At 50.9% G+C, this 57,671-nt stretch carries 48 protein-coding genes and 3 pseudogenes (1 of these 51 running past the window's edge); 23 read left to right on the top strand and 28 right to left on the bottom strand.

The window, feature by feature from the left end; genetic code table 11:
- Nucleotides 1–399: 399 nt before the first annotated feature.
- A complete protein-coding gene (locus JK223_RS13525) occupies nucleotides 400–1,299 on the bottom strand; it encodes a LysR family transcriptional regulator (RefSeq protein ID WP_212714697.1) in 900 nt (299 codons plus the stop codon).
- 100 nt (nucleotides 1,300–1,399) lie between these two features.
- Between JK223_RS13525 and JK223_RS13530 the strand changes: the two genes are divergently transcribed.
- The 6 genes from JK223_RS13530 to JK223_RS13555 all read left to right on the top strand — a co-directional run bounded on the left by JK223_RS13530 (nucleotide 1,400) and on the right by JK223_RS13555 (nucleotide 5,358).
- On the top strand, nucleotides 1,400–2,002 hold the full coding sequence (locus JK223_RS13530; protein ID WP_212714698.1) for a TIGR00730 family Rossman fold protein: 603 nt from the start codon (nucleotides 1,400–1,402) through the stop codon (nucleotides 2,000–2,002).
- Nucleotides 1,992–2,663: a hypothetical protein gene (locus JK223_RS13535; protein ID WP_249213619.1), complete on the top strand. Its 672-nt coding sequence runs from the start codon at nucleotides 1,992–1,994 to the stop codon at nucleotides 2,661–2,663. Before JK223_RS13530 ends, JK223_RS13535 begins: the two co-directional genes overlap by 11 nt.
- A 223-nt stretch (nucleotides 2,664–2,886) precedes the next feature.
- Nucleotides 2,887–3,276, top strand: a complete 390-nt coding sequence (locus JK223_RS13540; protein ID WP_212714699.1) for an NUDIX domain-containing protein — start codon at nucleotides 2,887–2,889, stop codon at nucleotides 3,274–3,276.
- Nucleotides 3,273–4,145 (top strand): DUF6024 family protein, encoded by an 873-nt coding sequence (locus tag JK223_RS13545; protein ID WP_212714700.1) that lies wholly within the window; start codon nucleotides 3,273–3,275, stop codon nucleotides 4,143–4,145. The genes JK223_RS13540 and JK223_RS13545 overlap by 4 nt, the downstream gene beginning before the upstream one ends.
- Nucleotides 4,142–5,029 carry a DMT family transporter gene (locus JK223_RS17210; RefSeq protein ID WP_212714701.1) on the top strand — a complete coding sequence of 296 codons (888 nt, stop codon included), beginning with the start codon at nucleotides 4,142–4,144 and terminating at the stop codon, nucleotides 5,027–5,029. Before JK223_RS13545 ends, JK223_RS17210 begins: the two co-directional genes overlap by 4 nt.
- 122 nt (nucleotides 5,030–5,151) lie before the next feature.
- The gene (locus JK223_RS13555) at nucleotides 5,152–5,358 is read left to right on the top strand and encodes a DUF6500 family protein (protein WP_212714702.1); all 207 of its coding nucleotides are present in this window, start codon (nucleotides 5,152–5,154) and stop codon (nucleotides 5,356–5,358) included.
- A gap of 5 nt (nucleotides 5,359–5,363) precedes the next feature.
- On the opposite strand, the gene JK223_RS13560 is transcribed toward JK223_RS13555, so the two are convergent.
- The gene (locus tag JK223_RS13560) at nucleotides 5,364–6,011 is read right to left on the bottom strand and encodes a recombinase family protein (RefSeq protein ID WP_212714703.1); all 648 of its coding nucleotides are present in this window, start codon (nucleotides 6,009–6,011) and stop codon (nucleotides 5,364–5,366) included.
- 167 nt (nucleotides 6,012–6,178) lie between these two features.
- Between JK223_RS13560 and JK223_RS13565 the strand changes: the two are divergent.
- The 4 genes and pseudogenes from JK223_RS13565 (at nucleotide 6,179) to JK223_RS13580 (ending at nucleotide 12,710) form a co-directional block, all read left to right on the top strand.
- Nucleotides 6,179–9,086 (top strand): annotated as a pseudogene (locus JK223_RS13565) (Tn3 family transposase).
- Between the two features lie 260 nt (nucleotides 9,087–9,346).
- Nucleotides 9,347–10,426 carry a hypothetical protein gene (locus JK223_RS13570; RefSeq protein WP_212714704.1) on the top strand — a complete coding sequence of 360 codons (1,080 nt, stop codon included), beginning with the start codon at nucleotides 9,347–9,349 and terminating at the stop codon, nucleotides 10,424–10,426.
- Nucleotides 10,426–11,568, top strand: coding sequence for a BamA/TamA family outer membrane protein (locus JK223_RS13575; RefSeq protein ID WP_212714705.1), 1,143 nt, complete (start codon nucleotides 10,426–10,428; stop codon nucleotides 11,566–11,568). The genes JK223_RS13570 and JK223_RS13575 overlap by 1 nt, the downstream gene beginning before the upstream one ends.
- Nucleotides 11,565–12,710 (top strand): DUF4056 domain-containing protein, encoded by a 1,146-nt coding sequence (locus JK223_RS13580; protein WP_212714706.1) that lies wholly within the window; start codon nucleotides 11,565–11,567, stop codon nucleotides 12,708–12,710. The genes JK223_RS13575 and JK223_RS13580 overlap by 4 nt, the downstream gene beginning before the upstream one ends.
- A gap of 62 nt (nucleotides 12,711–12,772) precedes the next feature.
- Here the strand turns inward: JK223_RS13580 and dbpA are convergent, their stop codons facing one another.
- The 17 genes and pseudogenes from dbpA to JK223_RS13660 form a co-directional block, all read right to left on the bottom strand.
- Entirely contained in the window at nucleotides 12,773–14,149 is a 1,377-nt protein-coding gene (gene dbpA, locus JK223_RS13585; protein ID WP_212714707.1) for an ATP-dependent RNA helicase DbpA, read from the bottom strand.
- A 263-nt stretch (nucleotides 14,150–14,412) separates the two neighbouring features.
- Entirely contained in the window at nucleotides 14,413–15,324 is a 912-nt protein-coding gene (yegS, locus tag JK223_RS13590; RefSeq protein WP_212714708.1) for a lipid kinase YegS, read from the bottom strand.
- A gap of 223 nt (nucleotides 15,325–15,547) precedes the next feature.
- Complete coding sequence (yegQ, locus tag JK223_RS13595) at nucleotides 15,548–16,921, bottom strand: tRNA 5-hydroxyuridine modification protein YegQ (RefSeq protein WP_212714709.1); 1,374 nt, start codon at nucleotides 16,919–16,921, stop codon at nucleotides 15,548–15,550.
- A 147-nt stretch (nucleotides 16,922–17,068) separates the two neighbouring features.
- Nucleotides 17,069–17,779 (bottom strand): two-component system response regulator BaeR, encoded by a 711-nt coding sequence (gene baeR, locus JK223_RS13600; RefSeq protein WP_212714710.1) that lies wholly within the window; start codon nucleotides 17,777–17,779, stop codon nucleotides 17,069–17,071.
- Nucleotides 17,776–19,170: a two-component system sensor histidine kinase BaeS gene (gene baeS / locus JK223_RS13605; protein ID WP_212714711.1), complete on the bottom strand. Its 1,395-nt coding sequence runs from the start codon at nucleotides 19,168–19,170 to the stop codon at nucleotides 17,776–17,778. Before baeS ends, baeR begins: the two co-directional genes overlap by 4 nt.
- On the bottom strand, nucleotides 19,167–20,600 hold the full coding sequence (gene mdtD / locus JK223_RS13610) for a multidrug transporter subunit MdtD (RefSeq protein ID WP_212714712.1): 1,434 nt from the start codon (nucleotides 20,598–20,600) through the stop codon (nucleotides 19,167–19,169). Before mdtD ends, baeS begins: the two co-directional genes overlap by 4 nt.
- Nucleotides 20,601–21,725: 1,125 nt before the next feature.
- Nucleotides 21,726–22,394 (bottom strand): hypothetical protein, encoded by a 669-nt coding sequence (locus tag JK223_RS13615; protein ID WP_212714713.1) that lies wholly within the window; start codon nucleotides 22,392–22,394, stop codon nucleotides 21,726–21,728.
- Between the two features lie 209 nt (nucleotides 22,395–22,603).
- Nucleotides 22,604–22,678: pseudogene (locus JK223_RS17215) on the bottom strand (hypothetical protein); the annotation flags it as partial.
- A 35-nt stretch (nucleotides 22,679–22,713) separates the two neighbouring features.
- Nucleotides 22,714–22,857, bottom strand: coding sequence for a hypothetical protein (locus JK223_RS13625; protein ID WP_212714714.1), 144 nt, complete (start codon nucleotides 22,855–22,857; stop codon nucleotides 22,714–22,716).
- Nucleotides 22,858–22,997: 140 nt separating this feature from the next.
- On the bottom strand, nucleotides 22,998–23,660 hold the full coding sequence (locus JK223_RS13630; RefSeq protein ID WP_212714715.1) for a hypothetical protein: 663 nt from the start codon (nucleotides 23,658–23,660) through the stop codon (nucleotides 22,998–23,000).
- Between the two features lie 77 nt (nucleotides 23,661–23,737).
- On the bottom strand, nucleotides 23,738–24,379 hold the full coding sequence (locus tag JK223_RS13635) for a hypothetical protein (protein WP_212714716.1): 642 nt from the start codon (nucleotides 24,377–24,379) through the stop codon (nucleotides 23,738–23,740).
- A gap of 197 nt (nucleotides 24,380–24,576) precedes the next feature.
- A pseudogene (locus JK223_RS16975) lies at nucleotides 24,577–24,663 on the bottom strand (hypothetical protein); the annotation flags it as partial.
- A 35-nt stretch (nucleotides 24,664–24,698) separates the two neighbouring features.
- Nucleotides 24,699–27,767: a multidrug efflux RND transporter permease subunit MdtC gene (mdtC, locus tag JK223_RS13640; RefSeq protein WP_212714717.1), complete on the bottom strand. Its 3,069-nt coding sequence runs from the start codon at nucleotides 27,765–27,767 to the stop codon at nucleotides 24,699–24,701.
- On the bottom strand, nucleotides 27,764–30,895 hold the full coding sequence (locus JK223_RS13645) for an MdtB/MuxB family multidrug efflux RND transporter permease subunit (protein WP_212714718.1): 3,132 nt from the start codon (nucleotides 30,893–30,895) through the stop codon (nucleotides 27,764–27,766). Before JK223_RS13645 ends, mdtC begins: the two co-directional genes overlap by 4 nt.
- Entirely contained in the window at nucleotides 30,895–32,067 is a 1,173-nt protein-coding gene (locus JK223_RS13650) for an MdtA/MuxA family multidrug efflux RND transporter periplasmic adaptor subunit (RefSeq protein WP_212714719.1), read from the bottom strand. Before JK223_RS13650 ends, JK223_RS13645 begins: the two co-directional genes overlap by 1 nt.
- Nucleotides 32,068–32,229: 162 nt before the next feature.
- Nucleotides 32,230–33,582 carry a molecular chaperone gene (yegD, locus tag JK223_RS13655; RefSeq protein ID WP_212714720.1) on the bottom strand — a complete coding sequence of 451 codons (1,353 nt, stop codon included), beginning with the start codon at nucleotides 33,580–33,582 and terminating at the stop codon, nucleotides 32,230–32,232.
- Nucleotides 33,583–33,654: 72 nt separating this feature from the next.
- Nucleotides 33,655–34,281, bottom strand: coding sequence for a phosphatase PAP2 family protein (locus tag JK223_RS13660; RefSeq protein ID WP_212714721.1), 627 nt, complete (start codon nucleotides 34,279–34,281; stop codon nucleotides 33,655–33,657).
- Nucleotides 34,282–34,536: 255 nt separating this feature from the next.
- Here JK223_RS13660 and udk point away from each other — a divergent pair, with 255 nt between their 5' ends.
- The 13 genes from udk (at nucleotide 34,537) to JK223_RS13725 (ending at nucleotide 50,174) form a co-directional block, all read left to right on the top strand.
- Nucleotides 34,537–35,178 (top strand): uridine kinase, encoded by a 642-nt coding sequence (gene udk, locus JK223_RS13665; protein WP_212714722.1) that lies wholly within the window; start codon nucleotides 34,537–34,539, stop codon nucleotides 35,176–35,178.
- A 57-nt stretch (nucleotides 35,179–35,235) separates the two neighbouring features.
- Entirely contained in the window at nucleotides 35,236–35,817 is a 582-nt protein-coding gene (gene dcd, locus JK223_RS13670) for a dCTP deaminase (RefSeq protein WP_025903416.1), read from the top strand.
- 20 nt (nucleotides 35,818–35,837) lie between these two features.
- Entirely contained in the window at nucleotides 35,838–37,637 is a 1,800-nt protein-coding gene (gene asmA / locus JK223_RS13675) for an outer membrane assembly protein AsmA (protein WP_212714723.1), read from the top strand.
- 581 nt (nucleotides 37,638–38,218) lie between these two features.
- Nucleotides 38,219–39,115, top strand: coding sequence for a UTP--glucose-1-phosphate uridylyltransferase GalF (gene galF, locus JK223_RS13680; protein WP_212714724.1), 897 nt, complete (start codon nucleotides 38,219–38,221; stop codon nucleotides 39,113–39,115).
- 35 nt (nucleotides 39,116–39,150) lie between these two features.
- On the top strand, nucleotides 39,151–40,164 hold the full coding sequence (galE, locus tag JK223_RS13685) for a UDP-glucose 4-epimerase GalE (protein ID WP_212714725.1): 1,014 nt from the start codon (nucleotides 39,151–39,153) through the stop codon (nucleotides 40,162–40,164).
- A 161-nt stretch (nucleotides 40,165–40,325) separates the two neighbouring features.
- Complete coding sequence (locus tag JK223_RS13690) at nucleotides 40,326–41,093, top strand: ABC transporter permease (RefSeq protein ID WP_212714726.1); 768 nt, start codon at nucleotides 40,326–40,328, stop codon at nucleotides 41,091–41,093.
- The gene (locus JK223_RS13695) at nucleotides 41,093–41,833 is read left to right on the top strand and encodes an ABC transporter ATP-binding protein (protein ID WP_212714727.1); all 741 of its coding nucleotides are present in this window, start codon (nucleotides 41,093–41,095) and stop codon (nucleotides 41,831–41,833) included. Before JK223_RS13690 ends, JK223_RS13695 begins: the two co-directional genes overlap by 1 nt.
- A 1-nt stretch (nucleotide 41,834) precedes the next feature.
- On the top strand, nucleotides 41,835–43,739 hold the full coding sequence (locus JK223_RS13700; RefSeq protein WP_212714728.1) for a DUF4422 domain-containing protein: 1,905 nt from the start codon (nucleotides 41,835–41,837) through the stop codon (nucleotides 43,737–43,739).
- A 3-nt stretch (nucleotides 43,740–43,742) separates the two neighbouring features.
- Nucleotides 43,743–44,900, top strand: a complete 1,158-nt coding sequence (gene glf / locus JK223_RS13705) for a UDP-galactopyranose mutase (protein ID WP_212714729.1) — start codon at nucleotides 43,743–43,745, stop codon at nucleotides 44,898–44,900.
- Nucleotides 44,897–45,799 (top strand): glycosyltransferase, encoded by a 903-nt coding sequence (locus JK223_RS13710; protein ID WP_212714730.1) that lies wholly within the window; start codon nucleotides 44,897–44,899, stop codon nucleotides 45,797–45,799. The genes glf and JK223_RS13710 overlap by 4 nt, the downstream gene beginning before the upstream one ends.
- On the top strand, nucleotides 45,796–46,929 hold the full coding sequence (locus tag JK223_RS13715) for a glycosyltransferase family 4 protein (protein ID WP_212714731.1): 1,134 nt from the start codon (nucleotides 45,796–45,798) through the stop codon (nucleotides 46,927–46,929). Before JK223_RS13710 ends, JK223_RS13715 begins: the two co-directional genes overlap by 4 nt.
- Before the next feature lie 214 nt (nucleotides 46,930–47,143).
- Complete coding sequence (gndA, locus tag JK223_RS13720) at nucleotides 47,144–48,550, top strand: NADP-dependent phosphogluconate dehydrogenase (RefSeq protein WP_212714732.1); 1,407 nt, start codon at nucleotides 47,144–47,146, stop codon at nucleotides 48,548–48,550.
- Nucleotides 48,551–48,893: 343 nt separating this feature from the next.
- The gene (locus tag JK223_RS13725) at nucleotides 48,894–50,174 is read left to right on the top strand and encodes a glycosyltransferase family 2 protein (RefSeq protein WP_212714733.1); all 1,281 of its coding nucleotides are present in this window, start codon (nucleotides 48,894–48,896) and stop codon (nucleotides 50,172–50,174) included.
- 27 nt (nucleotides 50,175–50,201) lie between these two features.
- On the opposite strand, the gene JK223_RS13730 is transcribed toward JK223_RS13725, so the two are convergent.
- The 9 genes from JK223_RS13730 to hisD form a co-directional block, all read right to left on the bottom strand.
- Nucleotides 50,202–51,320, bottom strand: coding sequence for a succinylglutamate desuccinylase/aspartoacylase family protein (locus tag JK223_RS13730; protein WP_212714734.1), 1,119 nt, complete (start codon nucleotides 51,318–51,320; stop codon nucleotides 50,202–50,204).
- 96 nt (nucleotides 51,321–51,416) lie between these two features.
- On the bottom strand, nucleotides 51,417–52,202 hold the full coding sequence (locus JK223_RS13735) for an ABC transporter substrate-binding protein (RefSeq protein ID WP_249213620.1): 786 nt from the start codon (nucleotides 52,200–52,202) through the stop codon (nucleotides 51,417–51,419).
- A 401-nt stretch (nucleotides 52,203–52,603) separates the two neighbouring features.
- A complete protein-coding gene (gene hisIE, locus JK223_RS13740; protein ID WP_212714735.1) occupies nucleotides 52,604–53,221 on the bottom strand; it encodes a bifunctional phosphoribosyl-AMP cyclohydrolase/phosphoribosyl-ATP diphosphatase HisIE in 618 nt (205 codons plus the stop codon).
- Nucleotides 53,215–53,991, bottom strand: coding sequence for an imidazole glycerol phosphate synthase subunit HisF (gene hisF / locus JK223_RS13745; RefSeq protein WP_212714736.1), 777 nt, complete (start codon nucleotides 53,989–53,991; stop codon nucleotides 53,215–53,217). Before hisF ends, hisIE begins: the two co-directional genes overlap by 7 nt.
- Nucleotides 53,973–54,710 carry a 1-(5-phosphoribosyl)-5-[(5-phosphoribosylamino)methylideneamino]imidazole-4-carboxamide isomerase gene (gene hisA / locus JK223_RS13750; protein WP_212714737.1) on the bottom strand — a complete coding sequence of 246 codons (738 nt, stop codon included), beginning with the start codon at nucleotides 54,708–54,710 and terminating at the stop codon, nucleotides 53,973–53,975. The genes hisF and hisA overlap by 19 nt, the downstream gene beginning before the upstream one ends.
- The gene (gene hisH, locus JK223_RS13755; RefSeq protein WP_212714738.1) at nucleotides 54,710–55,300 is read right to left on the bottom strand and encodes an imidazole glycerol phosphate synthase subunit HisH; all 591 of its coding nucleotides are present in this window, start codon (nucleotides 55,298–55,300) and stop codon (nucleotides 54,710–54,712) included. Before hisH ends, hisA begins: the two co-directional genes overlap by 1 nt.
- On the bottom strand, nucleotides 55,300–56,367 hold the full coding sequence (gene hisB, locus JK223_RS13760; RefSeq protein ID WP_212714739.1) for a bifunctional histidinol-phosphatase/imidazoleglycerol-phosphate dehydratase HisB: 1,068 nt from the start codon (nucleotides 56,365–56,367) through the stop codon (nucleotides 55,300–55,302). Before hisB ends, hisH begins: the two co-directional genes overlap by 1 nt.
- Nucleotides 56,364–57,443, bottom strand: a complete 1,080-nt coding sequence (gene hisC / locus JK223_RS13765) for a histidinol-phosphate transaminase (protein WP_212714740.1) — start codon at nucleotides 57,441–57,443, stop codon at nucleotides 56,364–56,366. Before hisC ends, hisB begins: the two co-directional genes overlap by 4 nt.
- Nucleotides 57,440–57,671 carry the 3' portion of a histidinol dehydrogenase gene (hisD, locus tag JK223_RS13770; RefSeq protein WP_212714741.1) on the bottom strand. It continues 1,076 nt past the right edge of the window, so only the last 232 of its 1,308 coding nucleotides appear in the window; its start codon lies off the right edge, out of view — the gene reads right to left on this strand; its stop codon occupies nucleotides 57,440–57,442. Before hisD ends, hisC begins: the two co-directional genes overlap by 4 nt.

The raw sequence follows: 57,671 nt of genomic DNA on the forward strand, positions 1-57,671 counted from the left end.
TAAGCGGAAGGTGAAAGTAGCCCCCCTTACAGGGGGCATTCTCAAAAGCCACCTTCTAAGAAGGTGGTCTTTTACTTCAATTTCAATTTTTCCCGGCACCTTAATTATAGGTGACGGTCATTAATTATTACTGGGCTCCGTTTGGGAAACGGAAAATATTGTACGTTAAGGTTGTTTTTTGTACTGACTGACATCAACTGGCCGCAAATGACGATACTTCCCTTCTGCCAGTTTTTTGTTGGTTCGCCAGATATAGTCTCCTGTCAGATTAATATGTTCCCAGCCCAGTGGGGACAGGTGTAACAGAAATTGACCATTGAGTGGTAGTCCCTTCTTTTTCAACTAGTTACCTACATGAGACTGGCTCAGGGAGGTGTGTGACTTAATAAGGGCGCTTCGTTAACGAAGTACGTTCAAGTCATTATGCGGAGCCTTTTTAAGTCCAGTAACTGTAGACTGAAATTTGTCAATGAATTGCAGGATTGCGTCTGATACGTCATCCCGGTGATAAAGGCGGGTACCGGTTCCACATTCTACAAACCCAAACGGAGCGAACAGATTACCCTGACGGATCTCCGGTTCAGCCAGAAACCAGGGCGCCACGACAACCCCTAGGCCAAACCGGGCGGCATCGAGCGCAAGAGAAAGACTTTCAAAGCGCAGTTCATCAACTACGGGTAGCATTTGCATTTGACAAGAAGTTCTACACCATTCATCCCAGGCACTTTCTCGGCTCAGGGCATGGCAAACTGTGATACCCTGAGCATGGCGTTCCAGATAGTTTCTTGATGCCACAAGGCCAATTTCATCTCTGAATAACATGACTTCTTTTAACCCTTCAGTTAAAGCAGGGATGCCACGTGAGAGATAAACATCGGTCGTGTTATTGAATAATGAATCTATAGTTGTCGTCGTGTTATACACTAATTGATATTCAGGAAATTCCGCACTGATTCTTTTTTGATTTTGTAGGAAGAGGTGGCGAAGTAAACTCCCAGAGCAACCAATGTTTATCTTTGTCACTGCTTTTGTGTTTTTCTTGAGAGTCTGAACCTGATCTTCAAGTAATGAAAAGACTATTTCACAGGTTTTCTTTAATTCAACACCATGTCTGGTTAATTCAACACCGTCACGTGACCGAATAAATAATTTCACACCCAACCAATCTTCAAGCTGTTTTATTTGTAGGCTAATAGCTCCTTTTGTTAAATGATTATCACTTGCTGCCTGAGAAAAACTACTACATTGCGATGTCCAAAAAAATACCTTCAGTGAATTTAATGGGGGGATTTGTTTCATTTTGTTCGTATAGATTTACTAAACATAGCGTCAAGTATAACTAGCTTGCGTTTATTTATCAAGTATAGATAATTACCCCCAGAATCAATCTGGGGGATCAATGATAGAGGCCATTTCTACTGAAATTGAAAATATTGCTGCATTTAAACATAATATAGTTAATGCAGTTGGGGTGTTTGGTAGTGCCAGAATCAAGGAAAGCGATAATTACTACCAGCAGGCAAAAGAAGTAGCTCGGAGGTTGGTCGAGCATGGTTATCAGGTCATCACAGGTGGCGGGCCTGGTATCATGAAAGCTGCAATAGAAGGTTCTCAAATTGCGGGAATGAAATCAATTGCTCTTAATATACGCTTACCTTTTGAAAGTGATATTCTCCCTCAGAAAAAACTATCTCTTGATTTTAACTATTTTATGACTCGCAAACTGGCATTTGCGCAATACTGTGATGCTTTTATTGCTATGCCGGGAGGATTTGGGACTCTAGATGAATTGTTTGAAATGCTGACACTCATACAGACAGGGAAAATGAGCCGTAAACCAGTATTCCTGCTTGGTTCTGAATTCTGGCGAAATGGAATCGCATGGCTTAGGGAACTCCGGGATTCAGGGTTAATTTCTGCAACAGACCTGGATAACATTTTTATTACTGATTCAGCCGATGATGTACTAGATAAACTAGAGAGGAACAAAAATGAAAAATAATGAACAACTGGTCATGTTTACAGGGGGGCGTGACAGCACCCTGGTGGCCGTCCATCTGATGCTTCAAGGAATCCCTGTACATCTCTACACAGCCAGTAGCGGGTGTTCATTGCATCGAGGGATCCTCTCACATCGCGTTGAGGAGTTGCGGAACAGGTTTGGTCAGCTTGTGGTTTGCCACCACATTGAAGATATCAGTGGCGCTTTTCGCTCGCTGGCAATTGAAACGTTGGAATCAGATATTCTCGAAGATCGAAAAAACCTGGTATTATTGGGTGAAAAAATCGCCATCCACGCGCATATTATTGACTATTGCAAACGCAATGGCATTTCTGTTATCAACGATGGGATTACCCATTATCAGAAAGAATTTCCTGAGCAGCGACTTGTTGCCAAGGAATATTTTGTCGACTTTATAAAATCCTATGGGATTGAATATCATAGCCCTATCTATCAGTTCGCAAAATCTCAGGATGAAGTCAAATACCGCCTGCTCCAGGCAGGAATTTCCACTAAATCTCTAGAGGGATTATCCGTATTTGCGGATAGTTTCACTCCGGCATCAGATGATGTAATCATGAATTATCTGAAGCGCAAAGAGGAAAAGTGCAGAGATATTATTGAGTTTTTGACTGGTGGGATTTGTGGCGTTGCTGCGTGATTTATTAAATAGATAAATGTGCTTGCGCACATATAAAGGTTTGGATGGCTGTGTGTAATGCGGTTTTAGTTACTGGTAATTAATAGATTTCGATTCACAGTTAATTAAAAATATTGTTCTTAACCTCTCGATTAATTACACCTTCAGTCTTATGCAAATGAAGTCAGTGTCTGGTGTGGCTATATGCAGTCATTTAATGTTTTTTGATACGAGCAATTCTATTATGATTATTAAATTTGCTGCCATTATTATTAGTAATGGCAAGGTTTTGTTGGTCAGAAAGAAAGAAACAAACATTTTTATCTCTCCTGGTGGAAAACCTGAATTTGGTGAGGCCGCCGAAGATTGTCTCCGCAGAGAGATTCATGAAGAAATTGGTGTTACTTTGCATAACGCCGTTAGGTTCCGTACCGATTGTTCTGTGTCTGCTTTTGAGCAGGAACCAATAAAAATTGTATCCTATCTGGTCGAGGTCAATGGTGAGCCCGTTCCATCATCAGAGATCGAAGAACTACGTTGGGTGTCATTCGAAGATATCGACAACTTACATGTCGGAAGCATCTTCCGTGACGCGGTTATTCCTGCGTTGAAAGCCGGAAATCTAATTGAATGAATAGCGAGCTTGATGATTCAGCTATCAATGCTTCATTATTTCCTTCTGATAGCTCGTACTGTACACATTATTTCCGGGCGCTCGGGCATTGCAGAAATGAAATAAAAAAACGACTCAGGATGGCGCTGTCAATTCCTCACGAAGATATTTTCCTCCTGTCCAACTCTACACATTGTTTACTGACAGTATTGCACGGGCTGAGTGCCCAGAGTAGGACGCTATCCATTGAAGCTGGATGCTATCATCCTTACCGGATGTTACCCCAGCCATCTTACGGGCAATCTATACCGCTTATCACACACATTAGCCCTGATAGCGGCAATGTAGCTTGTATTCATCAAAAAGCTGTCGTTGTGGATGCGGCTCAGTCAATTGGAGTGGTTTGCCATCATTCAGAGGCATTTTCTGCCGATGTGGTTTTCTTTCCGCTGCATAAACATTTGGCCTTGCAGACTGGGGTCGGTGTGCTTTGTGTCAGAAAGCGATATGAATACGAAACGGTGCGAAAAACTGCGCAGATCGCTGAATCAGGGACGGTGAATAATGTTGTATTACAGGCATTGCTGGAACGTCTTACAACCAAACCGTTACTGTTCAATATTGCCATGTTCAGTCTCACGCCTGCGCAGGCAGAGAGCCTGACTATGCTCGGCTTTGAACCTGTAACACAACTGTATTCGCAAACACCTTTTCTGGTCGTCAAAACTAGTTCTGGACACCTACTACCAGAATACCTTGTGAATAATTTTAGTTTGAAAATGTTGGATGCTAACCATTGGCGGATAAGTTGTTATATTCCGGGAACACTGGATTCACCCCCAAAGGAATGCGCCTCTCTTCTCATCAATGTCCTCAGGAGTAAATTGTGAATAAAGATACGACTAATGGCCGTGGGTATATTTTTGCTTCGATCGGAGGTTTTGTTTTAAGTTTTGACACGGTGTTATTGAGAATAATTAACCTGCCCGCCACAGATATTGCTTTCTGGCGTGCTATCGCACTGTCACTGCCTGTGCTCTGTCTTGTTATCTATCGATACTGCCGTTATCGGCAGGTCCCTGATCGAGAAAGCTTGTTTGGTCGAGACATGTTGTTGTCTGCATTTTTCTACGGATTGTCGTCGGTGCTTTTTCCTATGTCGGCCATGATGACTTCGATTGCTAATATGCTGTTTATCATCAGCACAGCACCATTATGGGCTGGAATATTGGGTTGGCTTTTTCTGCGAGAGTCCGTTAATAGAGTAACCAGCCTGGCTTTTATTATTTCCCTGACTGGCGTATTTATTGTTATCTCTGGAACCGGTAAGCAATTATCGTTCTCTCCATCAATTGGAGACCTTACTGCTCTTCTGACTGCTATTTCGATGGCGGCAGCGTTTGTTGTAGGAAGAAGTAGTCAGAATGATCTTTCCCTCTCGCCTTCTGTGGGGGCGATTATTGCTGCGCTCATTTTGTATGTCAGATTTGATATTACGGTCCTGTTACCACCCCGGACTCTAATGTTGGTTATTTTTGAAGGTTCTGTGGTGGTCTTTCTAGCTTTAAGCCTGATTGCAAAGGCATCGCGATTTATTCCGTCATCACATCTGGGATTATTTCTTCTACTGGAGACAATTCTGGGGCCACTGTGGATTTATCTTACTTTTGATGAAACTCCAAGATTGTCTGCATTGATAGGTGGGGCGGTAATATTTATAGCTCTCCTTTTGAACAGTGTGTATTCTTTATGGATGTTGAAGAGGGGAAATTGATGATTTATTAAGGGCTCAGTTTGGGGAACGGAAAATATTGCACGTTAAGACTAATTTTAACCTCTCCTACCCATTCACCTGTGTGTGATAGCATGTGCCATCAGCAATCATCAGGGAAGGTAATGAGACCCAGTATCCGAGCGAAGATTGTGAAAGTATGTGAAGCTAAGATTGCGGCGAAAGGGGATGATGTTGGCGTGTCATTTTATGCTTTCTTTGCCAACAAGAATGATGACCCGGAATTACTCATGGAAGTAGCCCAATGGTGGATCATGGAAATGAAACTGGACTACTTTGAGAAAGCCAGAAAAATCATATCTCTCGTATAGATCTGTCACTCCACTTTTGATCGGCTTTCTCGGTGCAGTGCCTGAATTCGACATATTTGAGAGGGACTGTAGCCCGTAGCATCGGCTGTTTCACGGATACTTAGCTTTTTCACCTGGCGGTAGTAGAGCACTTTCTGGTGCCGCTCCTGATCCGCCTGTTTCCCCCGATATTTCCCTAAATTATGCGCTCGTTCAATTCCCTGTTTTTGCCTCTGTCGGCGGCTTAGCCAGTCTTTGTGCGACATCGCGGCCATCAGATCGATAAGCATGTTATTGATGGCGGTTATCACAGCGCGGGTGACCGGATCAGCCTGTGAGGGCTCTTTTTCTGACAGCGCCTGCCATGAAGTGGGGACATCCAGGCTGACAATTCGCAGTTCGTGTTGTTCGATCTGCTTTTTCAGCGTCATCCAGTCGGTGTTGCTCAGGCGGGTCAGACGGTCTATCTGCTCAACCAGCAAAATATCATTACGGTGACTGTCCATTAGCAAGCGTCCCAGCTCCGGGCGGTCAAGTTTTGTCCCGCTGATATTCTCTCGGTAATAGCTGGCGATTTTATGCCCTCGCGCTTGAACGAACTGCTCCAGCATCTCTTTTGCCCGATCGGCGAACTGATCTTCCGTCGATGCTCTCAAGTAAGCTCTGATGAACATTTTTTCACCATGTTATCGCATTTAAGTTATTGCATTTATTCTATCGCATATAGGTTATGTCATTCATAGCGTGCCGTCACATTTTGATTATGGCGTCAGGGTGTACCCTCATGCGAGATGCTTTTTTGTTAAAAATACCGCACCGAATTATTTACGAGGGAAACTATATGGCAAGGAGGCAGATTCTTTCTCTGTCGGAAAGAGAATCATTACTGGCATTACCAGACGACGAGTTAACGCCGACCCGAATGGCGTATTTCAGTGAGCAGGATCTGGCATTTATTAATGCTCACCGTAAACCCGCCAGCCGGTTTGGTTTTGCCGTTCTTCTCTGTTATCTGAAAAATATCGGTTTTGCTCCGGATAAAAAATCGTCTCCACCGTCAGAACTGCTCAGAGTCATCGGTACCCGCCTTAAACTTTCAGCAGAACTCTGGCAGGAATATATTTCCGGCCGTGATACTACCCGGCGTGAGCATCTGAGTGAACTCTATCGCTATCTGGAACTGAAGGTTTTCAATGGTGCGCTTCAGAAAGAATGTATCCAGCATCTGCTCCCTCAGTCTACCCGGATTGATCGGGGCATGCTTATCGCAGAGGAATTACTGAAGTATCTGCATCAACGGCGAATTATCGTTCCTGGTATTGATGTTGTGGAACGCACTTGTGCTGAAGCAATGACGCTGGGCGATAAAGCGGTTTATACCACGCTGAATACGCACCTTAGCGCCACGCATAAATCAGCGTTTGATGCGCTACTGATGACAACTGAAAAGCAAATTTCTCGTTTAACGTGGTTGCTTCAGCCTCCGGGGAAGATCAATGGAAAGAATGTCCTGCAACATATCGACCGCCTTAACGCCATTGAAGCACTGGCGCTACCGGAAGGCGTGGATAGAACAGTGCATCAGAACCGGCTGCTGAAACTGGCGCGGGAAGGCCGCAAAATGAGCAGCCGGGATTTAGCTGATTTTGCCCCTGCACGCCGGTATGCAACGATGGTCTGTGTACTGACTGAGGCCAGAGCCACAATCATTGATGAAATTATAGAACTGCACGAACGTATACTGGGCAGCATGTTTCCATCGGACAGGCGATCCTTGATGCACGCAACGCAGGCGAAGATCCTCTGCCTGCTGTTGAACAGATATTACCGTGGGAAGATTTTGCCGCCAGCCTGGAGGAAACCCGGCTTCTTGCACGTAAGGATAATTTCGAACCGCTTCATCTTATTACCGAAAAATTCAGCACACTGCGCAAATATTCTTCCCGGTTGTTATCGGCCCTGCAACTGAGGGCCACACCGGCCGCCTTACCGCTTAATGATGCCCTTGATACTATTCATGAGATGTACCGTAAGCAGCTAAGAAAGGTTCCTTCATCGGCACCGTTGGATTTCATTCCGGAAAGCTGGAAAAAGATGCTGATCACTCCCTCAGGTGTTGACCGGCAATACTATGAAATTTGCGCATTGAACGAGTTGAAGGGGGCGCTACGTGCAGGTGATATCTGGGTTCGGGGTTCCCGGCGCTACAAAAACTTTGATGACTATCTTATGCCAGGGAACGATTTCGAAAAGTTATTAAATAATAATCAGTTAAATATTCCTGCTGAAACAAATTGCGAAGCTTACCTTAAGGCAAGGCTGACACTGCTGGCCTCCCGCCTGGAGGAAGTTAACGCAATGGCTGTTACCGGGGATCTTCCCGATGTGGATATTTCAGATAAAGGTCTGAAGATCACCCCGCTGGATAACAGCGTTACTTCCACAATATCACCACTGGCCAATCTGATTTACAACATGTTGCCGCCCCCCAAAATTACAGAAATACTGGATGAAGTTGAGCGATGGACAGCCTTTACGCGACATTTCACTCATCTTAAGAACCCGCTTACCCGTCCGCAGGATAACCGTTTGCTGCTTACCACCATCCTGGCGGACGGCATCAATCTGGGGCTGACCAAAATGGCTGAGTCCTGTCCGGGAACCACGCGAGCTTCGCTGGAAAACATGCAGGCATGGTATATCCGCGAGGAACATACTCTGCTGCGCTGGCTGAACTGGTTAATGCCCAGAAGTCACGTCCTCTGGCGGCATTATGGGGAGACGGTTCAACCTCATCTTCCGACGGACAGAATTTTCGGGTTGGCAGCCATGGCCGCTATGCGGGTCAGGTCAACCTGAAGTACGGCCAGGAACCGGGGATACAGTTTTATGCGCACATTTCTGACCAGTACAGTCCGTTTTACACCAAAGTGATTAGCCGTGTTCGTGACTCCACCCACGTACTTGATGGCCTGCTGTATCACGAAAGTGACCTTGAAATCACGGAGCATTACACCGATACGGCAGGTTTCACGGAGCATGTTTTTGCGCTGATGCATCTGCTGGGGTTCGCTTTTGCACCAAGGATCCGGGATCTTCATGACAAACGGTTGTTTATTCAGGGGAAGGCTGATAAATATCCGGCTCTACAGTCAATTATTTCCACAACTCCACTGAATATCAAAGATATAGAAACCCACTGGAATGAAATTCTGAGGCTGGCGACTTCAATAAAGCAGGGAACGGTGACCGCTTCCCTGATGCTGAAAAAGCTGGCCAGTTATCCGAAACAGAATGGGCTTGCCAAAGCGCTGAGGGAAATCGGTCGCATTGAGCGAACACTGTTTATGCTTGACTGGTTCCGCGATCCTGCATTGCGTCGCAGGGTTCAGGCCGGTCTGAACAAAGGAGAAGCCCGCAATGCCCTTGCCAGAGCCGTCTTCATGCATCGTCTGGGCGAAATTAGGGATCGTGGTCTGGAAAACCAGAGTTACCGCGCCAGCGGCCTTACGCTGATCACAGCCGCGATCACATTGTGGAATACCGTGTATATAGAAAACGCCATTAACCAATTGAAAAAGAAGGGACTACCACTCAATGACCAATTGCTGTCACACCTGTCTCCACTGGGCTGGGAACACATTAATCTGACGGGAGACTATATCTGGCGAAACAATAAAAGGCTGGCTGAAGGGAAGTATCGTCCTTTACGGCCTGTAGATGTCAGCCAGTATAAAAAACAACCTTAACGTACAATATTTTCCGTTTCCCAAACGGAGCCCTTACTTATCCTCGCCCTTATATTCCTGCCGGAAGATTAATAATATTAATATTATTAATCTTGACGCTATTTTAATTATTTAAATAAAATTATCGGTGACGGTTAATTTTTTATTATTTGTTTTATTCGCACTTTATGGTGAAAATAGCAGAATTAGCTGCCGCATAATTTTCGCTCTTTTACAGGACGACTCAGGCCTGTATATCAGCCATGACAGACGATAAATAAATGAAAAATAAATATAAGATATTCAGCCTTGTGGCTATATTTTGCGTAATTTCTAATGCCAGCAGTCAGACTTCCCGCCCGGATCCTGTCGACTTTTATCAGTTACCTCCGTTGACCCTGACAGAGGGCGGGACGGTACGTCAGGCTCCGTCTGTACAGCCCGAAAACACCCAGCCACCCCGTCAGCGTTATGATCGCTGGTTCCCGCTGCTGGGGGATAAGGCGGTACAGATGGGTTATGAATTACCGGAGCCTTTCGGTATTGGTATTAATTATATGAATATCCGCCAGAATATTAATGTGAAATCCATCGCTTTCAGCGGGCTGGGGATTGGGAATATGGCTTTTCCGGGAGATCTTTTTAATATTGATGCCAGTAAAACCCGGCAATATAGTCAAACCCGTACCCTGCGTCTGGATAGCTGGGTTCTGCCTTTCTGGAATGTTTATGGCATTGCCGGAAAGACCCGCGGCCATTCCATTTCTGCTATCGGTGTCGACTCCGATCCGGGCCAGTTTAAAGGCAACCTGATAAACCAGATGATCTCCGGCATTATTCACGGTATGCATAATGCCGGGAATTTCGATAATCTGAATTTCGAGCTGAAATTTAAAGGAACTACCTATGGCCTGGGCACCGTACTGGCAGCAGGGACGGGGGACGGCTATGCCCTGGTCGATATTAACTACACTCAGACCCGTTTCGATATTCTCGATGGCAGTATCAATGCTCTGACAATCTCACCCCGTGCGGGATACCGTTTTGATACTCCGGGTTTTGCTGCTATGGGTCTGCCCCCCGGTAAACTGAACCTCTGGGTCGGTACCATGTATCAGAATGTGCAGCAGGAGTTCAAAGGTAATCTCAGTGAACTGTCGATGCCGGCATCTCTGAAAGCCCTGATGGCCATAGCGAACCAGAATGGCAAAGGGCGTTTCGATGTAAAACAACATCTTCAGTCGCCCTGGAACATTCTGCTGGGGGCACAGTATGGCATTACAAAACATTTTAACCTGGCAACGGAGCTCGGGTTCGCTAAGCGGAACAGTATTATGGTTTCCGGCGAATACCGATTCTGATGCATTGTCGTCATCTCCTTATCCCGTTGCTGATGAGTTTGTCCGTACCGGTTAATGCAGTGGTTCCGGGACTGCCGACCCGCGATCAGGTAGACCGCTGGCTGGCCCCGCTGGGGGCAGATCGGTCGTTCGATACCTCAGAAGCCATCGACTGGGGCGTTATACCGGGCCCTTTTTATACTCCGGAACTGGGCATCGGTATCGGAGTCGCGATGGCCGGCTTATACCGGCCGGACAGTCAGGATCAGACCAGCCAGAACTCGACCATTACCCTGAGCGGCTATGTAAGCAGCACCGGGGCTATCGGGCTGCGGTTTACTAATCACAGCTTCCTGGCCGGTGATCGCTGGCGTTTCTTTCTGCCGGGCATGCTGAGCCATACCCCTACGTATTACTGGGGGCGTGGCTTTCGGGCCGGCAGCGATCGTCGCAATAAACAGCAGTATCTCTCAGAGGAAATTCGTTTTACGCCACGGCTACTGCGGCGCATTGCACCCTGTACTTACCTTGGTGTGGGCTGGTCACTGGACAATATGCAGGCGTCGGGGTTTGCCGACCGGCAAAAAACGGGTCCGGAACAAGAACCCGATGGAGCGGCAGTCTTTAGCAGCGGTCCGTTGCTGAGCCTGAGTTATGACAGCCGGGATTATCTTTCAGACCCGCGTCGCGGGGTGAATGCCAGTCTGCAATATATCCGTTACAGCAAACCGACCGGCAGTAATACGCGCTTTGATAGCGGGACGGTGCACTTCAGTGCTTATCATTCGCTGGATGATCAGCGGGTTGTTGGCTGGGAGATCAACACTGTGCTGACTCAGGGGCAGGTCCCCTGGAACATGCTGCCCTCGCTGGGCAGTAGTGATCATTTCAGGGGATATTATCCGGGCCGTTTCCGGGACCGGGATATTCTGACAACCCAGCTGGAATATCGGCAGTCACTCAGCTGGCGGCATGGGGTGGTGGGCTGGATAGGCGGCGGTACCCTGGCTTCAGCCATTTCCCGGCTGGGCAGTGAGCGCTGGTTACCGACGCTCGGGGCAGGGTACCGGTTCGCCTTTAAGCCGGGCATGAATATTCGTCTGGATTACGGGGTTGGCAAAGGAAGCCGTGCTTTTTATTTTCAGGTAGGAGAAGCCTTTTGAATCTGTGGAGAAGTAGTCTGCTCGTCATTGCGGCTTTGTACGGGCAGTCTGTCAGCGCGGTGCTGACGATCGGCAGCGATTTTTCCTGGTTACCTCAGCAACAGGCAACTCAGGCCTGGCCGGTGGCTGCACCGGCCGCGATGCCGGATGGGCTACGCCCCTGTTGTGCGTTCGGTTACGGGCTGAAAACACAGCTTTTCGGGATCCCCGTTCCGTTTTACCGTATCGGAAATATTGCGGAATCCGGGACGCTGGGGCAGCACTCTTATAATGACAGCCCCTTCACTTCGTTACTGGCGATCAGCGGACTGGGGACGGAAAAGAATGGCATTATCTTTACCCGACGTGGCGGATTTATTGATACGGCCCACATTCGCGACAGTGCCGATATGACCTTTTATCTGCTTACCCGCCTGTATCCGCAATTGGGTAAAGCCTTTACGCTTTCACCGGGCGGGGAAGAGCTGGCCCGGCGTAAAATCGTGTTCAGGGCATTTACGCCCCCGGCCGACCCGGCGCAGGCATATACTCTGGCGGTCTGGTTGTCAGCCCGGATAGCGTTTGATATGGCGGCCTGGCATGAGATTGCTCAGTGGTACGGTTATGAGTCCGTACCCGGTTTTCCGGAGGGGGTATCGGCCTTTTCACCGGAGGATCTCTATTCAAATCTTATCGGGGCACGGCTGGCCGCGTCTGTGCTGCTCGACGGCCATGGCTACAGCCGGACAGGCTTTAACCTGGCGATGACGACCGTGTTGACGGACGCGCTGGTGCAGTTAGGAGGTGTGCCGGCAGCCCAAACCCGTATTCGGTTTGACCGGGTGGATAAACGCTGGTGGGACAGGTCAAAAGCGATACCGCAAAAATTTCTGTTGTTAAAACGTAATTATCAGACGGGCAATGATCGCGTACCGACACCGGTACCGGGAGCGCCCCTGGCCGTATTACGTCTCACGCTGCCAGCGCGGATTGCCGGAGAGACACTGGAGACCCTGGCAGAATTGCAGCTCTGGCCGGGAAAAACGATGGAAAATCTGCCGCCACCGGCCCGTTACTATACCCGCAGGGATTTTCCCGCATTAGCTTCGTTTGCCCGGTTAAACGACCAGCAGCAGTTACGTCATATGGCGGGGGGCGGGTAATCCCGGTGGGATGTCCCGGCAGCGCAGAGAAGCACGGGCTGCCGGGAAATTCGCCCCGGAGGTTATTTAATCAGGCGGGCTTTACAGTTCTTGCCCTTAATTTTGACCTGTTGCAGTTGCTTCAGCGCTTTTGCTGCAGAAGCTTTGCGAATGGCGACATAGGCATGGATCGGGAACATATCAATTTTACCGACATCTGCAGCCGTCAGTCCGGCATCGCCGGTCAGTGCCCCGAGAATATCCCCCGGACGAATTTTTGCCTTACGACCCCCATCAATACAGAGGGTGGCCATTTCGGCTTCCAGCGGCACCGCGGAGCGTGGCAGATCCCCGGCGGATAACCATGTCGGTTTAAGACCGATGTAGTCTTCCAGGGCATTCGCCCGCTGAATTTCGGCCGGTGCGACAAAGCTGACGGCCAGACCTTGTTGCCCGGCGCGCGCCGTGCGGCCGATGCGGTGAACGTGGACTTCCGGGTCAAAAGAGAGTTCGTAGTTAATGACCATCGCCAGTTCACGAATATCCAGCCCGCGGGCGGCGACATCCGTGGCGACCAGCACCCGGCAGCTGTGGTTGGCAAAACGTACCAGCACCTGGTCTCGTTCACGTTGCTCCAGGTCACCGTGCAGAGCCAGTACACTGATTTGCTGCCCGGACAGTTCGTCACAGACTTCCTGGCAATCACGTTTGGTATTACAGAACACCACACAGGACGCCGGCTGATGTTTGCTCAGCAGCGAGCGTAACAGCGACAATTTTCCGCCGCGGGAGGTTTCATAGAACTGCTGTTCGATATCCGGTAATACAGAGACATCCCCGGTAGAGATAGCCACCGGGTCGCGCTGGATCCGTGCGCTGATCTGTTCAATATTCTGCGGGTAGGTGGCAGAAAACAGCAGGGTCTGGCGCGCGGTTGGCAGGTGAGAAACAACGTCATCAATGGCGTCGGCAAAGCCCATATCAAGCATGCGGTCAGCTTCATCCAGGACCAGTACTTTGGTGTGCTGCAGGCGCAGACTGTTTTTACGCAGATGTTCCTGAATTCGTCCCGGCGTTCCGACCACAATGTGTGGGGCATGGGCAAGGGAGGCCAGTTGCGGTCCCATCGGCTGGCCGCCGCAGAGCGTCAGGATTTTTATATTGGCGGTGAAGCGAGCCAGCCGGCGCAATTCTTTACTGACCTGGTCGGCCAGCTCACGCGTCGGGCAGAGCACCAGTGACTGGGTAGTAAAATGCGACACATCAATCTGTTGCAGCAAGCCGATACCAAAGGCTGCGGTTTTTCCGCTGCCGGTTTTAGCCTGCACACGGACATCGCGTCCCTGCAGAATTACGGGCAGGGCTTCGGCCTGCACCGGCGTCATGGAGGCGTACCCCAGTTCGGTCAGATTATCCAGTTGCGCAGCGGGCAGCGTCAGGGAAGCAAAAGATTGGGTCACAGGATTTACTCTACTCAGGCATTTAACAGGGGATGTACCGCGACTGTCAGCGAAGGATGATCGCAGACAGACGGGCACTAAGAGAGGCCATTATATCAGAGATGCTACCCTTGGGCAGGAAGAATATGATTGACAGACGGACGGCACCTGCCAGCCTGTTGCTGAACCGCTGAACCGCTGAACCGCTGAACCGCTGAACCGCTGAACCGCTGAACCGCACCTGCGGCAGGGCTCACCGGCGCGATCCGCGGTTCACTGCCTTATCACTGCGGGGCGGTGCCCAGAAGTTCGCTCTCTGCCGGCAGACGGCAATGGATGGCCTGCGGCAGGATCTCCATACGGAAGTGGGTGCCGCTCAGGGGTTCCCCGTCCAGATTAAAGGTCATTGACTGATGGGCGGTGATCTCCAGTGTCCGGCTGCGGGCGCGCAGAATATTGGGGTTATCGTCCTCCCGTGTCAGCGTATGCATCAGGGTCGGTAACCATTCGGCGGCCGTAATAATGCTGACGTCCATCAGACCATCATTAATCAGTGCCCCCGGGCATAACCGCTGGCCTCCGCCGGCCTGACGGCCATTCCCAATCCCAATCACCAACGCATCTCCCTGCCAGTTAAACTCCTCACTGCGGATTTCACAGCTGTCGGCCTTCAGGCTGTCGACCCGTGATAGGCCATGCAGCAGATAGGAGACGCCCCCGAGAGCGGCCTTCAGCCGTGCCGGGGTTTCTGTGGTGATCCGGGTCCCGAAGCCGCCGGTCGCCATATTGATAAAATAACGCTTATTATTGACGCGGATGATATCGACCGGGATCACCGGGCCTGTCACGGCGATCCGCAATGCTGCGGCAGGGTGCAATGGTATCCCCGCGCTGGTGGCAAAATCATTGGCTGTACCCAGCGGTAATACGCCCAGTACCGGACGTTGGTCCATGGGCAGACGGGCCAGACAACTGACAATTTCGTTAATGGTGCCATCACCGCCCCCGGCAATGACCGTATGAACGGATAATTCCCGGGCTTCCTGCAGATAACGTGCGGCGTCTCCCGGTTCCCAGGTCACACGGACCGCAATAGTATGGCCTTCGGAACGAAGGTCCTGTATCGCCTGCCGGAGGATCTCGTTACCGGCGCTTTTTCCGTTGAGGATCGCCAATACATTGTACGTATTTGCCATCGGTACTTCCTGCTACTCAGACTAAGATGGGGGAAGGTATAGCACAAAACGGCGTAACATCGCACGGTGAGAAAGGCTGAAAAAGAACACCCGCCGGGGGGGCCAGGCGGGTGAATAAGATGTTGTCTGAGGTAATCAGAGCATCAATACTCTTCGTTATAATGGGGTCATACTAACGGATAGCATGGCCCCTGGTTGTGATCTGATTCTCAAACGCGTGCAGTCAGGTTTTTTCTGTACCCATGGGGGCCTGAGTGGTGGCGCCTGCCGGTAAATTACGGAGCAGCAGGGCGAAATCCAGCCCGAGTTCCTCAGGGACTTCCAGCCAGACTTTATGGCCGTCACCCGGGGCAACATCGACCGGCTGACCTTTACCGTTTTGCAGAGTCTGCAGCGTAAACGTCAGGTTACCCGCCGGGGTCATGATTTCTAACGAGTCATTCAGTAAAAATTTATTTTTAACCGCCACCTCCGCCAGGTTCTCCCGGCGCTGACCGGTAAACTCGCCGACAAATTGCTGACGATCAGAGGCAGAATACCCCTGCTGATAGTTCTGATAGCTGTCATGAGTATGACGACGCAGGAAACCTTCGGTATAACCGCGGTGAGCCAGTCCTTCGAGGGTATGTAACAGGCTGGGGTCAAAAGGTTTTCCTGCCGCGGCATCATCGATGGCCCGGCGATAGACCTGGGCGGTTCTTGCACAGTAATAAAATGACTTGGTCCGCCCCTCGATTTTCAGTGAATGGACTCCGGCCTGACTCAGCCGTTCTACGTGTGCGACTGCCCGCAGGTCTTTGGAGTTCATGATATAAGTACCATGTTCATCCTCGAACGCACTCATTGGCTCTTCCGGGCGCATTTTTTCACTCAGCAGAAAGACTTTATCTGTGGCCGGGCCTTGTCCGAGGGTCGGCTCTATCGCCGTCACCGGGATCGGGTCATATTTTTCGACGATATTCCCGTTCTGGTCTTCTTTCCCTTCCTCGACTTTATAATCCCAGCGGCAGGCGTTGGTACAGGTGCCCTGGTTTGGGTCCCGTTTATTCAGATATCCGGACAGCAGACAGCGTCCTGAATAAGCCATGCACAGTGCGCCATGAACAAAAACCTCAATTTCCATCTCCGGGACCTGCTGACGGATCTCTTCTATCTCTTCCAGAGAGAGTTCGCGCGACAGAATGACGCGGGTCAGCCCCATCTGTTTCCAGAACTTCACGGTCGCCCAGTTGACGGCATTGGCCTGCACAGAGAGATGAACCGGCATCTGCGGGAAGGCTTCCCGGACCAGCATGATAAGCCCCGGATCCGACATAATTAACGCATCCGGTTGCATATCAATCACCGGTTGCAGATCACGGATAAAGGTCTTCAGCTTGGCATTGTGGGGGGCAATATTGACCACCACATAAAATTTCTTCCCGAGCTGATGGGCTTCGTTGATCCCCTGTTGCAGGTTTTCGTGGCTGAATTCGTTGTTACGTACCCGTAAGCTGTAGCGTGGCTGGCCGGCATACACGGCATCTGCACCGTACGCGAAGGCATAGCGCATATTCTTCAGGGTACCTGCGGGAGACAGAAGTTCTGGCTTAAACATGGTCACTCTCATTTCTGATGTCAGGTCAGTGCACTCGGCGAGCGCATCAGGGTGCGGACAGACAACCCTACAAAAAGAAGGGGATTGTAGTGAGGGAATATCGGGTTGTAAATCGTTTCTGTATGAGCGGCCATCGAGGCCGTCATCTCAGAGCAGGCGACTGCGGTGACTGTCCCAGCGGTAACCCAGGCCATAAACCGCACGGATAAACGTGTGTTCCTGATCCTGTATTTCCAGCTTACGGCGGAGATTTTTGATGTGACTGTCGATGGTCCGGTCGGCCACCACCCGGTAATCGTCATAGAGCAGGTCGAGCAGTTGTTCGCGGGTGAACACCTTGCCAGGTTCCTGTGACAGCGCCGTCAGTAACCGGAATTCAGCGGGGGTCAGTTCAACCGGTTGGCCGTCCCAGCTGGCACGAAACCGTGCTTTATCGATTTCCAGCCGCGCAGAGACATTGTCGGGCTCTTCGACGGGGCGCAGACAGCGGCGCAGGATAATTTTCACCCGGGCGACCACTTCCCGCGGGCTGAACGGTTTGCAGACATAATCATCCGCCCCGATTTCCAGCCCCAGTAACCGATCTATTTCTTCGCTACGGGCGGTAAGCATGATCACAGGCAGATCGGAGAACTGGCGAAGTTCGCGGCAGACCGACAGCCCGTCTTTGCCGGGCAGCATCAAATCAAGGATCAACAGGTCCGGCGGGCTGGCTTTGACCTCAGGAATCACTTCATCACCACGGCTGATCACCCGGGTACGGTAACTGGCGGCCTGCAAATAATCGACCAGCAGCATGGCCAGCTTTGGCTCATCCTCAACAATCATGATCAGCGGTGAAAGGGTATGTTCTGTCATATTTTTTGCTCACGTGTCATCAATGGCAGCCTGACCAGAAGAGTAACCCCCCCGGTGTCGGAATGCCGGCAGTCAATGGTTCCCTGATGCGCTTCTGCGATGGCCCGGCAGATGGCCAGTCCCAGACCGGATCCTCCGCTTGCCCGGTTACGTGAATCTTCAGCCCGGTAAAACCGGTCAAAAATATGCTGCTGCTGTTCATCACTGATGCCGGGCGCAGTATCGCTGAAGGTTAACTGCAGATCATTCTGTCTTTGTTGCAGACTGACGACCAGGCCGCCGCCGGCATAAGTATAACGCAGGCTGTTTTCCAGCAGGTTATGACATAGCTGGCTCAGCCGGCTGATATCACCGATGCAGGGGGCCGAAGGGGGGAACCGATAATGCAGCGAAAGGCCGGCATCGCGGAAACGTTGTACATAGGTAGCACAGATATTTTCGGCCAGCTCACTCAGGCACAGGGGCTGCATCTCATAACGTAATGCCCCCGCATCGGATAGTGCCAGCTGATGCAGGTCATCGACCAGTTTTTTCAGGGTCATCACTTCACTTTGTAACGAAGCGATGGCGGCCGGGGTCAGGTGCCGAACCCCGTCCTGGATAGCTTCAAGTTCACCCTGCAGGATGGCCAGCGGCGTCCGCAGCTCATGAGAGATATCGGCCATAAATGCCCGGCGGTTGGATTCATTTTTTTCCAGCGACTCTGCCAGCTGATTAAAATCGCGGGCCAGCTGGCCCAGTTCATCCTCGCTGGTGACCCTGACCCGGGTTGCCAGCTGCCCGGCGGCTAACTGATGGGTGCCGCCGACCAGACGTTTAACCGGAGCCAGCAGTCCGCGCGACAGGCCCCAGGTGACGATAGCCGCCAGCAGGGTGGTCAGCGCACCGATGATCCAGCTGGCCCGTTTTTGCTGATGGTCGAAATTAATGTCGGTGCTGCGTGTCAGTTGCTCCGGGGGGGAGCCAATGACCCAGCCAGCTACCAGTCCCTGCGGGGTAGTGATCGGATGTTCAATCCGCGGAACCGGGAGTTTTTTGCGTGGCCCGATTAGCACACGATATTGACTGTCGACGATCCAGAACGGGGTACGCCAGCCGGGTGAGGGGAAGTTATCCCGCGGCTGACTCTGTTCCAGTGAGTGTAACAGGGTGTAGATCATCCGGTTATTATTCTGCAAAAAGGTCCAGTTACCATGCTGCTGATATTGTTCGGCCAGCGCATCGCTTAGCAGACTCAGGCGCTGTTCATTACTTTCACGAATATAATCGACGAACCCGTGCTCAAAGCTCATACGCATCGCCCAGTGCATCACCATCAGCACCAGCAGACAGCTGCCGAAAATCGTCATAAACAGTTTCGCCCGGATGTTCAGCCGCCAGCGCAGTCTCATGATGTCTTACGCCCTTTGTTCAACAGGGTATTACGGCTAAGCTCTTCGGGCACAAACCAGAACACGATGATCGGTAGCCAGAGGAATAATCCGATCAGCAGCCAGGCCATGCTGAAGGTATGGCGAAGGGCGACGGTATCGGCGAGGGCCGCATGCCCTGAACTTGCCAGCAGTAAACCTGCCAGAGTGACGCCGGTACTCATGGATAATTGCATCACCATCGAAAGCAGACTGTTTCCTGAAGAAGCCAGCGTGTCCGGAAGTTCTTTCAGGGTCAGGGTATTCATGGTCGTAAAACGGACCGAGTTGATGCCGCCGAGCAGAAACATGACCAGCGGTAATCCTGCAATCCAGTTCAGCCGCAGTAACAGCGGAAACAACATGACCACCAGTCCCAGTAACAGCGTGGAACTGATCAGCGCACGACGATAACCGACGGTATTGACCAGCCGGACCACCACCCGCTTAATCAGCATGCTGCCCGCGACCATCGGTATCATCATCAGACCGGCATGGAACGGGCTAAGGCCCAGCGCCAGTTGCAGGAAAAGCGGGATCATAAACGGTAACATGCCACTGCCGGTCCGCGCGACCATACTACCGATTAACCCGATGCGGTATACCGGATTCTTAAATAAATCGAGGCTGAATAGCGCGTTCTCGCGGTTGAAGGCATACACGGGGTAGAGCACCAGACAACCTATCCCCGCACTGAGCAGGACCGATAGCCAGAGCGTACGGTCTCCTGTCCATTCGCGGCTTTCCAGTGCCAGTGTCAGCGAAGCCATCGCAATCGCCAGCAACAGAAACCCACGAAAATCAAAGCGCCGCCCGGGTAAACGGTAATTTGGCAGCAGACGGAGGGTCGCCCAGGCACCGATCACCCCCACCGGAATATTGATCAGGAAAATCCAGTGCCAGCTGGTGTATTCCACCAGCAGACCGCCGAGAGTCGGCCCGGCCAGCGGCCCGACCTGGCCTGGTAAGGTGACAAAAGCCATCGCCGCCATATACTGGGCGCGGGGCACCATTTTCATTACCGTCAGCCTGCCGACCGGCACCATCATGGCACCGCCCATGCCCTGCAGCACGCGGGCCATCACCAGCTGATCCAGCGTGGAGGAGAGGGCACAACAGACCGAGCCCAGCGTGAACAGAACGATGGCGCTGCAGAAGATATTCCTCACCCCCAGACGATCCGCAAGCCAGCCGCTTAACGGCAGCATCACAGCGACCGTTAATACATAGGACACAATCACCATATGCATGTTCAGCGGGCTGCTATGCAGCGCCTTTGCCATAGAAGGCAACGCCGTATTCACAATCGTGGTATCCAGCGATTGCATAAAAAAGCCGATGGCGACGATCCATAACTGCCAGCGCACGGAAGGCTGGGTAGGCTCGGCAATCGGACTTCGCGGTTCACTCATTAAGTGCCTCCTGAGGCTTGCTGACTGCACTTTACTACTTATTTATCTTCTGTAACATTGCTGGTGTTGCGTATAAGGACGGCAACTGACTGATGATGAGTTTGCCAGGATAGAAAGACCTAGAGGCAGAACAAGTATTAAGAAGAGTTTAATTGTAATAGTAATGAATAGAAAGAAAATAAACGATATTATGATTTTTTCATTAATGGAGGGCTTTGGTTTTTTATTTTTCATGTATTTTTGTGGTGTTAATAAGGTGGTTCATGATTCATAATCTTGTCACTAGTTTAGTTCAACCTGTACCCGCTATCATGCTCTGTAATGAATTCGGATGAGTGTTATTTTTCCATTATTGCTATCAGGGGGATGGTTATTAATATTTTAAATCGCTGTTAAGTTTAAAGTGTGTGTTATTTTATGGTGAAAAGTTTATCAAATTCTTTCTCGCTATACTCTGTTTTCTTTTTATTATTGATTTCTATGGGTAAACGAAGTTTATTAAGATAGTGATAATGCATTGTTATTGGTAAGTGGTGCTCTGGGTCAAGGTTAGGTAGATTTTTATAATTCCACTCTTGGACATCATTAATAACATTATCACTAGCTGTAATTAACTCATCAATGACTTTGTTATAATTTATCTTAAGTATTTTTAATGTTCTTATTTTTTCCTTTATCTCTAGGCCTATATTGAATTTATCAATATATAATTCGTCTAAATTTTATTTAAATCACTATTGAAATCTATCGTTTGTGAATCCACACAACTATTTGAATTTAAATCACAGAAACATAAATATTCTAAGTTGTTTGTAGTGATATTGAATTTTGAAATTAGTTCCCTGACTCCTATACATTTATTCCTTTTTTTAGTTGTCATCCACTCATCTAGTTTATTCAATCAAGATATATATAGGACTATAGTAATCAATGGTGTTAATATCACTTGCCAGTTTTTTCAAATCTTGTTTAAAGAAATATTTCAACATAACCGCTGGAAAAATTTTTTTAATAAAATACTGAACAGCAATATTATTAATGTGATTTTATTTTTATGTAAGTAATTCATTGTGATTTATAATTTCGTTGATTTTAAGAGGCGTAAATAATCTTTTTTTTCAAAAATCAATCGTTGAACTTGAATATATCATCAATCTTTAACTTGTTTAGTTCTTTTGTTTTCATGTCTAGTTTTTGGCTTTGGAATTTCCATTTTGATGATAGTTCATTAAGTGATCTGATTGTGTAAGTATCATAAACAACAGAGTCCAAAAATTTATGACATATTTCTTCAGCTTCAACTAATTCGTTTACAGGGAATATATCCTTATTTTTTATTTTTATACTCCATTTTTCTAATGAAAAAAATAAAGAATTAAGAATAGATATGTTTTTTCTGAAGTCCTCCGTTTCATTGTTCAATAAGTGCTCGATTCTGTTAATTCTTTTTTCGGATATTTTTCTTTCTTCAATATATGGTGTTATATCATCCATGAGTTTCTGTAGGAATAATATGTTTGATATACACTTATAAAATGTCATAACTAAAGATTGTGCTACTTCAAATCCTTTATCATTTTTTCTTACCTCATGCCACTTTAAAACTTTTGCTGCTGTAAAAAGTCCAATAAAAATGGTAATAGAATTGAGTATAGGTGATACCATATCTTTGAACTTAGTATCACTTGTCCATTTCAGTATAATGAAAACTACTGTCATTATAATCCCACCGATAAAAGCACCAACAATAATTTTATCATTATCACGAATGATTTTTTTTGCTTCGAATTTCATTTTATTAGTCTCCGGTTTTGAATAGATCTTAACGTCCTGTAATCCATTTTAAGGCGTTTTGATGATTAGTCATATCACAATTTTATCGTGTTGAACTTACTGTGATTGTACTTATGGATTAAGATTCAACATAACAAGTGAACGATAAAAAAGATATTTTTTAAATTAATGTATTGATTTATAAGATCTTTATGTTTTAGTAAATCAATTACTTTCGTGGTATCCAGCGATTGCATAAAAAAGCCGATGGCGACGATCCATAACTGCCAGCGCACGGAAGGCATGGCAGGCGCAGAGGCGGTGCGGGGCTCTGAGTGCATCACGGTTCTCCTGAGACAGGCTTGCGGCCTTTACTGAGTATATCCATGAACAGTAATACCACCGGGGTGGTGTACAGCGTCAGTAACTGACTGATGATTAATCCGCCGGCGATGGCTATTAAAAAAATAATTAGTCTTACCATCTTTCTTTAAATGTTGATAACTACTGTCCTGTAACTCCTCGTGCTATCCTTTAATTAATTATCTGCCAGTAATAAGTTGAATATATTTTTATTCACTTTGAAATCTATCTTGATTGTAGTGAATTAATTACAAACGGGCGTTACTTGATAGTAAAAATCCCATCAAAACTTTCATCTGTGAAATTCTTTATTTTAATCTCTTTTGTTTTTTTGATTTTTCTAAATTCTGATATTAGACGTTTTTTTGTGCTGTGCTGATGAATATTCATAGTTAATGTTTTTTGTGCAAAACTGGCTATTTCAATCAATTTATCATGTAACTCAACCTGAATGTCAATAGGCAGTAATTCATCTTTCTTAATCTCAACATTCCAGAAGTGTAGCATATTATAGTTTATTTTCTCTTCTTGGTGAGTATGTGAGAATAAATTAATCAATCTAGTAAGCTCATTTTCATATGCTTTGAATGTATCTTCATTTACTAGCTTCGAAGAGTTATCAGTGAATAAATGATTAGACATGAGATGAATCTCAATGTCGTGATTTATCAATTCTAACTTGGCAACAGCATCTACTAGTTTTCCAGCTCGTTCATAAGCTTTATCTCTATTTTTTTGTATAAGCCAAGTATTGAACTTACTTAGTGTTGTTAGGAATATTATTACTGTGATTAATGGTGAAGCTATGTTTTTAAAATCATTCTTTATGAAACTTTCTATGACAATAAAAGAAGCTATCATTAAAATACATCCAATGAATATTCCTAGTATGATTTTTTGTGATTCATCAAATAATTTCTTCATAATCTGTTATATCCTATTGCATTCAGTACTGTCATGATAAACGAAGTTGTATTATGTTTTTATTTATGATAAAAACTTTAGTTATTAAATTCGTATATATCATCGACAGTTAATTCGTTGTATTCATCCATTGATATATTTAGTTCATTCAGTAATCTTTGTTGTTCTTCCATTTCATGATTATAATCGTTGCCATTACAGTAGTGACTAATTATAACGAACTGAGTATGATGTAATACCATCATTCTATAGAGTAAGTTATCTATTACCTTTAATCTTACATTCCATTTTTTAAGTGATTTTTTCATTCCTACAGCATTATTATACTTTTCTTTGAATATGTTATTATCTTCAGATAATTTCTCAATTAATGAAATTTTATTGATTTCCCCATTCGATCTTATTAGATTTAAGTATTCGCTGTAGTTCAATACTATAATATATATTTGGTAGGTGTTCATTACTATATTTTGGGCTACTTCAAATCCTTTATCATTTCTTTTTACTTCATGCCACCTCAATACTTTTGCTGCTGTGAATAGCCCAATGAGTATTGTTATAGAGCTTAATATAAGTGGTGCTATATCTTTGAATTTTGTTGTTGGCGTCCATGATAATATAGTGAAAATTACTATCATTATTATTCCACCGATGAATGCGCCTACTATTACTTTGTCGTTATTACGGATCATTTTTCTTTGTTCAATTATTGATTTCATTTTTATTCTCCGTGTCAGTTCCATCGAACTTAGATGATAATTATATTCATTTTACTCAGTCCTATCATTATGCCTGTACTGAACTTTAACAGTCCATTTTTGATAATGTTTAAATGATAACTTTTATCAATGATGAGGGTGATAAAAAGTTTATGTAACTATCTTATTGTTCTATATGGTTTTTTATTTCACTATGTTAATGAACGGGTTACAATCGTGGTATCCAGCGATTGCATAAAAAAGCCGATGGCGACGATCCATAACTGCCAGCGCACGGAAGGCATGGCAGGCGCAGAGGCGGTGCGGGGCTCTGAGTGCATCACGGTTCTCCTGAGACAGGCCTGCGGCCTTTACTGAGTTTATCCATGAACAGAAATACCACCGGGGTGGTGTACAGCGTCAGTAACTGACTGATAATTAATCCGCCGGCGATGGCTATTCCTAAAGGTTGCCGTAATTCTGCGCCATCTCCGGAGGTAAATACCAGCGGAAGTGCACCGAAAAGTGCTGCCAGAGTCGTCATCAGTATCGGACGGAAACGCAGAAGACAGGCCTGATAGATAGCCTCGCGAGCCGGGAGGCCGCCTTCCCGCTCTGCGGCCAGCGCAAAATCGATCAGCATAATGGCATTCTTTTTCACTATGCCGATCAATAGCAGAATACCTAACATCGCAATCAGGCTGAAGGGCGTCCCGGACAGGCGTAAGGCCAGCAAGGCACCCACACCGGCAGGGGGGAGGGTTGAGAGAATGGTCACCGGATGAATATAGCTTTCATACAGCATGCCGGTCACAATATAGACCGTGGCAATCGCCCCGAGGATCAGCCATAGCTGGCTGGACTGGCTGTCACGGAACAGTTTTGCATCGCCGGCAAACTCGCCCCGGATGGAAGCCGGAACGCCCAGACGCACCATCGTCTGGTCAATGGCCGCGGAAGCCTGCGACAGCGCGACCCCATCGGGCAGATTAAACGAAAGCGTGGCCGCGGCCGACAGCCCCTGATGGTTGACCGCGGTCGGGGTATTGCCGGGAGCCCAGTGTGCAATACGCGATAATGGTATCGACTGACCCTGTTTATTGATCAGGTACATCTGGTCGAGGGCCGAGGCATCCTGCAGATAGCGGGGATCCACCTCCAGTACCACTTTGTACTGATTCATGGGCCGGTAAATGGTGGAGATCTCCCGCTGACCAAAGGCATCATTCAGCAGGGCATTCGCCTGGGCCATGCTGATCCCCAGCCGGGCCATGCTGGCCCGGTCATATACCAGTTGCAGCTCGCCGCCATGATCTTCCTGGTCTGAACTCACATCGGTCAGTTGCGGCAGATGCCGGAATGCCTGGAGGAGTCTGGGGGACCACTGGCGCAGTGCCTGCAGGTCATCCGAAAGCAGAGTGTACTGATAACTGGCGTTGGATGAGCGGCCACCGGTATGAATATCCTGGACCGGATTCAGGTATAAGCGGGCGCCGGGTTCGTTGGCCAGTGCGCTTCGCAGGCGATCGATTACCTGGCGGGCACTGACCTTTCGTTCGGCCAGCGGTTTGAGTGAGATATAGAGTGAACCGCTGTTAGTACGCATCCCCCCGGTAAAGCCGGTGACATTATCGACGGCGGGATCCGCACTGACGATGCGCATAAAATCGGCCAGTTTATCGCGCATGGCCTGGAAAGAAATACTCTGGTCTGCCTGGATATTGCCCGAGATACGCCCGGTATCCTGTTCGGGGAGAAATGCTTTCGGCAGACTGATAAATAATCCGACCGTCAGCGCGACCGTGGCCAGTAACACACAAAGGGTCGTTTTCGGATGGCGCAGCACACGGTGTAATGAACGTGCATAGCCGGCCTGAAGACTGTTCATTCCTTTCTGAAACCAGGAGAGGCGCAGCGGCCTGTCTGCCGGCGTCAGCTTCAGTAACCGGGCACACATCATCGGGGTCAGGGTCAGGGAAATGACCAGAGAAATCAGGATCGCGACCGACAGCGTCATGGCAAATTCATTGAAGAACCTGCCAATCAGCCCGCCCAGGAACATCAGTGGCAAAAATACCGCCACCAGCGACAGACTCATTGCCAGTACGGTAAACCCGACTTCACGGATCCCCTGCAGAGCGGCCGCGAAGGGTTTCATCCCGGCTTCCACGTGACGGGCAATATTTTCCAGCACCACGATAGCATCGTCGACCACAAAGCCTGTGGCGATGGTCAGGGCCATCAGTGACAGATTATTCAGGCTGAAACCGCAGAGATACATGGCAGAAAAACTGCCTATCAGCGAGACCGGCACTACGATCGCCGGGATCAGCGTCGCTCTGGCCGATCCCAGAAACAGGAAGACCACCAGGATCACCAACGCAATGGCGATAATCAGCGACTGCTCCACCTCACTGAGGGAGGCCCGGATCGTCGGTGAGCGATCCTGGGCGATACTGAGCTGGATAGCCGCCGGAATTTCCTGGCGTAAAACCGGCAATCTTTCCCGGATGCGGTCCACCGTCGATATAACATTGGCATCGGAGGTTTTACGGATCATCATCAGGATCGCCGGTTTACCGTCACTCAGCCCAATATTACGTATGTCCTGGACATCATTCGTCACGCTGGCAATATCGCCCAGCCGGACGGCGGCGCCGTTGTTATAGTGAATAATGACCGAGCGGTAGTGGCTGGCATCATCCAGCACATCATTGGTCGCCAGTTGCCAGCGTTGCTCTCCGTCATCAATGGCCCCGAGCGGCAGTCGCTGGTTTGCCGCGCTGAGCTGGCTGCGGATCTGGTCCAGCGAAATTCCCTGACTGAACAATTGCTGTGGATTCACATCGACCCGCACCGCCGGCAGGGATCCGCCGCCGATGGTCACATCGCCGACGCCGTCTATCTGGGATATCGTCTGTGCCAGCCGGGTGGTGGCATAATCGTATAGCTGGCCGCGGGAGTAGGTATCTGAGGTCAGTGTCAGGATCATGACCGGGGCATCGGACGGGTTGGCTTTCCGGTAAGTCGGGCGTGAAGACATGCCGCTCGGCAACAGGCTCTGGGCAGCATTCAGTGCGGCCTGAACATCGCGGGCGGCACCGTTAATGTCCCGGTTAAGATCAAAAATCAGGATAATACGGGTCGTCCCCAGCGTACTGGTGGAGGTCATCTCGCTGATGCCGGAAATCCGGCCCAGTGAACGCTCCAGTGGCGTGGCAATGGAGGCCGCCATGGTCTCTGCCGAGGCCCCTGACATACTGGCCGAGACCACCACGGCAGGAAAATCCACCTGCGGTAAGGCAGCCACCGGCAGTAACCTAAAGCCCAGGATGCCCGCCAGCACGATCGCCAGTGAAAACAGCAGGGTGGCGACCGGGCGGTGAATGAACAAATCCAGAGTTTTCACAGCGGCCTGTCCTGTTCAGTGCTCATAGGCCCTTTAGGTCTCAGTTTTTTTGACAGGCTGTCAAACAACAGATAGATCACCGGGGTGGTAAACAGCGTCAGCACCTGACTGACGACCAGGCCACCGACCATCGAAATCCCCAACGGCCTGCGTAATTCCGCGCCGACGCCGGTACTCAGCATCAGCGGCAGCGCACCGAGCAGGGCTGCCAGGGTGGTCATCAGAATGGGGCGAAAGCGTAACAGACACGCGCGGAAGATGGCCTCCTCCGGCGACAGACCTTCATTACGCTCGGCTGATAAGGCGAAGTCGATCATCATAATGGCATTTTTCTTTACAATACCGATCAGCAGAATGATGCCGATAATGGCGATGATATCGAGTTCATGCCCCGAGATCTGTAAGGCCAGTAATGCACCTACGCCGGCACCCGGCAGGGTCGACAGGATGGTGACCGGATGAATAAAACTTTCATACAGAATGCCCAAAACGATATACATGGCGATAATGGCCGCGATAACCAGCCAGACGGTACTGCTGAGCGCCGCCCGGAAGGCAAGAGCACTGCCTTCGAAACTGGTCGTCATATCTGCCGGTAAATTCAGCGACCGTTCAATCTGCGTAATCGCATCCACGGCATCCCCCAGGGAGTCCCCCTCCGCAATATCAAACGATATTGTTGCAGAAGGGAACTGATCCAGATGGTTCACCGTCAGCAGCGTGTGACGCTGTTCGATGCTGGCGATTGCGCTCAGTGGAAGGGAGCCTCCTTCACTGCTGGTCAGGCGGATATTCTGCAGTGGACTCAGTCCTCCGCTGGCCGGCACGGACTGGCCGAGAACTACACGGTACTGGTTAGACTGGGTATAAATGGTCGATATCAGGCGTTGTCCGAAAGCATCGTACAGTGCGTTGTCGATATCTGACATCGAAATGCCCAGACGACTGGCGGTATCCCTGTCGACGCGAATGTAGGCCTCATTTCCCTGGTCCTGCCAGTTACTGCTGACACTCCGTAATTGCGGTGCCTGCTGCAATCTGGCGACCAGCCGTGGTATCCATAATGCCAGATCGGATTGTGAGGGTGACTGCAACGTGAACTGATAAGGGGTCCGGCTGGCGGTGGTATCAATCGTCAGATCCTGTACCGCCTGCATCCACAGCTGAACGCCGGGAAGCTGACTGACCGCTTGCTGTAAACGGTTCTCAATGGCGGGGATCCGGTCGCTGCGCTGCGAGAGGGGTTTCAGGGTGATCTGTAAGCGTGCGGTATTCAGCGCAGCATTCGTTCCATCGACACCGACAAACGAGGTGACATTCGCCACATCCGGGTCTTGCTGAATAATGGCTGCTGCCTGACGGGTACGATCAGCCATGCCCTGCCAGGAGACAGACTGTGGCCCCTGCAGGGTGGCCTGAATCAGGCCGTTGTCCTGGGCGGGGAAAAAGCCTTTCGGGATCCCTATCCAGAGCAGGATCGTGATGACCAGGGTCCCGACCGCTACCGCCAGAGTGATCCAGCGGTGGCGCAACACCCGGGTCAGCAGTCGACCGTAGCCGGCGACTGTCCGATCGAACAGCGCCTCACAGGCCAGTGAAAAACGATTTTGCTGGTGGTGTGTCCCCTCTTTCAGCATCCTGGCGCACATCATCGGGGTCAGGGTGAGCGAGACCAGCGCCGAGATTAAAATAGAAACGGCCAGGGTCACGGCAAATTCACGGAAAAGACGACCGACCACGTCTCCCATAAACAGCAGCGGGATCAGTACCGCTATCAGTGAAATCGTCAGGGAAATGATGGTGAAGCCGATCTCGGAAGCCCCTTTCAGGGCGGCATTCAGCGGAGAAAGACCGTTCTCGATATGCCGGGAAATATTTTCGATCACGACAATGGCGTCATCCACCACAAAACCGGTGGCAATGGTGAGCGCCATCAGCGTCAGATTATTGACCGAAAAGCCCAGCATATAAATCACGGCAAACGTGCCGATCAGCGATAGCGGTACCGCCACCGCGGGGATGATGGTGGCAGGGATATTCCTCAGGAACAGATAGATAATCATCACGACCAGGGCAATTGCCAGCATCAGCTCTGACTGTGTGTCGCTGACCGAGGCACGGATATTCTGTGTGCGGTCACTGATCAGCTGTAACTTCACCGAATCCGGCAGGCTGCTCTGTAGTGAGGGGAGCAGGGCGCGGATACTGTCAGCGGTGGCAATAATATTCGCCCCGGGCTGGCGCAGGACATTCATCACGATGGCGCCCTGACCGTTACTCCAGGCACCGAGCCACTGATTTTCCGCCCCCTGGCTGACGGTGGCCACATCGCCCAGACGGACAGGGGCATTATTGCGGTAACTGATGATCAGCTGGCGATAATCTTCGGCGCTTTTCAGCTGATCGTTCGCGGAGAGCGTCAGCGAGCGTTGCGGACCATCCAGGCTGCCTTTTGCCGTATTCACATTGGCGTCGCCGATAGCGGTTCGGATATCTTCGCTGGTTAACCCCAGCGCAGCCAGGGCCGGGGCATTCAGGCTGATGCGGATGGCCGGCCGCTGTCCCCCGGCCAGGGTCACCATACCGACGCCACTGACCTGAGAGATCTTTTGCGCGATACGGGTTTCCACCAGGTCTTCCACCCGGGTCAGCGGCAGACTTTGGGTGGTAACCGCCAGTGTCATGATCGGCGGGTCCGCCGGGTTCACCTTGTTATAGACTGGCGGGTTGGGTAAGTCATCGGGCAGATAGTTCATCGCTGCATTGATGGCGGCCTGGACTTCCTGCTCAGCAATATCCAGCGGCAGAGAAAGCTGGAACTGCAGGGTAATGACTGAGGCTCCGGCCGAACTGCCGGAAGCCATCTGTTTCAGCCCGGACATCTGCCCAAGCTGACGTTCAAGCGGCGCGGTGACCGAGGTCGTCATGACGTCTGCACTGGCCCCGGGATAGCCGGTGATCACCTGGATAGTCGGATAGTCCACCTCAGGCAGGGCAGAGACCGGTAAAAAGCGATAACCCATGATCCCTGCCAGCACAATGGCCACCATCAACAGGGTCGTGGCAATGGGTCGCAGGATAAACCGGCGCGAAGGCCCCCCGTCCGGGGTCCCGGAGAATGCATTCATCAGGTAGCATCTCCGGTGCGGTCTGCCGGCGCCGGGGTCACGACCCGGACGGCGGTCCCTTCATTCAGACGATCGAGGCCATCGGTCACCACGCGGTCACCCGCTTGTAAACCGCTATCGATCACCCGCAACGCTCCCTGTTGTGGTCCCGGAGTCACCGATGCCCGGCGCACTTTATTGTCCGGCCCGACCAGCCAGACAAAGTAACCTTCGGTATTCATCTGTAATGCCGCGACGGGAATAACTAAGGCATCTTTCAGGGTGCTGACCCGCAGGCGGATATTTACAAACTGGTTCGGGAACAGCTGATTATCCTGGTTCGTAAACCGGGCTTTCAGCTTCAGCGTACCGGTGCTGCTGTCTATCTGGTTATCCAGACTCAGCAAAGTGCCTTCCGCCAGCGTACGGGTATCGGTACGATCACGGGCCTCTGCGATCAGTGGCTGCCCTTGTTTCTGTGCCCGGACGATACGGTCAATGTCGCCTTCCTGCACGGTAAAAATCACGTCGGCCGGGTGCGTCTGGGTGATCACGACGATACCATTGGTATCGCCGGCGGAGATATAATTACCGGCATCCACCTGCTTCAGCCCGACGATACCGCTGATAGGCGCAGTGATTTGGCTGTACGTCAGGTTCAGACGAGCATTCTCCACCGATGCCTGGTCACTTTTGACGGTACCGTCCGTTTCGCTGACCAGTGCCTGCTGATTATCCAGCTGCTGGCGGGCGACCAGCCCGGTGGCGGCCAGCTTCCGGTAACGTTGCAGGTCGGCACGGGCATTCGCCAGGGTGGCCTGGTCTTTCGCCAGCTGGCCTTCTGCCTGTAACAGGGCGACCCGAAAAGGGCGGGGATCAATTTCAGCCAGTAATTGTCCGGCGGTGACCGGCTGGCCTTCACGAAAATGCAGAGACATCAGTTGCCCGTCGACACGGCTGCGTACGGTCACGGTGGAAGAGGCCGTTACGGTCCCGAGAGCGGAAATATATTGCGGGACGGTCATTGCGTTAACTTTGGCCACCTGAACCGGCGGGGCGGAAGAAACGGTACGTCCGGCAGGGGATGCTGCCTCTGCGCGGTCAGTCTGCCAGAAACGCACACCGGCCAGTACGGCAATGATCACAACAGATAACAGAAGAAAGAAACGGGTCATTCGATGATTTGCTTTCATGCTTAATTATGCTCTCCCGCATCATTAAATCAGGCAATATCCGCACGTTGGCCTGTCAGTATAACGACAAATCAGCGAGGAAAGTTGAAGGAAATAAGGAAATGCATCGCAGGAGGGGAGAAAAAACATGACGGTGCCGGGTTTGCCGGCACCGGGGCAGAATTAGCTGAACAGAGTTTTCGCCCAGCGGGTGAGACCGAGGGTGACCGAGCCGAAGTCATCGCCGCTGGCCAGCGGGATGCCCGGCAGGACGCGGCTGATGGCTTCACGTAATAACGGAGAGCGGGCACTGCCGCCGGTCAGATAGATGACGTCCGGACGGGTGGATGATTCGGCCATTACGCTGGAAATCTGCCGCACCATTTTCTCCAGCGGTTGTGCAATGGCGTCTTCCATTTGCTGCACTTCCAGTGCAGCCGCCAGCCCGGCATCGATGTATTCCAGCGGGACCGTGGTTTCCGGGGCTTTGGACAGGCGGATTTTACTCTCCTCCGCACTGCGGACCAGCTGGTAACTTTGCTTGTTTTTCCAGACATTCAGCAGGCGGGTGACTAAATCCGCATGCTCAGCGTCTCTCACCATCTGGCGGAGTAACTGACCGCATTCGCCGGAGTAGAACTCGCTTTGTGCATTGACATCATTGATAGCTACGGCATTCCACCAGGGGAGCGCCGGCAGGGCGGTGCCTTTACGTGCACTGCCCCCCAGCCCCAGTAAAGGCATCAGCGTTTTAAAGGCCAGCATGATATCCAGGTCATTTCCGCCGACCCGGCAACCGCTGTGGCCAAGCAGACTCTCCACCCGGTCGGCTTTATGCTGCCATTCCGGCCCCATCAGTAACAGAGAACAGTCGGTGGTCCCCCCGCCGATATCCACCACCAGTACCCGGGTCTCCCGGGTGAGTGTGGATTCAAACTCCAGCCCGGCCGCCACCGGTTCATACTGAAATTCTATTTCCCGGAAACCGGCTCGCCGGGCGGCGCGTAACAGAATATTTTGTGCCTGGGCGTTGGCTTCGCTGCCGCCGTTGCCCTGGAAGTTTACCGGGCGACCGATCACCGTATGGGTGATGGCGCGTTCGGTTTGCCGTTCTGCCTGCTGACGAATGTGCAGCATCATGGCACAGACCAGATCTTCAAAGAAGGCAACCTGCTGAGGCTTCAGACCCGGGGCACCGAGGAAGGATTTCGGGGATTTGACGAACCAGACATCTTCCGGGTCCGCAATATAGTTTTCCAGCGCCTGTAACCCGAAGCTGACCCCCTCGGGGGTAACCGGTATATCCTCTTCCCGGTTCAGTCGCAGAGAAGACTGCAACAGAGCCTTATTTTCCGGCAGAGGAAAATCAACATTGTGACAGCGATAGAGCCACTCACTGGGGACGGAACGCAGCGACGCAGAGATCATCGAAGGGAGTAGCGCAGAGGAATTTTCGAGCAACAGTTGCCGGAAATTCCCGTCTTCTTCTGTCGCTACTGAACAGTTAGCTGTACCGTAATCAAAACCAATAAACATGTCTGCGCCCCCGGAGAGTCAAAAAAGGGGGCGACTTTACCTTGTAATCGTGATGCCGTAAATGGCGGAACACTAATTGGCGTGACCGGCTTGCAGGAGCTGGGCGCGGGTATAGGGTTTTTCGATGCCGGCCAGGCGTGCTGACAGGGTCGCCAGGAACTGCTGTGTGGTGGCAGGCTGGCCGGTGAAGATGATCACCGCGGGCAGGGCCGCAAAGCATACCAGCTGCAGCAGACTGACTTTATCAAGCCGCGTATGACGCTGTATCAGCAGGTAACCGGTACTCAGGAGAGCTCCCAGTGTCGCGCCGCTTATCACCTCGCTGGGAGAATGCGCATGCAACTGCAAGCGGGAATACCCCACCGCCAGTGGCAACAGATAGCCGAAGGTGATCAGTGTGCGGCGCAGCCAGGGCTGACGGCCTGCGGAAATCATCCACATCACGACCGGCCAGAGTACCGAAGACAGGGTGGTGTGTCCGCTGAATCCGGTAAAGTTCAGTGACTGACTGCCGAGGAAAAACCCCAGGAACATCACCTTTGAGATACTGACCAGTCCCCCGGCAATACCAAAACTCAGTAACCAGCCGAAGGCGGTTTGCCAGCGCTGACTTTTCCAGAATAAAAAGATTGCAAGCAGCAGGGCGGTCGGCAGTAACAGCATGCTGTCGCCGAAATAGGTCAGATTCTTCCAGTACATGGTTTTCCAGTCAACAGGCCAACGGGCGGATCAAGGGATCCGGGAAAGAAATGCGCCATTATAAGGCAGACTTAACAGTATACAGAAGTTTGTCAGAACCGCCTATGAGGGATGTCTGAAGATAAAGCACGCTTTTTTCTGGCATCAACCGGATGAAATCCCTATAATCGCCGCCGTAAACCCTCTCATTCTGCCCGTATCTCCCGGTCGTTAACCGGAAATGATACCGGCTTCAGTTTCAGGTCTTTAAAACGTATGACTGACTCGTCCCATCAGTGCGTAATCGTGGGTATTGCCGGCGCTTCTGCTTCAGGTAAAAGTTTGATTGCCAGCACGCTCTATCGTGAAATTCGTGACCAGGTAGGTGACGAACATATTGGTGTTATTCCCGAAGATAGTTATTACCGGGATCAAAGCCATCTCACCATGGAAGAGAGAATTAAAACCAATTATGACCATCCGAATGCGATGGATCATGATTTATTATTGTCGCATTTACAGGCAATTAAAGCAGGTCATGCGATCGATCTCCCGGTTTACAGCTATTCTGAACATACACGGATGAAAGAAACCCGTAAGCTGGAACCGAAAAAGGTGATTATCCTGGAAGGTATTTTGCTGCTGACCGATGCCCGGTTACGCGACGAACTTAATTTTTCTATCTTTGTGGATACGCCGCTGGATATCTGCCTGATGCGCAGGATGAAGCGGGATGTGAATGAACGGGGTCGTTCGATGGATTCCGTAATGACCCAGTATCAGAAAACAGTGCGTCCGATGTTTTTGCAGTTTATTGAACCGTCAAAACAATATGCGGACATCATCGTGCCACGCGGTGGCAAAAACCGTATAGCTATCGATATTCTTAAAGCGAAAATCAATCAGTTTTTTGAATAAATAGTTCACCGGGAAGGCGTGCCTTCCCTGTTTTGTCAGTGAAATGGAGTTATCTGCATGAGATTGTGTGACCGTGACATAGAAAGCTGGCTGGATGATGGCCGGCTGGAAATCTCACCTCGTCCGCCTGTCGAACGGATTAACGGAGCCACTGTGGATGTGCGTCTGGGCAACCAGTTCCGGACTTTCCGTGGACATACTGCGGCGTTTATCGACCTGAGTGGTCCGAAAGATGAAGTCAGCGCCGCGCTGGATCGCGTGATGAGTGAAGAGATCATTCTGCCTGAGGGCGAAGCCTTTTTCCTGCATCCGGGTGAACTGGCTCTGGCGGTGACGCTGGAGTCCGTGACCTTACCGGCTGACCTGGTCGGCTGGCTGGACGGTCGTTCATCACTGGCCCGGCTGGGGTTAATGGTGCACGTCACTGCCCATCGCATCGATCCGGGCTGGAAAGGCCGGATTGTGCTGGAGTTCTTCAACTCCGGTAAATTGCCATTAGCGCTTCGACCGGGTATGTTGATAGGAGCGCTGAGTTTTGAACCATTATCCGGCCCGGCAGAACGGCCTTACAACCGTCGGCAGGATGCAAAATATCGCGATCAGCAGGGTGCTGTAGCCAGCAGGATTGATAAAGACTAGCTAAATACACCGGGGATGGTATGAGAAGACTGATAACCACACTGGCCATTCTGCTCGTGGTCGTAGTCGCAGGAATGACCGCATTAGTGATGCTGGTCAATCCCAACGATTTCCGTGGCTACATGGTACAGCAGGTGGCAAAACGCAGCGGTTATCAGTTACAGCTCTCCGGTGATTTACGCTGGCATGTCTGGCCACGTCTCAGCATTCTTAGTGATCAGATCTCCCTGACCGCCCCCGGGGCAACCGTCCCGGCGGTCAGCGCCGAAAATATGCGCCTCGATGTCGAATTATTCCCGCTATTATCTCACCAACTGAAAGTCAGTCAGGTTCTGCTGAAAAATGCGGTGATCCGTGATATCCCCGCCGCGGCACGGGAGCTCCCTCCGGGCGCACCGGTTGCCCCGGAAGATGGTATGTCGTCTGCCTCTCTGACCCGTGGCTGGAGTTTTGACATCGCGCAACTGAACATCGCGGACAGTCTGTTTATCTGGCAGGATGCTCAGGGCAATCAAATCAACTTCCGTGACCTTAATCTGAGCATCCGCCAGGATCAGGTGAAGCAGGGGCAGTTTGAATTCAGTACCCGTGTCTCACGTAATCAACAGAATCTGCAATTAACGGTGAACGGCCATCTGGATGCCAGCCAGTATCCGCAGCAACTGGCATTGCAGGTCAGCCAGGCGACCTACCAGGCTTCGGGGGTTGATCTGCCGGCCGCCGGCATTAACGGTCAGGCGGAATTCAGCGCCAGCTGGCAGCCTGCGGCACAGTATTTCCGGCTCTCTGCGCTGAAACTTCAGGCCAATAATAGTGACTTCAGCGGGGAAATTGCCGGGCAGTTGCAGCCTTCATTGTCATTGCACGCCCGGCTGACCTCGGTAAATACCGATTTTGACCATCTGCTCGCCGCTGGCGGCAATTCCGACGGGCAAGCCGTGGTGCGCGTGGTCAGTGCGCCGGTCATTGCCGACCGTGATGACCTGCCGCTGCAGGATAGCTGGCTTCGTACCGCCGATATGGATGTCAGCATCCATTCAGAGAACGCCCTCTGGCGGGGGTTACAGTTAAAAAATCTGTCACTTCAGGCCACCACGTCCGGTGGTATTACCCGGGTGGCGACCCTTGACGGGCAGTCAGGGGATGGCCATTTTTCACTGCCGGGTGAGGTGGATTGGCGTAGCACGTTGCCGCAGGTGAGTCTGCGGCCCCAACTGCAGAATATCAGCCTGCAGCCGGTGCTGGCTTTCCTGCAACTCCCGCAGGCGTTTGCCGGGGAAGTGACCCTGCAGGGGCAATTCACCGGCAACGGCTTCACTCACCGGGATATCCTGACCGGATGGCAGGGGCAGGCCAGTATCCGTGTAACACACCCGAATACCGGCGCATTTAACCTGCAGCAAATGGTCAGTGATGCCGTCGCTGTCAACAGTGACCGGGTGAAATATCAGCCGGAGCAAACGCCGGTGATGCCTTCTCTGGACGGGGATTTACACCTCACTCCGGGAATATTGCGTTTTGCTTCGCTGAAAGGTGAAGGGAATGGGCTACAGATGGATGCCGCCGGTGAAGTGGATTTCCGTCAGCGCACCATGGATGTGACATTTAATATGCTGATGGCAAACTGGAAAGGGGACAGCCGGCTGGTTCATCTGCTGTCAGGGCAGGTTATTCCGATACGCTTCTACGGTCCCTGGGATAAGCTGAGTTATTCTCTACCGGTGACTCGTGTGCTGAATGGTGATTTCCGTAATGAGCTTAAAAGCCGTTTTAATCAGTGGCGGGCGCAGAACCCGGAGAAACACCCGACTCATCCGTAGTTATTCCTGAATCCACGGTGATTTCAGGTTGAAGGCGGCGGTGCAGGTCTCCCGCCGCCCGTAGGGACGGTATCTGCGGAATAACCCTTTACCATCTATGCCAGGGCCACAGAATTTCTCTCTCCGGTTACCGGAGCTGTTCTTCGCCGGTTCGGGCTGTCATAAGCTGTCCGTTCAGTCATCCTCTGTCTGCATCATTACCACATTGTGGCCTGTTGCCGCCCTGGCTGACAGCCCGTTGTGCGACGGTGACTGACCTGCTTTTTATTGCATCGCCTGCACTCTGCCTTCGTTAAAAAATCTCATCTCTTCAGGGCCCACTACTACAGTGAGTAAATAAATCCAGCAATAAAACCTGACATTTAGACAATGATCAGAAAATGACAATTTTTTGGCGTAATATAAGATTCATTATCTGAAAAGCCACTATGATAGATAATACGTCAGTACTGTCAGACCACATATGCCGGAGGATAGAAGGTGTCAGTGTGGAGCAGCCTAATTTCAGAGAATGCCGATGCTGCTTGTCGTTGCTTTTCACTCATACTGCCGGAACTGATTTTTTTCAAAACGGAATGTTTATGACCAAATTAAAAGCAGTCATTCCTGTTGCAGGTTTAGGTATGCATTTATTGCCGGCAACCAAAGCTATCCCTAAAGAAATGTTGCCGATTGTCGATAAGCCGATGATTCAGTACATCATTGATGAGTGTGCGACCGCCGGAATTAAGGAAATCGTCCTGGTCACGCATGCTTCAAAGAATGCTGTTGAAAACCATTTTGATACCACCTATGAACTCGAAGCTCTGCTGGAGCAGCGGGTTAAACGTCAGTTGCTCAGCGAAGTACAGTCAATCTGCCCGCCCGGTGTGACCATTATGAATGTCCGCCAGTCTCAGCCACTGGGGCTTGGCCATGCGGTACTCAGTGCCAGACCAATGATCGGTGATAACCCGTTTGTGGTGGTGCTTCCGGACATCGTACTGGATGAATCAAGCGCCGACCATTTGCGTTATAATCTGGCCGCCATGATCAACCGGTTTGAAGAGACAGGTCATAGCCAGGTGCTGAGTAAGCATATGCCGGGAGAAGATCTCAGCGAATATTCGATTATTACCACCCGCGACCCTCTCGAAAATCCGGGCGATACCAGTCGCATCGAACTGTTTGTCGAGAAACCTGAAAAAGATGCTCTGCCGGATTCCGATCTCGCGGCTGTCGGCCGTTATGTTTTATCCGCAGATATCTGGAAAGAGCTTGAAAATACCGGCGCGGGTGCCTGGGGAAGAATACAGCTGACGGATGCGATTGCCAGTCTGAATCAAAAGCAACCGGTAGATACCATGTTACTGACCGGTATTGATTATAACTGTGGCCGTAAACTCGGCTATATGCAGGCCTTTGTCAGTTATGGCCTAAGAAATCCGGCCCAGGGACAGGAATTTCGTGAGACCCTCAGGGAAATCATTGCGAAATAATTACGAATAAAACTTTTTAAGATACGGAGTCTGATATGTCTGTTTTAGTCACGGGGGGAGCAGGTTACATAGGTTCTCATACAGTACTGGCGCTTCTCGAACGCGGAGATGATGTTGTCGTACTGGATAACCTTTGTAATGCCTCTGAGGAATCGCTGCGACGAGTCGCTGCTTTAGCGGGGAAAGCGCCTGTATTTGTCCAGGGAGATATCCGTGATCGTCAATGTCTGAAAAAGTTATTTGCAGACCATCAGGTGAGTGAGGTTATCCACTTTGCTGCGCTGAAAGCGGTAGGTGAGTCGACCCGTATGCCGCTGGAATATTATGAAAATAATGTGGCCGGTACCGTTATCCTGCTTGAAGAAATGCGTGAAGCAGGGGTATGGAACTTTATTTTCAGTTCTTCAGCCACGGTCTATGGTGAAAACGCACCGGTACCTTACGTGGAAACCACACCGATAGGGGGAACGACCAGCCCTTACGGAACATCGAAACTGATGATTGAACAGGTGATGCAGGATTTTGCCCGTGCGGACGAGCGCTTTAATGCCATCGCTCTGCGTTATTTCAATCCGGTGGGTGCGCATCATTCGGGGGAGATCGGGGAAGACCCGGCCGGTATCCCTAATAATCTGCTGCCCTATATTGCTCAGGTCGCCATCGGTAAGCTGGAAAAGCTGGGTGTCTTTGGTGATGACTACACTACACCAGATGGTACCTGTCAGCGGGATTATATCCATGTGGTGGATCTCGCAGAAGGGCATCTGAAGGCATTAGATAATCTTCAGAAAGGTCAGGGATGCCGTGCCTTTAACCTGGGGGCGGGCAAAGGCTACTCGGTACTTGAAATGATCAAAGCTTTTGAGAAAGCCTGTGGTAAGGCTATCCCGTTTGAGATTAAACCGCGCCGCAACGGTGATTTACCGGCGTTCTGGGCCGATCCTTCACTGGCGGAGAAAGAACTTGGTTGGACCGTCAGCCGGGGTATTGATGAAATGATGCGTGATACCTGGCACTGGCAAAGTAAAAACCCGAACGGATATCGGTAATTTAAACGGCAGGACCTCTCCGGCAGGGGCTCTCTTAGCCCCTGCCAAGGCAAAACAGTATTTACAGTGAGTGGCAAATTTATTCAGGCATCCCGTCTGAAGCGGTAACGTGTTTTTATAAGATACTCTGAACCACTCATAAGAACCCGGAAATTAATGAAATGAAGTATAGTCCCGGTTATTTGGTTGATATTATTTCTGTGCTGACTGAAAAGGAACTTAAGGTCAGATACAAAAGTAGTTTCCTCGGCTATTTATGGTCTGTCGCTAACCCATTGTTATTTGCGTTAATCTATTATTTTATTTTTAAATTAGTGATGAGGGTACAGATCCCTGATTATACAGTTTTTCTTATCACTGGATTATTTCCCTGGCAATGGTTTGCAAGCTCGGTCAACAATGCACTATTTTCATTTATTTCTAATGCCCAGGTAATAAAGAAAACAGTATTCCCGCGATCAATTATTCCGTTTTGTAATGTATTTATGGAATTTCTGCACTTCCTCTGTACGCTGCCGGTGATTGTTGCCTTCCTGCTGTTTTACGGCATGTCACCGTCCATCAGCTGGCTATGGGGTGTGCCGCTGATAGGTCTGGCGCAAATGATACTGACCTTTGGCCTTTCGCTGGCAATCAGTTCGCTCAACCTGTTCTTCAGAGATCTGGAACGATTTATCCCGCTGGGTATTATGCTGATGTTTTATTGTACCCCGATACTCTATTCTGCTGACCTTATTCCTGAAAAATATCAATGGCTGCTGACGATTAATCCGGTATCTGAATTAATGCTGGCATGGCGGGACCTCTTCATGAAAGGAATTATTCATTACCCTGATATTGCACAGATGTATCTATGGGCAATACTGGTACTGATGGCCGGTAGCTATATTTTTAATAAGCTGAAATTCAGATTTGCTGAGATTTTATAATGAGTATTGCTATTGAATTCAGAGAGGTTTCGAAATCCTACCCGTTATACCACTATATCGGAACCGGCATTAAAGATCTTATTTTTCATCCACGTCGTGCCATTACGCTGTTACGGGGGCGGAAATATACCGCGATTGAAAATATTAGTTTTACTGTTGATAAAGGCGAGGCGGTTGCTCTGATAGGGCGTAACGGTGCGGGGAAGAGTACTTCACTCGGGCTGGTGGCAGGTGTCATAAAACCCAGCAGCGGCAGTGTGATCACCCACGGCCGAATTGCCTCGATGCTGGAGCTGGGTGGCGGGTTTCATCCGGAACTGACCGGCAGGGAGAATATTATCCTCAATGCGACCCTGCTGGGCCTGAGGAAGAAGCAGGTGATGAAGAAGCTGGACGGCATTATCGCTTTTTCTGAACTGGGGGATTTTATTGATGAGCCTATACGCGTCTATTCGAGCGGAATGCTGGCAAAACTGGGATTTTCTGTCATCAGTCAGACGGATCCTGAAATCCTGATCATCGATGAAGTCATGGCTGTGGGAGACATTGCCTTCCAAAAAAAATGTCTTGAAACCATCCGTGAATTTAAACAACGCGGGGTCACCATACTTTTCGTCAGTCACAACATGATGGATGTCGGAAAAATTTGTGACAAGGTCATCTGGATCGAAAACCATCGGCTGCAGGCTGTCGGTAAGGCAGACGATATTATTCCACAATATATAAAAATGATGTCTTAATATGAAAAAATTTATCCTTTACACCAGCTATCATAAACCCGGGGCTTTCCTCTCTGCCTCGTCCATCGTCCCGTTACATGTGGGTAAGGCCAACAGTCTGAACACACTCTGTTGTGAGGGGGATGACCGCGGGGAGAATATCTCCTACAAAAATCCGTTTTACTGTGAGCTGACGGCACAATACTGGGCCTGGAAGAACGGGGAGCCTTCGGAGTATGTCGGTTTTATGCATTACCGGCGTCATCTCAACTTTTCTGAACATCAGGATTACGCGGAGGATAACTGGGGGGTCGTGGTTCAGCCAGAGATAAACGCGGCCTACGAGAAAAAATTTCAGCTAACGGATGCAGGGATTGAACGCTGTCTGCAGCAGGCAGATATCGTGTTACCTAAAGTCTGGTCGGTATTAAAGGCCGGTAGCAAAAATAACTATATTCATTACGGCGCAAGTGAAGATCTGCATATTGCAGATTATGACCTGGCACTCGCCACACTCTATGAGCTATACCCCGACTACAGGCCGGAGGCGGAAACGTTTAATCAGGCGGACTGCGGGTATTACACCAATATGTTTGTCATGAAGCGCGAATTATTTAATGAATATTCCGAATGGCTATTCTCCATCCTTGAGCAACTGGAGAAAAAAATTTCTTTCAGAAACTATAGTGCCAGTGAACAACGTGTTATCGGGCATATTGCCGAGCGGCTGTTTAATATTTTTATTTTACACAAAAGAAAACAGCAACCGGAACTCGTTATCAAAGAAGTGCAGCGTACTTTTATTTCTAAAGAAACATTTAACGGGAAGATCCCACCCGCATTTTCCGGGCCATCGGTACCTGTAGTTATCTGTTTTGACGATAATTACAGTATCTCCGGTGCTGCACTGATTAACTCTTTGTTAAAGAATGCGAATGACCAGAGGAACTATGACATTGTTATTCTGGAAAACGGCATCTCCACCCTCAACAAGCAAAGATTATACAGTCTGGTAAAAGATAAGAAAAGTTTTAGTTTGCGTTTTTTTGATATTAATACCTTTGCCGAACTGAGTGAGGTCCATATCCGTGGACATTTTACCTCTGCGACCTATGCCAGGCTGTTTATACCCCGTCTTTTCTCTCTCTACGATAAAGTCTTATTTATCGATGCGGATACGGTAACGGAAGAGGATGTCGGAAACGTCTATGACACAGACCTGGGGGATCATCTGGTGGCGGCAGTGCGGGATATTGTCATGGAGGGGTTTGTTAAATTTGGCGCTATCTCTGACTCTTCTGATGGGCAAATGCCGGCACGGAAGTATCTGCTAAAAACTCTGGGTATGACCCGGACGGAGAATTATTTTCAGGCAGGTATTATTCTCTTTAATATCAGTCAGATGGTAAAAGAGAACACCTTTCATTCCCTGATGGAAGCCATGAAATCGAAGCGTTACTGGTTCCTGGATCAGGACATTATGAATAAGGTGTTTTATGACCGGGTCTTTTATTTACCGCTGGAATGGAATGTCTATCACGGTAATGGAAATACTCATGATTTTTTCCCGAACCTGTGTTTTTCAACCTATATGGAATTTCTTTCTGCCCGTCAGCATCCGAAATTGATCCATTATGCCGGAGAAAATAAGCCCTGGAATACAAATAAGGTCGACTTCTACGATAATTTTGAGAAATACCTTACCGGAACCCCCTGGCAGCGGGAGCTTTATTTACGGCTGGCGGGGAATGCGGTGCCGGAATCACACCTGAAAGTGATGCCCTCCGGACAACAGGTATTGCTTCTGCAGACGCGGATAAAAAGAAAAATAATGCCTTTACTTAACCGTTATGCCCCGACAGGGAGTCCGCGTCGGAACTTCCTGATTAAGTATTATTATGCTATCCGCAGACGGATCCTGGGGTGAATAATGAATAATAAAAAACATATTCTTATCGTGGGCGCCGGACTGACCGGTGCCGTTATCGCCCGGGAACTGGCTGAAGCAGGGCATGCTGTCCGTATTATCGACAGCCGTTCACATATCGCAGGTAATTGCTACAGTGAACGGGATGCCCGGACAGGTATTATGGTCCATACCTATGGACCCCATATATTTCACACCGATAATCAGACGGTCTGGGATTATATTCACCGCTTTTGTACCATGATGCCGTATATTAACCGGGTCAAGGCGACTGCGGCCGGACAGGTCTTTTCACTGCCAATTAACCTGCATACGATTAACCAGTTTTTTCATACCACCTGTTCACCGGTACAGGCAAAAGCGTTAATCGACAGTAAAAGTGATAAATCGCTGACTGATCCGCAAAATTTTGAACAACAGGCATTACGTTTTATTGGCCGGGAGCTCTATCAGACCTTTTTTAAGGGTTATACCATTAAGCAATGGGGCATCTCACCTTCCGCATTACCGGCAGCCATCCTGAAACGGCTGCCGGTCAGATTTACCTACGATGATAATTATTTCAGCCACCGGTATCAGGGAATGCCGCGTGACGGTTATACGGCTCTGGCAGCGGCAATACTGGACCACCCGCTGATCACGGTAGAACTCAACCGCTCTTTTCAGACGGAAGACCGGGCGTCCTGTGATCATCTGTTTTTTACCGGCCCGCTGGATGCCTATTATCAGTTTGCCTATGGCCGTCTCGGCTACCGGACACTGGACTTTGAGAAATTCTACGATGAGGGAGAGTTCCAGGGGACTGCGGTGATGAATTACTGCGATCAGGATATTCCTTTCACGCGCATTACCGAACATAAGTATTTCTCTCCGTGGGAGACCCATCAGGGATCCGTTTGTTACCGGGAATACAGCCGGCAGTCTGAGCCCGGTGATATCCCGTATTACCCGGTGCGGCAGGTGGATGAGAAAACGATGCTGGCCCGCTATGTCGCGCTGGCCGGCCAGGAAACAGGGGTGACCTTTGCCGGACGCCTTGCGACATACCGCTATCTCGATATGGATATCACGATTGCAGAAGCCCTGGCTGCGGCCGGCCGGTATCTCGGATGCCTGCGCGATGCGACCCCGATGCCGGCGTTTGTCGTGGATATGACATGAAAATGACGCCACTGATAGTGACCTATAACCGGCTGGAGAAACTGCAGAAGAGTCTGGCCGCGACCCTGGCGTTACCGTTTGATTCGATAGTGGTCATCGATAATGATTCGACTGACGGGACCCGGGAGTGGCTGAAGGCACAGAGCGATCCGCGCCTGCATTGTTGTTTCAGTCCGGTGAACAGTGGCGGGGCAGGGGGATTCTCCCGGGGTGTGGCTTATATTGCGGAGAATCTCACGACCGATTGGGTTGTATTTTACGATGATGATGCGTGGCCGGATCCCTCTTTTATTGATAATTTTTCCCGTATCGTCGACGGCAGGTATGAGCTCTATTGTGCCAGAGTGTTGTCAGCCGAGGGCCGTCTCTGCCCGATGAATGTGCCCTGGTCGGCCCCTCAGGACACATTCTTCGCTGCGATACACTCTCTGGTAAATAAACATGCGTTTATCCCGGATCCGGATACCCCCGGCGGGGTATGCACATTCTCGTTTGTCGGGGCGATTGTCAGCTCACGGCTGATCCGTGAGAGTGGTGACTTAATAGAGAAAGATTTCTTTATTTACTTTGACGATGTCTGTTACTCCTGGCGACTGTTTTCTCAGGGGAACCCGATCCTCTATCATCCTGAACTGATCATGCATCATGATGTCCCTTCTGCGGTGAGTGACCTTCCTGCCTGGAAGCATTATTACCTGCTGAGAAATTTATTAGTTTTCCGGCGCCTCAGGGATTGTCCCCCTCTTTTTGGCCGGACCGCCACAGCCCTGCGCATAGCGCATAGCCTGCTGAGGGCAATGAAAAGTCCGCAACGCCTGTACTGCTTACGATTACTGGTTAAGGCTGTCTGGCACGCCTTTTCCGGTAAGCGGCCGATGCCCGGGAAGCCTGGCTTATGAAGACGATATGTTATTTCGTTAACTCAGACTGGTATTTCGACCTTCACTGGCTGGCGCGTGCGCTTTCCGCCAAACATCATGGCTATGAAGTTCATATTATTACCCGTATTTCAGAAGAGAAATACCTGCGGCGCTTCACCGAACTGGGTCTCTGCTGTCATTCTCTGCCGATAAAAGAACGCTCCTGTAATATTTTCGGCTTCATTGCTGCGCTGGTGTCATCGGCTCTGCTGTTACGGCGAATCAAACCTGCCTTAATTCATGCGGTGACGATTAAACCGGTGATCATCGGCGGACTCTATGCACGGCTGTTCTCTGTCCCTTTTGTCGCAAATATTGCCGGTCTGGGGCGGGTGTTCCAGCCCGGGAACTGGCTGTACCGGCGTCTGAAAAAAGCAGTTTGCCTGTGCTATTCCGTTATTTTTGCAAACCCCCGCAGTCGGATTATTTTTGAACACCACGATGATCTGCTGGAGTTTCAGCGGAATGTGACGTTTTCAGTCGGCAGGGCGTCGGTCATCGATGGCTGTGGTGTCGATGTGGAACAATATGCCTTTAGCGAAGAGGAGGCCTGCGACCCGCCAATCGTGTTGTTTGCCAGCAGGATGCTGCATAAAAAAGGGCTCGCAGCACTGGTGCGTATTAAACAGCAGCTTGCCCGGGAAGATGTTTATTTTACCCTGCGGGTGGCCGGGATCATGGTAGCGGATGATCCGGATGCCATTGCGTTAACGGACATCACCCGCTGGGCCGCCGCGGGGGATATTGAGTGGCTGGGTACCTGTAATAATATGGAAGTACTGCTGGGGAGTGCCAGTATCGTCGCCTTACCCACCTTATATCCGGAAGGTGTGCCGCGCATATTAATTGAAGGCGCTGCGAAGGGAAGAGCATGTATTGCTTATAACAGTGGCGGTTGTAACAGTATTGTTATTAATAATGTTAACGGATTCCTGATCAGTCGCGGCGATGAAGATGAGTTTTGCCGTCAGTTGAAAGTGCTGATCGGGGATAGAGAATTACGCCAGCAGATGGGACTGCAGGGACGGGCGCTGGTTCTGGATAAATTTTCAGCGGCACAGGTGATCACTAACACCCTGAATATCTACCGGATATTGATGGTGCCGTAGTGTTATCGCCCCTGTCGGCAGTACGGGCATAGCACTGATACGGGGCTGCCCGCGGGCTCTGAAGCACCGCACAGGTGGTTTGTTGTTCGATTTGTGCTGATTTACTGGAGTTAATGACGCGGTGCTGTTAGTTTTAATTTCAAATTTTCTTAATTATAAGTAAATTAAGGGTTCAACAAAATTTGTACCCTGAGTCTTCAGACAGGAGAAAGTGATGTCCAAGCAACAAATCGGTGTCGTAGGTATGGCGGTAATGGGCCGTAACCTCGCCCTGAATATTGAGAGTCGTGGTTATACCGTCTCTGTATTTAACCGTTCACGTGAAAAAACAGACGAAGTCATTGCTGAAAACCCGGGTAAAAAACTCGCGCCTTACTACAGTGTCGAAGAGTTTGTTGAGTCCCTGGAAAAGCCACGTCGTATTCTGCTGATGGTACAGGCCGGTGAAGCAACTGATAAAACTATCGCTTCCCTGACTCCGCATCTGGATAAAGGCGATATTCTTATCGATGGCGGCAACACCTTCTATAAAGATACCATTCGTCGTAACAAAGAGCTGTCTGAGCAGGGCTTTAATTTCATCGGTACCGGTGTATCCGGCGGTGAGGAAGGGGCGCTGAAAGGTCCATCCATCATGCCTGGCGGTCAGAAAGAAGCTTACCAGCTGGTTGCGCCTATCCTGGATCAGATTGCTGCCCGTGCCGAAGGTGAAGCCTGTGTGGCTTACATCGGTCCGAACGGTGCCGGTCACTACGTGAAAATGGTCCATAACGGTATCGAATACGGCGATATGCAGCTGATTGCAGAAGCCTACTCATTACTGAAAGGTGCCTTAGGCCTGAGCAACGAGCAACTGGCTGAAACCTTCAGCGAGTGGAATACCGGTGAACTGAACAGCTACCTGATCGACATCACCAAAGATATCTTCACCAAGAAAGATGACGAAGGTAACTACCTGGTCGACGTTATTCTGGATGAAGCGGCCAACAAAGGCACCGGTAAATGGACCAGCCAGAGCTCTCTGGACTTAGGTGAGCCTCTGTCGCTGATCACAGAATCAGTTTTTGCCCGTTACCTCTCTTCTCTGAAAACTCAGCGTGTTGCAGCCTCTAAAGTCCTGAGCGGCCCGGTAGCGAAAACCGTCACCGAAGACAGCGCCGGCTTTATCGAAAAAGTCCGTCGTGCCCTGTACCTGGGTAAAATTGTGTCTTACGCACAAGGCTTCTCTCAGTTGCGCGCTGCGTCTGAACAATATGACTGGGATCTGCAGTACGGTGAAATTGCAAAAATCTTCCGTGCCGGTTGTATCATCCGTGCCCAGTTCCTGCAGAAAATCACCGATGCTTACGCAGAAAACGCGGAAATCGCAAACCTGCTGCTGGCACCGTACTTTAAAAACATCGCTGATGAATACCAGCAGGCGCTGCGTGATGTTGTTGCGTATGCTGTACAGAACGGTATTCCAACGCCAACCTTCTCTGCCGCTATCGCTTACTACGACAGCTACCGTTCAGAAGTCCTGCCAGCTAACCTGATCCAGGCGCAGCGTGACTATTTCGGTGCACATACCTATAAGCGTATCGACAAAGACGGCGTTTTCCACACTGAGTGGTTAGATTAATTTCAGCGACGTGAGTCTGAAATCTGCAATAACCCGGGGCCAGTCCCCGGGTTTTTTTATCGGCCGTGGCGCCATAACCTGCCGTCCCTGCTTTTTCACGACAATACCAGGATTTTTTAATTACCTTTCAGTGTGAGTTATCCGAAATCGCCTGCCTCTGCGGGACCTGCCGGTCGCACAGACCCTGTAAATGTGATGCCGGATCCCGATTTTATGACCGCAGAATATGCACCGGACACCGGAAAAGGTATTGTATGCGCAACCAGGCATAGTGCCGTCTTAATGTCCTGGCTAACGGAGGACAGGAGTCCCGGGGGACAAGGCATCAGCAGAGGAGAAACTCATGTCGGAACCAAAGGTCACGGCGATAATCACAACGTTCAATGCCGCACACTATATCGCTGAAACACTCCACACCATTACATCACAAAGCTTACAAGCGTTGCAGATTATCATCGTTGATGATGCCTCCACCGATAATACTGTCGCCATTCTCCGTGAGCATTGTGCGACGGATGAACGGGTGACAATACTGGTGAATGAGGAAAACCGGGGGGCGGGTTATTCACGTAACCGGGCTTTCCCTCTCGCGACAGGAGAGTTTGTGATCTTCCTGGATGATGATGACCTCTGTGCAAACGATATGCTGGAACAGGCCTATGGTCACGCAGTCTCTGCCGGCGCTGATGTGGTGGTCTTTCGCAGCGATAATCTGGATAGTCTGACACAGCAACGGACACCCGCAGCATGGACCATCCAGGCAGAGTCATTGCCGCTCTCCCGCACCTTTACCGCGTTTGAAACGCGTGGAAATTTTTTCCGGACTTTTATCTGGTGGGCCTGGGACAAACTGATCCGTCGTGATCTGATCCTGCGTTCAGGTTTACAGTTTCAGGAAATCCGTACCAGTAATGATTTATTCTTTGTTTGTGCATTGTTACTGCAGGCCGGGGCGATCTCCGTCTGTGACGCGACACTGATTAGCCATCGGGATAACCGCGCAGGGTCGTTATCGAATACCCGCGAGCTCTCCTATGACTGCTCACTACAGGCTATCCGTGCCCTCTATCATCATCTGAACGAGCAGCCGGTTTACCAGCCATTACACCGGGATTTCCTTAATTACAGTATCGATTTCCTCAGCTGGAGCCTGTCGACGTTGAAACACTGGCCGGCCTATTCGGATTTTTACCGGCAGATCCGCACGTTTTACCAGCAAATTCCGCCGGTACCGGCGGCAGAGATCGAATCAGAATACCTTGAGGCCTGTTATCAGGATCTGAGCTGCGGGGACCCCGAAACCACGCTGATGAAACTGAAATGCCGGCTGGAGCAGGATCTCCGTCATCATATGACCTGCGGGGCCGAACAACGGCAGCAACGACTGGTTTTACAGCAGCAGTTAACCGAAGCAGAGCGTGCCGTTTCTGAACAGGCGGAACAGGTGGCACAAAATCACCGGATGGCTGCGGAAATTGAGCGTTTACAACAGCAGGCCGCCGGCCAGCAACTTCATGTCAGCGAGTTACAGGCCTTAAATGAACAGTATCAGCAGGAGCGGGCACAGAGGCCGACGACCATTGCCGGGAAGTTATGTTCGTTGCTGGGAGGCCGCAGGAAGTAAGGCTCCCTGCGACATCTCCGGCGGAACTCAGGGAACCAGCAGGGGACCTTCACGGCCGGCTTTTCCGCCGGCCAGACGGACGACCAGCAGGCCTGCGGTTGCAAAGCGCACCCAGTGACGCGCATAGAGCAGCCCGTCCTGCCGGCAAACCAGGGGGGTCAGCTGGTCAGTGATCGGGTCGAGAATTTCTGCCACCACCTCGCCGGCATGGATCCACTCGCCGGGTTGGCGGGTATAAAGGATGACACCGGCATGCGGTGCTGTCAGATATTCGCAACCCGCCAGGTCCGCTTTTAACGGGGCAGGCACCGCGGGGAGGGGCGGAAAGTCTCCGGCAATGTATCCCAGTGCGGTCAGACCATTGAGGATAGCCCGGGCATCTTCACGGGCCTGATCATGGCTGACATCCCGGGCACCGCGCAGCTCCAGTGTGACAGGCTTCAGCGCTGCCGGTAACGGATAAGCCGCGCCGAAGCGCTGATGAAGCGTATACCAGGGTTCGGCACAGGCTTCGTCAAAAGGTTCACCGCCGGAAATATCCGCAATCAATGCCGTACGGCAACCCAGATAGTGACCCAATACCGACACTTCCGGCCAGGCCTGCGGCGTTGTATAAAGGTGGGCAACCGCCTCCCAGTCACAATGGATATCGATCATCAGGTCAGCCTTGCAGGCCATACGCATCAGTATTGCCCGTTGTGACTGCAGTTCGGTGGCCGGGATGTAATCATCGAAATACCGGTCAATCGCCTCACGGATCACGCGCTTATTGGCGCTGACATCCTGGCTCAGTGCCGGGCCGGCGATCGCCGCCAGCGACTCACCGATAGCCGGAAACTGGCGGTTAAAGTCCTGACCGGACAGACTATCAAAACGTCCCAGAGGCTGCCCCTGTAACTGCTGAGAAAATCCGATAGGGTTGGCGACCGGGACCAGGGTAAATTTCGCCCGTAATTGTCCCTGACTTTCCAGCGCACTGAGTGCATGTTTCAGGTACCAGGCGACCGCCACGCCGGGCAGTTCATCGCTGTGCAAAGCGGCCTGAATGTATACCTGTTGCTGATCATCATGACCGAATTCATAACTGACTATCTGTCGTTCAGTGCCGAACGTCGTGGATAATATCCGGGAGTTGTGTTGTTGCATAGCGTGCGGATCCTGGCTCAGGGGGTAATAGCGGACAGACTGCGAAACAAGGGGGCTGACAGTAACACCGGGGGGAGCCCCCGGTGACAGAACGAATTACTTCACAGAAATATCGGTGGTGAAGTATTTTTTCTGAAGTTTATCAAAGGTGCCGTCGGCTTTGATTTTTGCATAAGCATCATCAAGTGCGGTCCGCAGTTCAGTATCGCCTTTACGCAGACCAATCGCGGTGCCCGGGCCGATGATCGGGTCTTCCACAGCCGGTCCGGATAATTCAAAGCCTTTTCCGGCCGGGGATTTCAAAAAGCCGATCCCGGCCTGTGCACCGTCGGTGAATTCTGCATCAATACGGCCAGCCACGAGATCATTTTCAACCTGCGCCTGGTCACCGTAAGGAACGACATTGACGCCATAAGGCTGCCATTTCAGTCGTGCATAACGCTCCTGAACCGTGCCCTGTTCGACGCCGACGGATTTGCCTTTCAGGGATTCAGCCGTGGGTAACAGACCCGATCCTTTCCGTGCGACCAGCATCACCGGGGTGTTATACACCGGTACGGTAAAGTCGATCTGTTTCAGACGTTCAGCAGTGACCCCCATATCGGACAAAATAGCGTCAAACTTACGGGCTTTCAGCGCGGGGATCATCCCGTCGAACTCATTTTCAACCCAGACACACTTCACATCCATCTGTTTGCACAGGGCGTTACCCAAATCGATATCGAAGCCAACCAGTTTTCCGTCAGCGGTTTTCGACTCGAACGGCGGATAGGTCGGGTCTACCGCAAAGCGAACCTGAGTGAGTGCTGCCTGACTCAGTAACGGGGTTCCGGCCAGCAGCGCGGTGAACAATGACAGGCGTAACTTACGGGTGAACGTCATAATTTGCTATTTCCTGATTATTTTGATGTTGTAATAAATGAGCCCTCCCTGTACCGGGAGGTTTTATTGCGAAGCGGTGACACTCCGCGCCCTGCCAAAAGGCTGTTTCAGGCAGACAGGGGTTAATCTACCAATAATTACGGTCTTGTGACAGAACTGCGCGGTAACTATCTGTATTCCGGTTCACGGCAGGGAGTCCCGTGCGCTGTCGCCCGGCAACCGGTGTTCAGGAGCGGCATGGGAATCCCAGCCATTGCAGGACAGAGGGGCGGCCGGGTGAGTCAGGGGTCTCCGGGAAGCGCAGGGATGCGGATAAGAAAAAAGGCCGTGGCGGGGATACCGTCACGGCCTGTCGTCACCGCCGGCTCCGCCACCGTGCGGGGCGGAAGGGCAGGCAGGGATTATTTCTTCTGATGACGATCGCGCAGATTATTGATCACTGCACTCAGATCCAGATCCTGATCCTGTAGCAGTACCAGCAGATGATAGATCAGATCAGAGGCTTCATTGGTCAGTTCGAAACGATCATTCACCGTGGCAGCCAGTGCGGTCTCAACACCTTCTTCACCGACTTTCTGGGCAATACGTTTGGTGCCGCGGGCATACAGACTGGCTGTGTAAGAACTGTCAGGGTCGGCCGACTTACGGCTCGCCAGCAGTTGTTCCAGCTGGTAGAGGAATCCCCAGTCGCTGGATGCCGGTGAAAAGCAGCTGGAGGTCCCGGTATGACAGGTCGGACCGATCGGGTTCGCCAGAATCAGCAGACTGTCGTTGTCACAGTCCGGCGTAATGCTTTCAACCTGCAGGAAATGCCCGGAAGATTCGCCTTTAGTCCACAGACGCCCTTTGGTACGTGACCAGAAAGTCACTTTACCGCTGCTCAGTGTCTGCTCCAGTGCCTGGGCATTCATGTAACCCAGCATCAGCACTTCGCCGGAAACTTTGTGCTGAATGACCGCAGGGATCATTCCTTCTGTTTTTTCCCAGTCAAGCCGGGAGAGTTGTTCTGCCGTTAACACGCACGGATCTCCACACTGTTGGATTGCAGAAACGTTTTCAGCTCTGCAATATTAATGAGTTGCTTATGAAATACGGAGGCCGCAAGCGCGCCATCGATATTCGTTTCCCGGAAGGCCTCCAGGAAGTGTTGCATCGTCCCGGCTCCGCCGGAGGCGATCAGCGGAACATGGCAGAGTTCACGGACCGCTTTTAACTGCTTCAGGTCATAACCGTTACGCACGCCATCCTGGTTCATCATATTCAGGACGATTTCACCGGCACCCCGTTTCTGCACTTCCTGTACCCAGTCGGTGGTCTGCCATTGGGTCACTCGGGTCCGTGACTCGTCGCCGGTATACTGGTTTACCTGGTACAGGCCGGTATTTTCATCATACCAGGTATCAATGCCGACCACGATGCACTGAACCCCAAAGCGGTCCGCCAGACGGGTGATTAGCTCAGGATCGGCGAGGGCCGGTGAATTAATCGAAATCTTATCCGCCCCGAAGGAGAGGATTTGGGCCGCATCTTCCACGGACTTAATCCCGCCGGCCACGCAGAACGGGATATCGATCACCTCGGCGACCCGTGATACCCAGCTCTTGTCCACGACGCGGTCATCCGAAGAGGCGGTGATATCATAAAACACCAGCTCATCGGCACCTTCTTCCGCATAACGTTTTGCCAGTGGCACGATCTCGCCGATGATTTCGTGGTTACGGAACTGTACCCCTTTGACCACCTGACCGTCACGTACATCCAGACAAGGTATTATCCGTTTTGCCAGCATGCGATAGCCTCCGTCACTGTAAATTTACCTTCGAGCAGTGCACGACCGACGATCACACCGCGGACACCGCTGTTACGTAATGCGGCAATATCTTCCAGTGAACCGATGCCACCGGATGACTGAAAGGCAATCTCCGGGTACTTCGCGGTGATTTCCTGATAAAGCGCAACGTTAGAGCCGGCCAGTGTGCCGTCACGCGAAATATCGGTACAGAGCACATGTTTCAGCCCGACCGACTGATAGTCTTCGATCACCTGTTCCAGCGTGACACCGGCGGCTTCCTGCCAGCCGCTGATAGCCACTTCTTTACGCTGGTGTTCATCAATACGGATATCCAGTGCCAGCACGATCGCATCCGGTCCGAACTCGGCAAACCATTGCCTGACTTCTTCCGGCTGTTTTACCGCCGTGGACCCGACTACTACACGTGCAGCGCCTGCACCGAGCAGTGCGGCAACATCTTCACGACTGCGGATCCCGCCGCCCACCTGAACCGGGGCCGGAACCCCGGCCAGCAGAGTTTTCAGCAACGGGATCTGACGTGCCGCCGGATCTTTCGCACCGGTTAAGTCCACCAGATGCAACACCTGAGCGCCTTCCTGCTGGTAGGCCTGTAAACGTGGCAGCGGATCATTGCCGTAATCGCGTTGCTGTGCGTAATCTCCCTGGTGAAGACGAACGACTTTACCTTCTATTAAATCGAGTGCGGGGATAATCATTACATCTCCAGGAAATTTTTAATTAACTGTGCGCCCGCTTTGCCTGAACGCTCGGGATGGAACTGAACACCGTAGAAGTTATCCTGCTGTACGGCCGCCGAGAACGGCTGGCCATAATCACACTGTGCGATGGTCGCGCCGGTCACCGGCATTGCATAACTGTGTACGAAGTAGAAATAGCTTTCCGGTGGAATATTACGGAACAACGGATGGCCGGCATGGGCCGTCAGCTGGTTCCAGCCCATATGGGGCAGGGGCAGAGAACCTGTCTCCATCAGTGATACCGGTGCATGGATGATATCCAGCGTATCAATACCGGTAGACTCTTCACTGCGTTGGGCCAGCAGTTGCATCCCGAGGCAGATACCCAGCACCGGCTGGGTACAGTTACGGATAAGTTCGACAAGCTCACGCTCACGCAACTGATCCATCGCTGCTCTGGCGGTACCTACGCCCGGCAGAAACAGTTTGTCGGCATTCAGCACGATGTTTTTATCGCGGCTGACGACCGGCTGATAGCCGAGCCGTTCGATGGCCCACTTTACGGATGACAGATTAGCGCACCCGGTATCAAGAATAACCACATCCATTACAGAACCCCTTTTGAGCTCGGCAGTGTGTTCCCGTTCACCTGAATAGCCTGACGAAGCGTACGGCCAAAGGCTTTAAACAGACTCTCGGCACGGTGATGATCGTTATGTCCCTTGGTTTTCAGGTGCAGGGTACAGGCCATGCTATAGGAGAGGGAACGGAAGAAGTGTTCGATCATCTCGGTACTGAGGTCACCGACACGCTGGAAGTTAAACTCAGCTTTATAGACCAGGTAAGGACGACCTGAGATATCCAGCGCACAACGTGCCTGACACTCATCCATCGGCAACACGAAGCCGAAACGGCCGATGCCACGTTTATCACCCAGCGCTTTCAGTAAGGCTTCACCCAATGCCAGACCGGTATCTTCAACCGTATGGTGATCGTCAATGTAGAGGTCGCCTTTAACATCGATATTCATCCGTAAGCCGGCGTGAGTAGCAATCTGATCCAGCATATGGTCAAAAAAGCCGACACCGGTACTGATTTTGCTTTCACCTTCCCGGTCCAGCCAGACTTCGGCGGTAATACGGGTCTCTTTGGTATTACGCTGGACCAGAGCGTGACGATCTTTACGGGTCAGGCGATCGGCGATGGCAGGCCAGAAATTCTCTTCTTCAGCGTAACGAATGCCTTTGATGCCCATATTTTCGGCAAGCGTAATATCGGTCTGGCGGTCGCCGATGACATAGCTGTGTTCTTTATCCAGCACACCGGCCTGCAGCCATGGTGCAACCAGTTTTGTCGCCGGTTTACGGCAGTCACAGTGGTCTTCCGGTTTGTGCGGGCAGATCAGTACCTCATCAAAGGCGATCCCCTGCGAGGTAAAGATCTGCATCATCAGGTTGTGGGGGCCGTCGAAATCCGCTTGCGGAAAACTCTCTGTACCCAGACCGTCCTGATTGGTGATCATCACCAGCCGGTAACCGGCAGCCTGCAGGCGCAGCAGCGCCGGGACGACGCCTGGCTCGAAGGCCAGTTTATCCATACGATCGACCTGAAAGTCTTCAGGGGGTTCAGAAATCAGGGTGCCGTCACGGTCGATAAAAAGGGTTTTCTGGCTCATGCTTGCTCCGCCAAAGTCAGGTTATTCAGGGCAGTGATCAGGGTCTCACATTCCTGACGGGTACCGATTGAAATTCGTAAACATCCCGCCAGGCCGGGGTTTTTATTCTGATCACGTAAAATGATCCCCTGGTCCCACAGTGCACGGAAGATGCGCGGGGAGTCGGTAAATTTAGCCAGCAGATAGTTGGCATGGCTTGGATACACCTGCTCTGTCAGCGGGGAGGCCTGTAACTGCTGCAACAACCATTCGCGGGTGCTGTTAAGTTCCGCCACATGCCGACGCATTTCAGCCAGTCCCTGCTCGCTCAGAGCACTGGCGGCAATCTCAGCCACCGGGGTAGAGAGCGGATAGGGGGCGATGACTTTTAGCAGCAGTTCGATCACTTCCCGGTTTGCCAGAGTGAAACCGCAACGCAGGCCTGCCAGCGCAAATGCTTTCGACAGTGTGCGCAAAATCACCAGGTTAGGGAATTCATCCAGCCAGCTGACCAGCGACGCCTCAGGGCAGAAATCGATATAGGCTTCATCGGCGATCACCAGGGCCTTTCCTGCCGTGGCCGTCAGAAGCTGACGGATATCGTCCGGGTTGACCAGGTTGCCGGTCGGGTTATTCGGGCTGCACAGATAAATCAGTTTTACGCCGTCCAGTTGAGACAGGATGGCAGGCAGATTGAGTTGCCAGTCATCGAGGGAGCGGACGGTCAGTGTTTCAATGGCCAGAGTTTCCGCACTGACGCTATACATACCGTAGGTCGGCGGACAGAACATCACTTTATCCTGACCCGGTTCGCAGAAGGCGCGCATAAGGAGTTCGATACCCTCGTCGGCCCCGCGGCTGACCAGCACCTGGTCTTTATTCAGTCCGCAGTAAGCGGCATATCGCTCAATCACCCGGGCCGGCTGACATTCCGGATAGCGGTTCAGGGTCTGCTGGGTAAAATTAAAGGGGACAGCCAGCGGATATTCATTCGCATTCAGCCATACATCCCCGTTGCCGCCCAGGCGTCTTGCGGACTGGTAAGGCGTTAGCTCCCGCACATTTTTGCGGGCGAGTTGCCCGATAGAACCTGTCATACATTATCCTCCAGCGCTTTCACCCGTAATGTCACGGCATTTTTGTGCGCATCGAGCCGCTCAGCCGCTGCCAGTTCTTCAATCGCCGGAGCCAGGGATAAAAATCCTGCCGGAGACAGTTCCTGTATAGTCATTCGTTTCTGAAAATCGGCCAGCCCGAGACTCGAATAGGTGGCGGTATACCCGTAAGTGGGTAAGACATGGTTGGTCCCGGAGGCATAGTCCCCG

It is taken from the genome of Tatumella sp. JGM118 (assembly GCF_018257515.1).
Taxonomy (GTDB): Bacteria; Pseudomonadota; Gammaproteobacteria; order Enterobacterales; family Enterobacteriaceae; genus Tatumella; species Tatumella terrea.

What these genes read in the sequence shown, in the direction of transcription:
- JK223_RS13540 (WP_212714699.1), top strand. Translation starts at nt 2,887, where the DNA reads ATGATTATTAAATTTGCTGCCATTATTATTAGTAATGGCAAGGTTTTG.
- JK223_RS13635 (WP_212714716.1), bottom strand. Translation starts at nt 24,379, where the DNA reads ATGAAATCAATAATTGAACAAAGAAAAATGATCCGTAATAACGACAAA.
- JK223_RS13690 (WP_212714726.1), top strand. Translation starts at nt 40,326, where the DNA reads ATGAAGTATAGTCCCGGTTATTTGGTTGATATTATTTCTGTGCTGACT.
- JK223_RS13715 (WP_212714731.1), top strand. Translation starts at nt 45,796, where the DNA reads ATGAAGACGATATGTTATTTCGTTAACTCAGACTGGTATTTCGACCTT.
- baeS (WP_212714711.1), bottom strand. Translation starts at nt 19,170, where the DNA reads ATGAGACTGCGCTGGCGGCTGAACATCCGGGCGAAACTGTTTATGACG.
- JK223_RS13650 (WP_212714719.1), bottom strand. Translation starts at nt 32,067, where the DNA reads ATGAAAGCAAATCATCGAATGACCCGTTTCTTTCTTCTGTTATCTGTT.
- JK223_RS13525 (WP_212714697.1), bottom strand. Translation starts at nt 1,299, where the DNA reads ATGAAACAAATCCCCCCATTAAATTCACTGAAGGTATTTTTTTGGACA.
- JK223_RS13735 (WP_249213620.1), bottom strand. Translation starts at nt 52,202, where the DNA reads ATGACGTTCACCCGTAAGTTACGCCTGTCATTGTTCACCGCGCTGCTG.
- hisF (WP_212714736.1), bottom strand. Translation starts at nt 53,991, where the DNA reads ATGCTGGCAAAACGGATAATACCTTGTCTGGATGTACGTGACGGTCAG.
- yegS (WP_212714708.1), bottom strand. Translation starts at nt 15,324, where the DNA reads ATGGCAAATACGTACAATGTATTGGCGATCCTCAACGGAAAAAGCGCC.
- JK223_RS13660 (WP_212714721.1), bottom strand. Translation starts at nt 34,281, where the DNA reads ATGTACTGGAAGAATCTGACCTATTTCGGCGACAGCATGCTGTTACTG.
- gndA (WP_212714732.1), top strand. Translation starts at nt 47,144, where the DNA reads ATGTCCAAGCAACAAATCGGTGTCGTAGGTATGGCGGTAATGGGCCGT.
- dcd (WP_025903416.1), top strand. Translation starts at nt 35,236, where the DNA reads ATGAGATTGTGTGACCGTGACATAGAAAGCTGGCTGGATGATGGCCGG.
- galF (WP_212714724.1), top strand. Translation starts at nt 38,219, where the DNA reads ATGACCAAATTAAAAGCAGTCATTCCTGTTGCAGGTTTAGGTATGCAT.
- JK223_RS13530 (WP_212714698.1), top strand. Translation starts at nt 1,400, where the DNA reads ATGATAGAGGCCATTTCTACTGAAATTGAAAATATTGCTGCATTTAAA.
- baeR (WP_212714710.1), bottom strand. Translation starts at nt 17,779, where the DNA reads ATGACAGAACATACCCTTTCACCGCTGATCATGATTGTTGAGGATGAG.
- JK223_RS13630 (WP_212714715.1), bottom strand. Translation starts at nt 23,660, where the DNA reads ATGAAGAAATTATTTGATGAATCACAAAAAATCATACTAGGAATATTC.
- JK223_RS13700 (WP_212714728.1), top strand. Translation starts at nt 41,835, where the DNA reads ATGAAAAAATTTATCCTTTACACCAGCTATCATAAACCCGGGGCTTTC.
- udk (WP_212714722.1), top strand. Translation starts at nt 34,537, where the DNA reads ATGACTGACTCGTCCCATCAGTGCGTAATCGTGGGTATTGCCGGCGCT.
- JK223_RS13725 (WP_212714733.1), top strand. Translation starts at nt 48,894, where the DNA reads ATGTCGGAACCAAAGGTCACGGCGATAATCACAACGTTCAATGCCGCA.
- JK223_RS13625 (WP_212714714.1), bottom strand. Translation starts at nt 22,857, where the DNA reads ATGGTAAGACTAATTATTTTTTTAATAGCCATCGCCGGCGGATTAATC.
- JK223_RS13615 (WP_212714713.1), bottom strand. Translation starts at nt 22,394, where the DNA reads ATGAAATTCGAAGCAAAAAAAATCATTCGTGATAATGATAAAATTATT.
- mdtD (WP_212714712.1), bottom strand. Translation starts at nt 20,600, where the DNA reads ATGAGTGAACCGCGAAGTCCGATTGCCGAGCCTACCCAGCCTTCCGTG.
- JK223_RS13555 (WP_212714702.1), top strand. Translation starts at nt 5,152, where the DNA reads ATGAGACCCAGTATCCGAGCGAAGATTGTGAAAGTATGTGAAGCTAAG.
- hisC (WP_212714740.1), bottom strand. Translation starts at nt 57,443, where the DNA reads ATGACAGGTTCTATCGGGCAACTCGCCCGCAAAAATGTGCGGGAGCTA.
- JK223_RS13535 (WP_249213619.1), top strand. Translation starts at nt 1,992, where the DNA reads ATGAAAAATAATGAACAACTGGTCATGTTTACAGGGGGGCGTGACAGC.
- JK223_RS13645 (WP_212714718.1), bottom strand. Translation starts at nt 30,895, where the DNA reads ATGAATGCATTCTCCGGGACCCCGGACGGGGGGCCTTCGCGCCGGTTT.
- glf (WP_212714729.1), top strand. Translation starts at nt 43,743, where the DNA reads ATGAATAATAAAAAACATATTCTTATCGTGGGCGCCGGACTGACCGGT.
- galE (WP_212714725.1), top strand. Translation starts at nt 39,151, where the DNA reads ATGTCTGTTTTAGTCACGGGGGGAGCAGGTTACATAGGTTCTCATACA.
- JK223_RS13570 (WP_212714704.1), top strand. Translation starts at nt 9,347, where the DNA reads ATGAAAAATAAATATAAGATATTCAGCCTTGTGGCTATATTTTGCGTA.
- JK223_RS13710 (WP_212714730.1), top strand. Translation starts at nt 44,897, where the DNA reads ATGAAAATGACGCCACTGATAGTGACCTATAACCGGCTGGAGAAACTG.
- JK223_RS13560 (WP_212714703.1), bottom strand. Translation starts at nt 6,011, where the DNA reads ATGTTCATCAGAGCTTACTTGAGAGCATCGACGGAAGATCAGTTCGCC.
- hisB (WP_212714739.1), bottom strand. Translation starts at nt 56,367, where the DNA reads ATGAGCCAGAAAACCCTTTTTATCGACCGTGACGGCACCCTGATTTCT.
- JK223_RS13730 (WP_212714734.1), bottom strand. Translation starts at nt 51,320, where the DNA reads ATGCAACAACACAACTCCCGGATATTATCCACGACGTTCGGCACTGAA.
- JK223_RS13695 (WP_212714727.1), top strand. Translation starts at nt 41,093, where the DNA reads ATGAGTATTGCTATTGAATTCAGAGAGGTTTCGAAATCCTACCCGTTA.
- yegQ (WP_212714709.1), bottom strand. Translation starts at nt 16,921, where the DNA reads ATGTTTAAGCCAGAACTTCTGTCTCCCGCAGGTACCCTGAAGAATATG.
- JK223_RS13545 (WP_212714700.1), top strand. Translation starts at nt 3,273, where the DNA reads ATGAATAGCGAGCTTGATGATTCAGCTATCAATGCTTCATTATTTCCT.
- yegD (WP_212714720.1), bottom strand. Translation starts at nt 33,582, where the DNA reads ATGTTTATTGGTTTTGATTACGGTACAGCTAACTGTTCAGTAGCGACA.
- hisA (WP_212714737.1), bottom strand. Translation starts at nt 54,710, where the DNA reads ATGATTATCCCCGCACTCGATTTAATAGAAGGTAAAGTCGTTCGTCTT.
- hisH (WP_212714738.1), bottom strand. Translation starts at nt 55,300, where the DNA reads ATGGATGTGGTTATTCTTGATACCGGGTGCGCTAATCTGTCATCCGTA.
- JK223_RS13575 (WP_212714705.1), top strand. Translation starts at nt 10,426, where the DNA reads ATGCATTGTCGTCATCTCCTTATCCCGTTGCTGATGAGTTTGTCCGTA.
- asmA (WP_212714723.1), top strand. Translation starts at nt 35,838, where the DNA reads ATGAGAAGACTGATAACCACACTGGCCATTCTGCTCGTGGTCGTAGTC.